A 56,701-nucleotide genomic window follows, 5' to 3' on the forward strand; every position below is an offset into this window, starting at 1 on the left:
CCGTGTTGCGGAAGTCAACGGTACGCCCGTGACTGTCCGTCAACCGACCATCTTCCAGCACTTGCAGCAGGATGTTGAATACATCCGGATGCGCCTTCTCGACCTCATCCAGCAGGATCACCGAGTAAGGCTTACGCCGCACGGCTTCGGTCAGGTAACCGCCCTCCTCGTAGCCCACATAGCCTGGTGGAGCACCGATCAGGCGAGCCACCGAGTGTTTCTCCATGAACTCGGACATATCGATCCGCACCATGGCCTCTTCAGTATCAAAGAGAAACTCAGCCAGCGCCTTGCATAGCTCGGTCTTACCCACGCCGGTCGGGCCAAGAAACATGAACGAGCCGCTCGGGCGGTTCGGGTCGGACAAGCCGGCCCGCGAACGCCGTACCGCGTTGGACACCGCCACGACCGCCTCTTCCTGGCCGATCACGCGCTGGTGCAATAGGTGCTCCATCTTCAGCAGCTTGTCGCGCTCGCCTTCGAGCATTTTCGACACAGGAATGCCGGTCCACTTCGAGACGACTTCGGCGATTTCTTCCTCGGTCACCTTGCTGCGCAGCAGCTGATTCTCGCTCTTGCCGTGCTGGTCGACCATTTGCAAGCTGCGCTCCAGGTCCGGGATGACACCGTACTGCAACTCGGCCATGCGGTTCAGGTCGCCCTTACGGCGTGCAGCCTCCAGTTCCTGACGGGACTGTTCGATCTTTTGCTGGATCTGCGCAGAGCCCTGCACTTCGGCTTTTTCCGAGGTCCAGATCTCTTCCAAGTCCGAATACTCGCGCTCAAGCCGCAAAATTTCTTCCTGGAGTTTTTCCAGGCGTTTCTTCGCAGCGTCGTCTTCTTCTTTCTTTAAAGCCTGGGATTCGACTTTCAGTTGAATCAGGCGCCGATCCAGGCGGTCGAGCACTTCCGGCTTGGAGTCGATTTCCATACGAATGCGGCTGGCCGCTTCGTCGATCAAATCGATGGCCTTGTCCGGCAACTGACGATCGGTGATATAGCGATGGCTCAGTTTGGCCGCAGCAATGATCGCACCGTCAGTGATCGCCACCTTGTGGTGAACCTCATAGCGTTCTTTCAAACCACGCAGGATGGCGATGGTGTCCTCTTCGCTCGGTTCTTCCACCAGCACTTTCTGGAAGCGACGCTCAAGGGCTGCATCCTTCTCTATATATTGACGGTACTCGTTGAGCGTCGTTGCACCTACGCAGTGCAACTCGCCGCGCGCCAAAGCTGGCTTGAGCATGTTGCCAGCATCCATCGAGCCCTCGCCTTTACCGGCGCCGACCATGGTGTGCAGTTCGTCGATAAACAGAATGATCTGCCCTTCCTGCTTCGACAGTTCATTAAGCAGAGATTTCAGGCGCTCTTCAAACTCGCCGCGGAACTTAGCACCGGCGATCAACGACCCCATGTCCAAGGACAGCAGGCGTTTGCCTTTAAGGCCGTCCGGCACTTCACCATTGATGATGCGCTGAGCCAAACCCTCGGCAATCGCGGTTTTACCCACACCAGGCTCACCGATCAACACAGGGTTATTCTTGGTGCGACGCTGCAGGACCTGAATGGTGCGACGAATCTCGTCGTCGCGGCCGATGACCGGATCAAGCTTGCCTTCTTCGGCGCGCTTCGTCAGATCGACGGTGTACTTGTCCAGGGCCTGGCGCGACTCCTCGTGGTTAGGATCATTCACCGCGTCGCCACCACGCAGGTTGTTGATGGCATTTTCCAGGGCTTTCTTGCTCACGCCCTGGCCCAGCAACAACTTGCCGAGCTTGCTGTTCTCGTCCATGGCGGCGAGCAGCACCAGTTCGCTGGAGATGAACTGGTCGCCCTTTTGCTGGGCCAGGCGGTCGGCCTGGTTAAGCAGGCGCGCCAGATCCTGCGACATGTTCACGTCGCCGGTTGGATTTTGGATTTTTGGCAGCTGGTCGAGCTCTTTGCTCAACTCCTTACGCAGGCTGCTGACATCAAAGCCCACCTGCATCAGCAAGGGCTTGATAGATCCACCTTGCTGTTCCAGAAGAGCCTGCATCAAGTGTGCAGGCTCAATGGCCGGGTGGTCGAGACCCACCGCCAACGACTGGGAGTCCGATAACGCCAACTGTAATTTGCTGGTTAAACGATCAATACGCATTAGTCACCTTCCTTTTGAGCAGGCCGGAGCTATAAAACATTCCTGAATGAAGAAACCTGCCAGATACCCTTATAGATGGGGTGGATTCTGGAAGATTCAAGCTACGGACAGTTGACGTAAGTCAGGAGAGTCTAGCGTTCGAGCCAGATAAGGGAGGCAAATCGACCGGTGCGCGGACTGCGCCGGTAAGAAAAGAAGCGCGGATCGGTCACGGTGCACAAACCACCACCGTAAACAGCCGTGACGCCCCGTGCGGCAAGGCGCAGGCGAGCCAGTTGATCGATGTCGGCCATGAACTTGCCGGGATTACGGCTCGGCACAAAGGCTTGGGCAGTGGTCGGCAGTTGCTGCATGAAGGCTTCACGCACCTCAGGACCGACTTCAAAGGATTGAGGACCGATTGCCGGGCCCAACCAGACCAGTACGTCGGCAGGAGCGGTATCCAGACTTTCGAAAGCCGCTTCCAACACGCCAGCCGCCAACCCGCGCCAACCGGCATGGGCCGCTGCGACACGAGTCCCTGCGCGGTTGCAGAATAACGCGGGCAGGCAATCGGCAGTCATAGAGGTACAAGCGATGCCTGGGTTGCTGGTCCAACAGCCATCGGCTTCAGCCGTGCGGCCAGGATCAGCCTCAACCACGGTCACCCCGTGAACTTGGCGCAGCCAAGCCGGCTGAACATCAAATGCGTCGCTAAGACGACGGCGATTTTCAAGAACGGCCTCCAGGCTGTCCTCTACATGATCGCCCAAGTTGAGGCTGTCGAACGGCGCCAGGCTGACGCCGCCCGCACGGGTGGTAACGCAGGCCTTTACCCGAGCCGGCGCGGGCCAGTCAGGTATCAGCCAGTCACTCATCCAACAAACGCCTCACGGTCCTGCTTGAGCAGTGACAGCAACCAGACAAAATCGTCCGGCAGTGGCGATTCCCAGCTCATGCGCTTACCACTCGTCGGATGATCCAGTTCCAGGAAGCGTGCATGCAGTGCCTGGCGCGGGAACGTCTTGAGCGATTCAACCATTGTCTGACTGGCCGCAGGCGGAATGCGGAAGCGACCACCGTAGGCAGGATCGCCGACCAACGGGAAGTTGATGTGGGCCATGTGCACGCGAATCTGGTGAGTACGACCGGTTTCCAGCTTGACCCGAACGTGGGTGTGGGAACGGAAACGCTCCAATACACGGTAGTGGCTTACGGCCTGCTTGCCGCCCTCCATTACCGCCATGCGCTGGCGCTGCTGGCCGTGGCGACCGATAGGGGCGTTGATCTTGCCACCCGCGACGACCACGCCGATCACGATGCACTCATAGATCCGGCTGACGCTACGGCTCTGCAACTGCGTAACCAGTTGCGTCTGCGCCTGAATGGTCTTGGCAACCACCATCAGGCCGGTGGTGTCCTTGTCCAGACGGTGCACGATACCGCAGCGCGGCACGTTGATGATGTCCGGGATATGGTGCAACAGGGCATTGAGCAAGGTGCCATCAGCGTGCCCGGCCGCCGGGTGAACCACCAGGCCTGCGGGTTTGTTGATGACGAGGATGTCGTCGTCTTCATAGACGATATCCAGCTCAATGTCTTGGGCGACCCATTCTCCCTGGGCTTCCTGCTCGGCAGTCAGCTCAAGAATCGCACCGCCATGGACTATGTCTCGCGGGCGGATAACCGCTCCATCCACAGTCAGGCGGCCGTCTTTGATCCAGGCGGAAAGGCGCGAGCGCGAGTGCTCAGCGAATAATTGTGCGGCGACTTGATCGAGGCGTTGGCCGCCCAATTCGGACGGCACCTCTGCGCGAAGTTCAATTTTATCGGACATGCTCAGACTAGGCGTGGCACAGCCTTTGGTTTCGGCTGCGCGCTTGTGGTTAAATACGGCGTCTTTTGCCCCGAGGCTTTCAACGGGGCGCTCATCATAACAGGACGGCCCCGCCCAAGACAGCGGCCGTCATAGGGACGCAAGCCGCCATGCAAGTGAAACACCTGCTGCTGATCGCCATCCTCGCCATGACTGCTGCTTGCTCGTCAACAAAGGAAGTCGTCGACGAAAACCTGAGCGAAGTCGAGCTGTACCAACTGGCACAGAAAGACTTGGACAATAATAGCTACACCAGCGCCACAGCGAAGCTGAAGGCACTGGAGTCGCGTTATCCGTTCGGGCGCTATGCCGACCAGGCTCAGCTTGAGCTGATCTATGCCAACTACAAGAACGCCGAACCGGAAGCCGCCAAGTCCGCCGCCGAGCGTTTCATCCGTTTGCACCCGCAACACCCGAACGTGGACTACGCCTACTACCTCAAGGGCCTGACCTCGTTCGACCAGGATGTTGGCCTGCTGGCGCGCTTCCTGCCGCTGGACATGACCAAGCGTGACCCAGGTGCTGCCCGCGACTCCTACAATGAGTTCGCCCAGCTGACCAGCCGCTACCCGAACAGCCGCTACGCCCCGGACGCCAAGCAGCGCATGATCTACCTGCGCAACCTGCTGGCGTCTTACGAGATCCACGTAGCTCACTACTACCTGACCCGTCAGGCGTATGTCGCTGCTGCTAACCGTGGCCGCTACGTAGTAGAAAACTTCCAGGAGACCCCTTCCGTGGGTGACGGCCTGGCAGTGATGACCGAGGCCTACCAACGTCTGCACTTGGACGAACTGGCCAACACCAGCCTGGAAACCCTTAAGCTCAACTACCCGGATCACCCGAGCCTGAAAGACGGCCAGTTCGTGCCTCAGGTTGCAGAAGCGGACAACCGTTCGTGGCTGAGCAAATACACCCTGGGCCTGATCGAGTCGCGCCCACCGTTGCCGCCGGGCGAAACCCGCGCCAATCAGGACGTGATCAAACAGTACCAGGACGCCAAGGAAGCCATTCCTTCGGAGCTCAAGCCGCACGACGAGAACGGCGACGTGATCGAAGAAGAAGAGCCAGAGGCCCTGGGCAACAATCAAGACCGCTCCTGGTTCAGCTACATGACCTTCGGTGTGTTCGACTGATCTGTCGACGCAACGCAAAAAGGAGCCCCTCGGGGCTCCTTTTTTATTGGGCAGTATTATTGCGCTGTGCGCTTGCCACGTCCTTGGCTAAACTGGCGCATTCCTTATCGAGAAACCGCCCATCATGCTTCGTCTTCTGTTCTGGATTGCCGTTATTGCTGCCGCGGTATGGTTCTGGCGCAAATTCAAAAGCCCGGCCACTAAGCAGCGACGCACAAGCGAGCCAAGCGCTGCGTTGATGGTGCGCTGCGCCCACTGCGGCGTGCACCTGCCACAGGATCGCGCCCTAAGCTCACGCCAGGAGTGGTATTGCACCCAGGCGCATCTGGAGCAGGGACCGAAGTCTATCCAGCGCTGATCCGACCTTCAGGCGCGTAAGGTGCGGGGTCGATAATCGGCGTATGCCCCAGCAACAAGTCTGCAAACAACTGACAGGACGCCGGCGCCAGAACCAGGCCGTTGCGATAGTGCCCGCAGTTGAGCCACAGCCCTTTGAAGCCGGGCACCTGGCCAATATAGGGAATGCCTTCCGGTGAACCGGGGCGCAAACCGGCCCAATGCCCAACCACCTCGGCATCCGCAAGAGCGGGAATCAGTTCCACAGCCGAGGCCTTGAGACTTTCCAGCGCAGTTTCGGTGGGCGTCTTGTCGAAGCCCTCATGTTCCAGGGTACTTCCGATGAGAATGTGTCCGTCGCGCCGGGGGATGGCGTAACGCCCCTTGGCCAGGACCATGCTCGACAGGAAGTCCGAGGCGCACTTGTACAAAATCATCTGCCCCTTGACCGGCTCCACCGGAAGCGCCAAGCCCAGCGTGCCAAGCAACTCACCGCTCCACGCTCCTGCCGCCAACACTACATGCGCCCCCACAATCGGCCCCTCTGCCGTATTTACGCCCACCACATTGTCGCCTTCCAGAACAAATCCGGTGACTTCGCACTGTTCGTGAACGATTACGCCAGGCATCGCCAATAACGCGGCTTTAAGGGATTTAACCAAGCGAGGGTTTCGCACATTGGCCACATTCGCCATATAGATTGCTTGGCAATACCCGCCGCCCAGCACCGGCACCGCATCATGGGCGGCCGAAACATCCACTTTGGTCAGGGGCCGACCTTCACGGATCGCCCATGCCAGCGCTTCAGCCTCGTCGTCCAAGTCCAACCAGTACAAGCCGGTGACATGAACCTCCGGATCCACGCCGGTGGCGGCAAACAGGCGCTCACCCAGTTGTGGATAAAAATCCTGGGACCAATGGGCCAAAGCAGTGACCGCCGGGCTGTAGCGCCACGGATACAGCGGCGAAACAATGCCACCGCCCGCCCATGAAGACTCCTGCCCAACGCCGGCGCGCTCCAACAGGACCACCGCCTGCCCCTGGCTCGCCAGGTTGTACGCCGTCAGCAGGCCAATGACTCCGCCCCCGACAATCACCACTTGCTGTTGCTTAGCCATCATTTGATCCAGCCGATAAAATAGGAACAGACGCGCCCGGCGCCCAATCATCCAGCCACCTCATCATTGCCCCCAGCATGTCTGGCGCGACATTTCAGGAGCAGCACCCGGATTGGCCCGTAGACCGGTGCTGCTGAGGCTGAAGCCACCGCAAGGGTCACCAGCCATCAACGAATCGGCGCCCGGCGTAGCGACCAAGTAGAAATCCTGAGGGTTCAACGCAGCGGTGATTCTATAGCGATCATTGCCCGTGCTGACGCCGCTTGCGTCAATAAATGTGCCGTTCCTCGTATAAAAGCGCTCCAGTAGCTGAGCTTGCTCAGTCAGCAGCGCGACAATTTCCGGGCGATAGACTTTTTTCACATGGCCGGTGTACCCGGGGTAAGCGATCCCGGCCAGAAACGCGATAATCGCCACAGCGATCAGTAACTCGATCAGGGTAAATCCCTGGCTGTCCATGCCCATTCCATTGCTCCTTATTGAAGTTGTCGCCAAGACACTCGCCTAAAACGCGAGCCACTGGTTTCGTCCACTCGCGCGTACACGGTCTCCAATACCGTGCGTGACTGACCACTGATCCCAATCGCCGTCACCCGGTACAACGTTGCTGGGGTTTGCGGTGGCAAATTCGCCAGCCCTACGCTCGGACCAAGGGATTGAATACCGTAGAGCCCCCCTTTGATGGCAACCCAGTTAACTGATGAAACAGGACTGGTACCGGCCGCGACCACCGACAACGCCTCATCCGGAGGCCCACAGGCAACAATCGAATGGCACTGCGGCAAATCCGCACCCTTTCGCCTCACAACTTCCTCCCCCAGCCTTAAGCCACTTTCTGCTGCTTGAAACGATTGGTTGCGATGCCACAGGCTGCCGGCAATTTTTTGCTGGGTGACTGCCCCCTGCATGGACGACAACCCGATCAACGCCAACAACAGCAGAAACACCAGGCTTATCAGCAGGACTATCCCTCTTTGTCGCAAAGAAATACCTCCAGCACTCTTCATGGCTGCCCTACCCCACACGGTTTCGCAGAGCCACCACCACGCTGTAGGTTTGATCTCTCACCTTCCCAGTGGGGTCCTGCAGCGTCATGCGGATGCGCACGCTGCGGATCAAGGCCTCATCGGATGGCATGGCGTCGTAGCCCACAACTCGCGGTGATGACGCCCTGGCAGCCACGCCGAAACTGATATCGAAATCCCGCACGTTATCCACCAGCACCGCCTTGGCCGGCGCTGCGGGCGTGCTGACCTTTAACTGGCTGGTCTCGAAGGTGTAAGTCAGCTGTCGAATCGCAAAACGAATCTGTCCAGGATCAAGGGCAGGTGGATTCCCTGCATAGGCTTGAGCGTTAGTCGTGCAGTCGGACAGCACCGTCCAGTCAGGCCTGCCAACCCCTCGGCCGACATCAGTGGTGACCAGCGTCAGCGACTTTGAGCTACCCCCGGCAGTCCAGCGCACGGGCTGTTCAAAGGCTGGCGGCGCGTTATCAATAACTTCCGTGGCCAAACAGCCAAACATCCCAGCCTGACGAATGTCCTGAATCATCTTGCCCAGCGCAAACCGCGCGTCATCCTGCAACAACATGGAAGCCTGCTGGCTGGCGTACGTAACTCGGGAGCTGATCACCACTTGGCCGCCTCCAATCACCAGTACCAAACCGACGGCCAGTGCCAGCAACAATTCCACCAGGCTGAAACCGCTAACCAGAGGCCTCATTTCATTACCCCTGGCTCATTGTCGATGCGACTGGTCAGGGACAAGGTTTCCCGCGCGCCAGGCGTGTTCTCAATTCGGCTGCCATCCCAACTGATACTGACAGTCACTTCATTTGTGCTGACCGCCACTGAACCTTTGGCACCCTCCCCGGCAAAGGCGCGAATATCGGATTCGAAATCATGGAGGTCCAAATCACGCACGCTGACGTTCCCAGTACTGGGGGCCCGCACTCCGTGGCGCAATGAGTAGTCCGCACCAGAATTGGCGCGGACTCGGTCGAGCATATCGTAGGCAATAAAACTGGCCTGACTGGTCATCCTCGAACTTTCGGTGTACTTGAGGGCATTGAGTTGAAGCACCACTGCGCCTAACAGGCCCACGGTGAGAATCAGCATCGCCACCAGTACCTCGATCAACGTCATGCCGGTCTGGCATCGCGCAAAAGCGTGGGGAAAACAGGTGTTAAGGCAGGAAGGCATTACCGTCGTCATCCGTGTCGAAGGTCGAAGAAAGCAGGAAATCCCGCTGAGCGATCCAAGACTAGCGTCGGTTTTTCGCCCGTGCTGCCCACGGCACAAAGGGAAATACTTTGGACCTATAGGCCATCATTCGCCTCCCAGAAACGGACGCTATACCTATGCCTAGACCTGTTTCCTAAACACGCCCACGGAGAGAAAGCCGATGGAACAGCGAGGTTTTACCCTGATCGAACTGCTGCTTGGACTCCTTGTGAGCGGCACTCTGCTGCATCTGGCAGCACCTAATTTCATGGGCCTGCTGGAGTCACAGCTGCGACAAAGCGCGGCACAATCACTTACCAGCGGGCTTCGCTTCGCACGCACTGAAGCCATCGCGCGTAACCGTGCGGTGGTCATCCACGCACTGGACGAGGACTGGAGCAAGGGTTGGCGGGTGATATTGGATGTGAGCGGACACGGCCATCAGGACGACGACAACCCCGTGCTCTTGGAGCGCCAAGACAGCGGGCGCGTGCCGATAATCGGGAATGGGCCGGTCAAAAGCCAGGTGCGCTTCAGCAGTTCAGGCGAGCCGGTGTTTTCAGGGGGAGGTTTTCGTGCTGGCACTGTGCACGTATGCGCCAGGGACTCGGCGCAAAGCCTGCACCAGTTGGTGCTGGCGCCTAGTGGACGTATCAGCCTGCGTAGCGATAAAGCCGAACAGGCGTTGTGCCGAAGTTAATCCGGCACCCTGACGTTCAAAGCAATGAGCGAACGCGCAGCTCCTTGGGCATGGAGAAAGTGATGTTCTCTTCACGTCCTGCCAGCTCATCAGCGCCGGTAGCGCCCCAGGCGTGCAGTTGCTGGATAACACCGCGCACCAGCACTTCAGGGGCAGAAGCACCCGCAGTGATGCCAATACGCTCGACGCCATCGAACCAACTGCGTTGCATGTCTTCGGCACCGTCGATCAGGTACGCCGGTGTCGCCATCCGCTCAGCCAGCTCACGCAGGCGGTTGGAATTGGAGCTGTTAGGACTGCCGACCACCAGAACCACATCGCACTCGTCAGCCAATTGTTTGACCGCGTCCTGGCGATTTTGGGTGGCGTAGCAGATGTCATCCTTGCGCGGGCCACCAATGGCCGGGAAGCGGCTGCGTAGCGCGTCGATCACACGGCTGGTGTCGTCCATGGACAAGGTTGTCTGGGTCACGAAGGCCAAACGATCAGGGTTGTGTACCTGAAGGCTGGCGACGTCATTCTCGTCCTCCACCAAGTAGATGGCGCCGCCGTTGCTGGCGTCGTATTGGCCCATGGTGCCTTCGACTTCCGGGTGACCGGCATGACCGATCAGAATGCATTCCCGACCATCACGGCTGTAGCGCGCGACTTCGATGTGCACCTTGGTAACCAGCGGGCAAGTCGCGTCGAACACTTTCAGGCCCCGGCCCGCCGCTTCGGTACGCACGGCCTGGGAAACACCATGAGCACTGAAGATGACGATCACGTCGTCCGGCACCTGCTCCAGTTCTTCGACAAAGATGGCGCCACGTGCGCGCAGGTCTTCGACCACAAACTTGTTGTGGACGACTTCATGACGCACGTAGATCGGCGGACCGAAAACTTCCAGGGCACGATTGACGATTTCGATCGCACGGTCCACGCCGGCGCAGAAGCCACGGGGGTTGGCGAGTTTGATTTGCATGCTGTGCCTCGTGTCTTGCAGCTACTATGGGTCAGTATTGAAGCTACTCAACTGACAATGAAGATCAAAGGTGTGAGGGGGCTTGCCCCCGATAGTGATGGGTCAGTAAAAAACTTTGACTGATACCCCGCTATCGGGGGCAAGCCCCCTCACACAAGTCCGATCCACACATTTAGTGTGTTTCGTCAGTTAGAGCGCTTTAACGTCGATGATTTCAACGTCAAACGTCAAGGTTTTACCGGCCAACGGGTGGTTGAAGTCGATGGTCACTTGCGCGTCATCGAACGCTTTCACCACGCCAGGCAGCTCAGTATTCGCGGCGTCGTTAAAGATCACCAGCAGGCCTTCCGACAGGTCCATGTCCTGGAACTGCGAACGCGGGATGATCTGCACGTTTTGCGGGTTGGGCTGACCAAAAGCGTTTTCCGGCAGGATCTGCAGGGTGCGCTTGTCGCCAGCCTTGAAACCGAATAGAGCCGCTTCGAAACCCGGCAGCAGATTGCCGTCGCCGACCTTGAAGGTCGCCGGGGCCTTGTCGAACGTGCTGTCGACCGTGTCGCCATTCTCCAGGCGCAATGCGAAATGCAAAGTGACTTCCGTGTTCTGGCCGATGCGTTGCTCAGCCAATACCTGATCAGTCATTGACGGTCTCTCCGGTTTTCTTACTTTTGAACATATCCAGCGCCAGCATGATTGCACCAACGGTGATGGCGCTGTCGGCAAAGTTGAACGCAGGGAAATAATGACGGTTCTGCCAATGCACCAGGATAAAGTCGATCACATGGCCCAGGGCAATGCGGTCGTACAGGTTACCCAGCGCGCCGCCCAGAACCAAGGCCAAGGCGACGGCCAGCCAGGTGTCATCGCGGCCCAGGCGCTTGAGCCAGACCACGAGCACCGCACTGACCACCACGGCGATCAGCGCGAACAACCAGCGCTGCCAGCCGCCACCGTCAGCCAGGAAGCTGAAAGCGGCGCCGGTGTTGTAGGCGAGGGTCCAGCTGAAGTAATCCGGGATCACCACGATTTGCTGGAACATTTCCAGGGAGCCTTCGAAATGAGCCTTGCTGACCTGGTCGATGACCAAGACCAGCAAACTCAGTACGAGCCAGCCCAGACGTCCGAAACGACTGGTATTAGGCATAATGGCGAACCTCGCCTTCACCCGAGATGTTGTCGACGCAACGACCACAGATTTCTGGATGCTCAGGGTTCACGCCGACGTCTTCACGGCAATGCCAGCAACGAGCGCACTTGGCAAAGGCCGACTTGACCACTTTGAGCTTGAGGCCCGGCACGTCGGTGGCCACAGCGTCCGCTGGGGCCTGGGCGAATGGCGCCAAGCTTGCAGTCGAGGTGATCAGTACAAAGCGCAGTTCGTTGCTCAGCTTGGTCAAGTCGGCGGTCAGGCCTTCCTCGGCAAACAGGGTGACTTCGGCCTGCAGGTTGCCGCCGACGGCCTTGGCCGCACGCTGCACTTCCAGCTCCTTGTTCACTGCAACTTTGACGGCCATCACGCCTTCCCAGTACTCGCGGCCCAGTTCGAAATCGGCCGGCAGTTCGGTCAGGCCTTCGTACCAGGTGTTGAGCATCACGGACTCGTTACGCTCACCAGGCAGGTATTCCCACAGCTCGTCGGCGGTGAAGGCCAGGATCGGTGCGATCCAGCGCACCAGCGCTTCGGAGATGTGAAACAGAGCGGTCTGCGCCGAGCGGCGCGCCTTGCTGTTGGCGCCGGTGGTGTACTGGCGGTCCTTGATGATGTCGAGGTAGAAACCACCCAACTCCTGCACGCAGAAGTTGTGGATCTTCGAATACACGTTCCAGAAGCGGTATTCGCCGTAGTGCTCCTGCAACTCGCGCTGCAGCAACAGGGTACGGTCCACAGCCCAACGGTCCAGGGCGAGCATGTCCTCGGCCGGCAGGATATCGGTGGCCGGGTTGAAGCCGGTCAGGTTCGACAGGAGGAAACGCGCGGTATTACGGATACGACGGTAGGCATCGGCGCTGCGGGCCAGGATCTGGTCCGATACGGCGATCTCGCCCGAGTAGTCAGTAGACGCAACCCACAGACGCATGATGTCGGCGCCCAGGGTGTCGTTGATCTTTTTCGGTTCGATCACGTTTTTCAGCGACTTGGACATCTTGCGGCCCGTCTCGTCGACGGTGAAACCGTGTGTCAGCAGCTCGCGATACGGGGCGTGATCGTCGATGGCGCAACCGGTCAGCAATGACGAGTGGAACCAGCCACGGTGTTGGTCCGAGCCTTCCAGGTACAGGTCGGCACGCGGACCGGTCTCGTGGCCCATTGGGTGCGAACCGCGTAGCACGTGCCAGTGGGTGGTGCCCGAGTCGAACCATACGTCGAGGGTGTCGCTGATTTTGTCGTACTGCGGCGCTTCTTCGCCCAGCAGTTCGGCGGCGTCCAGCTTGAACCAGGCTTCGATGCCTTCCTGTTCAACACGCTGGGCCACCACTTCCATCAGTTCGACGGTACGCGGATGCAACTCACCGCTTTCCTTGTTCAAGAAGAACGGGATCGGCACACCCCAGTTGCGTTGACGGGAGATGCACCAGTCCGGACGGTTGGCGATCATTGAATGCAGGCGCGCCTGGCCCCACGCCGGGACGAACGTGGTGTCTTCGATGGCCTTGAGCGAGCGCACACGCAAGGTGTCGCCGCTGGTCGGTTCTTTGTCCATGCCGATAAACCATTGCGCGGTGGCGCGGTAGATCAGCGGGGTCTTGTGACGCCAGCAGTGCATGTAGCTGTGCTTGATGGTGTCGGTTTGCATCAGCGCACCGACTTCACGCAGCTTATCGATGATCGGCTGATCGGCCTTGAAGATGAACTGGCCGCCGAAGAACTCCAGCGAAGGCACGTAAACACCGTTGCTTTGCACCGGGTTGATGATCTCATCGTTGACCATGCCGTACTTCTTGCAGATCACGAAGTCGTCCACGCCATACGCGGGCGAGCAGTGAACCACACCGGTACCCGAACCCAATTCGACGTAGTCAGCCAGGTACACCGGCGACAGACGGTCATAGAACGGGTGACGGAAGTTGATCAGCTCCAGCGCGGAACCGGTGGTGGTGGCGATCACCGAACCTTGCAGTTCGTAGCGAGCCAGGCACGCTTCGACCATTTCCTCGGCGAGTACCAGCAGGCGATCACCGACGTCCACCAGGGCATAGGTGAATTCCGGGTGCACGTTCAGCGCCTGGTTGGCGGGAATGGTCCACGGGGTGGTGGTCCAGATCACGATGGCAGCCGGTTTGCTCAGGCTAGCCAGGCCAAACGCCTGGGCCAGCTTGGCGTCGTCAGCAATCGGGAAGGCTACGTCGATGGTCGAGGACTTCTTGTCTTCGTATTCGACTTCCGCTTCAGCCAGGGCCGAGCCGCAATCGAAGCACCAGTTCACGGGTTTGAGGCCCTTGAACACGAAACCGCCCTTAACGATTTCGGCCAAGGCACGGATTTCACCGGCCTCGTTCTTGAAGTTCATGGTTTTGTACGGGTTGTCCCACTCGCCCAGCACACCCAGGCGGATGAACTCGGACTTCTGCCCTTCGATCTGCTCGGCGGCGTAGGCACGGCACAGTTCGCGGGTTTTATCGGCACCCAGGTTCTTACCGTAGGTCACTTCGACCTTGTGTTCGATCGGCAGGCCGTGGCAGTCCCAACCCGGCACATACGGCGCGTCGAAGCCCGACAGGGTTTTCGAGCGCAGGATCATGTCCTTGAGAATTTTGTTCAGCGCATGACCGATATGAATCGTGCCGTTGGCGTAAGGAGGGCCATCGTGCAGGACGAATTTCGGACGATCCTTGCCAATCTCGCGCAACTTTCCGTACAGGCCAATAGTGTCCCAGCGCTGCAGGATCTGCGGTTCGCGCTGTGGCAGGCCGGCCTTCATTGGGAAGGCGGTGTCCGGAAGGTTTAGCGTGGCTTTATAGTCGGTCATTTAAGGCTCTTCGGTTAGCGATGGGCGCTAGGTGCGGCTAGTGCACGGGCGGCGGCGACATCCGCATTGATCGCCGTTTTCAACGCCTCAAGGGAGGCGAAACGCTGCTCTTCACGCAGCTTCTGGTGGAAAACCACCGTCAAACGCCGGTCGTATAAATCACCGGCAAAATCCAAAAGGTGAACCTCCAGGTGGGCCTTGCCATCACCTGCAACCGTGGGCCTGACGCCTATGTTGGCGACTCCCGGCCACGACTGGCCGTCAATATCGACGCTAACCAGGTAAACCCCTGTCAGCGGCACACGACGGCGCTTGAGTTGCACGTTGGCGGTTGGCGTGCCCAATTGGCGCGCCAGCTTCTGGCCGTGCAGCACCCGCCCGGCAATGCGGAACGGGCGACCGAGCAAACGCTCAGCCAAGGCGAAGTCGGCAGCCGCCAGCGCATTACGCACTTGGGTACTGCTCACGCGCAGGCCATCTAATTCGACGGTTTGCGCGGCTTCGACGGTAAAGCCCTGGATGACGCCGGCGTGCTGTAGGAATTCAAAATCCCCAACCCGGTCGCAACCAAAACGGAAGTCGTCGCCGACCTCCAGATGTTGTACGCCCAGGCCATCCACGAGGATGCGGTCAACGAACTCGGCAGCGCTAAGGCTTTGCAAGCGCTGATTGAAAGCCAGGCAGAGGACGCGGTCCACACCTTCTTCAGCTAGCAGTTGCAGCTTGTCCCGCAAGCGAGCCAAGCGGGCTGGCGCCGTTTCCGGAGTGAAATATTCCCGCGGCTGTGGCTCAAAAATCACCACGCAGCTGGGCACGCCCAACTCGACCGCACGCTCGCGCAGCCGGGCCAGGATAGCCTGGTGACCACGGTGAACACCGTCAAAGTTGCCAATAGTGGCGACGCAGCCCCGATGCTGGGGGCGCAGGTTGTGGAGACCTCGAACCAGCTGCATAACGCGCTTCTTGCTCATAAAGTGGTCGATTATAACCACACCCAGCCCCGGACGACAGGCAACAGCGCAGGGCAAGGTGGATGGAATCGATAAAACACCTGTTTTATCGCAGCAAACTCTCTAGCTCAGCGACTTGCGATTGAAATCGCGCAGACGGAAACCCTGCAGCAGCAACATACCGAAGTACACCACCACACCGGCGACCACCAGCGCACCCAGGCGCATGAAGCGATCTAACATGTGGCCTTGGTCCCACGCTGGCATAAAGTGCATCAGCCCAAGCAGAACCGCCGACATCATTGCCACCGCCACCAGCAATTTCAGGGCAAACATGCCCCAGCCCGGCTGCGGCTGGAACATCTGCTGTTTGCGCAGCTGATAAAACAGCAGTCCAGCGTTGATGCAGGCGCCCGCACTGATGGCCAGGGCCAGGCCGGCGTGAGCCAACGGGCCGATAAACACAAGGTTGAGCAGTTGCGTGACGATCAGCGTGAAAATCGCGATTTTGACCGGGGTGCGGATGTTCTGCTGGGCGTAGAAGCCAGGTGCCAGCACTTTGATCACGATGATGCCGAGCAGGCCAACGGAGTAAGCAACCAGCGCGTGCTGCGTCATCAAGGCGTCATGGGCGTCGAACTGTCCGTATTGGAACAGTGAGACCGTTAGCGGCTCGGCCAGAATTCCCAGCGCAAGGGCGCACGGCAACACCAGGACGAAACACAGGCGCAGGCCCCAATCGAGGATGCGCGAGTACTCCTGGCGGTCCTTGCTTGCGTAAGTACGCGCCAGGGTCGGTAGCAGAATTGTACCCAAGGCCACGCCGAGCACGCCGGAAGGCAACTCCATCAGACGGTCGGCGTAATACATCCACGACACCGAGCCCGATACCAGCAGCGAGGCAAAGGCCGTGTTGATAATCAGGGAAATCTGACTGACCGACACGCCAAGAATCGCCGGCAGCATATTGCGCATCACGCGCCAGACGCCGGTGTCTTTCAGATTCAGGCGAGGCAGCACGAGCATGCCGATCTTTTTCAGGTGCGGCAGTTGGTAGAGCAATTGCGCCAGACCACCGGCCAGCACCGCCCAACCCAAGGCCATGACCGGCGGATCGAAGTACGGCGTGAGAAACAGCGCGAAAATAATCATGCTGACGTTTAGCAACGTTGGCACGAACGCCGGCACCGAAAACCGGTTCCAGGTATTGAGGATCGCCCCGGCCAGGGATGACAGGGAAATCAGCAATATATAAGGAAAGGTCACTCTCAGCAGATCAGTGGTCAGCGCGAACTTTTCCGGCGTATTGGCAAAACCGGGGGCCGTCGCCCAGATCACCCAGGGAGCGGCGAGCATTCCGAGGAGGGTCACCAGCATTAAAACCAGGGTCAGCAGGCCCGAAACGTAGGCAATAAAGGTACGAGTAGCTTCCTCGCCCTGCTGAGTCTTGTATTCAGCCAGAATCGGCACGAACGCTTGGGAAAATGCGCCTTCAGCGAAGATCCTGCGCAGCAGATTGGGCAACTTAAAGGCAATAAAGAAGGCATCCGTGGCCATGCTGGCGCCAAAAATGCGCGCCAGCAGGGTGTCACGCACGAACCCCAAAACCCTGGAGATCATTGTGATAGAGCTGACGGCAGCCAACGATTTGAGCAGATTCATTGAAAGAGTTTGCGCCTATAGATAAAGAGCAGGCGAACAAAGCGCCCACTTATGCGATACTGCGCGCCTGCAACAGCACAGAGCCAAAGCTCGCGAGTTTACAGGTCAAGCGCCGGAAATAAATCACCCGCCTCTTCAGATCGACCACTCAGCAGTTCGCATCAGCCGCCCTTGACAACACATCAAGTCATCGGCATGATTCGCGGCCTATTTTGTTTGCTATTTCCTAAAAAGTCTTTCGAGGAGCTCGACGGTGGCCAACACACCTTCCGCCAAAAAACGTGCAAAACAGGCTGAGAAGCGTCGCAGCCACAACGCCAGCCTGCGTTCCATGGTTCGTACCTACATCAAGAATGTAGTTAAAGCCATCGACACCAAAGACGCTGAAAAAGCTCAAGCAGCTTACGTTCTGGCTGTGCCAGTTATCGACCGTATGGCCGATAAAGGCATCATCCACAAGAACAAGGCCGCTCGCCATAAGAGCCGCCTGAATGGCCACATCAAGGCTCTGAGCGTTGCTGCTGCAGCCTAAGTGGTAACAACTGCTACGTAACCTTGGTTGCGAAACAGTTAGGAAATGTCCCGTACCGAAAGGTCCGGGGCATTTTTGTTTGTGCCTGATAACACATGCGAGAGTGGGCTTGCTCCCTGCCACAGATGGAGCTGTGATGATTTCAGGCACAAAGAAACGCCCCGAACCAGTCGGGGCGTTTTTGCTATCAGCTGATTAACGCATCAATCAGTGCTGATGACCGCCTTCACCGTGAACGTGGCCGTGAGCAACTTCTTCCTGGGAAGCGTCGCGGATGGCAACGATCTTCACTTGGAAGTTCAGGCGCTGACCAGCCAGAGGGTGGTTGCCGTCGACGGTTACGTCGTCGCCGTCCAGATCACGGATGGTCACGATCTGCATTTGGCCGTCCGGCGCGGAAGCGTGGAACTGCATGCCCACTTCCAGCTCGTCAACGCCTTCGAACATGCTGCGGCTCAAAGTGCTGACCAGTTCAGCAGAGTATTCGCCGTAGGCATCTTCAGGTTCTACGGCTACGGTCAGTTCATCACCAACTGCCTTGCCTTCCAGAGCCTTTTCCAGGCCTGGGATGATATTACCTGCGCCTTGCAGGTAGACCAGCGGCGCGCCGCCGGCGGAGCTGTCGATGACCTCACCAGCGTCGTTGGTCAGGGTATAGTCGATGGAGACAGCCTTGTTAGCGGCGATCGTCATGGGGCGAGACCTTTTGCATAAGAATGAAGAACGGACAAGTCTAAACAAGGATTTGCCCGAAAGCGAACGGAACCCGGACGGACGGGACCAATCAACGGTCATGATCATCGGTTTTCATTCGGACGAAGAAGGGCATTGGGTGGCCGAGCTGTCATGCGGCCATACCCAGCACCTGCGCCACCAGCCGCCGTGGCAATCCCGCACCTGGGTGCTAGACCCCGCACAGCGCCTGGAAAAAATAGGCCAGCCCTTTGCCTGCGGCTGGTGTGCGCAAGCGCCGAATAACGATAACCTTGACGCCTGATTCCCGGTAGGCACTCAGCCATAGAGCGCCACCGAAGCCATGCACCTCCAGAGAATTCGCATGCAGACTTTTTTTATCGCGCCCACCGATTTTGGTGTGGGTCTGACCTCCATCAGCCTAGGGCTGGTGCGCACCCTTGAACGGGCCGGGCTGAAAGTCGGCTTCTTCAAGCCGATTGCCCAACCGCATCCTGGCGACACCGGCCCAGAACGCTCCACCGAACTGGTGGCACGCACCCACGGCCTGAAGCCTCCACAACCCCTGGGCCTCGCCCATGTAGAGCGGATGCTCGGCGACGGCCAGCTGGATGAACTGCTCGAAGAAATTATCACGCTGTATCAGCAGGCCGCGGTGGGCAAGGATGTACTGATCGTCGAAGGCATGGTGCCGACCCGCAACGCCAGCTACGCGGCGCGGGTCAACCTGCACTTGGCCAAGAGCCTGGATGCTGAAGTGATTCTTGTCTCCGCTCCGGAAAACGAAGTGCTTACCGAACTCTCAGGCCGCGTGGAATTGCAGGCCCAGTTGTTCGGCGGCCCGAAAGACCCGAAGGTACTCGGCGTAATCCTCAACAAAGTACGCACCGACGAAAGCATGGAAGCTTTCTCGGCGCGCCTGAAAGAACATTCGCCGCTGTTGCGCAGCGGTGACTTCCGCCTGCTGGGCTGCATCCCGTACCAGCCGGAACTCAACGCGCCGCGCACCCGCGACGTAGCCGACCTGATGGGCGCGCAGATCCTCAACGCCGGCGACTACGAAACTCGGCGCATGACCAAGATCATCATTTGCGCCCGCACTATGCGTAACACCGTAGAGCTGCTCAAGCCCGGCGTGCTGGTGGTGACCCCCGGCGACCGTGACGACATCATCCTCGCCGTCAGCCTGGCCGCGATCAACGGCGTACCCCTGGCCGGCCTGCTGCTGACCAGCGATACCCTGCCCGACCCGCGCATCATGGATCTGTGCCGCGGCGCCTTCCAGGCTGGGCTGCCGGTTTTGTCGGTGAGTACCGGTTCCTACGAGACCGCTAACCTGCTCAACAACCTCAACAAGGAAATCCCCATTGATGACCGTGAGCGTGCGGAGATCATCACCGATTTCGTCGCCAGCCACCTCGACGCGCGCTGGCTGCACCAGCGCTGCGGCACGCCGCGGGAGATGCGTCTATCGCCGGCGGTGTTCCGCTACCAGTTGATCCAACGCGCCCAGGCTGCCAACAAACGCATTGTGCTGCCCGAAGGCAGCGAGCCGCTGACCGTGCAAGCCGCCGCTATCTGCCAGGCAAGGGGCATCGCGCGCTGCGTGCTTCTGGCCAAGCCGGCAGACGTGGAAGCCGTCGCCCGCGCCCAAGGCATCGAATTGCCTGAAGGCCTTGAGATTCTCGACCCGGACCTGATCCGCCAACGCTACGTCGAACCGATGGTCGCGCTGCGCAAAAGTAAGAGCCTCAACGCGCCAATGGCCGAGCAACAATTGGAAGACACCGTGGTGATCGCCACGATGATGCTCGCGCTGGACGAAGTGGACGGCCTGGTCTCTGGCGTTATCCACTCCACCGCGAACACCATCCGCCCTGCCCTGCAGCTGATCAAAACGGCGCCGGGCTGCACCCTGGTGTCGTCCGTGTTCTTCATGCTGTTCCCCGAGCAGGTGCTGGTCTACGGCGACTGCGTGATGAACCCGCACCCAAGCGCTGCGGAACTGGCGGAAATCGCCCTGCAAAGCGCCGATTCGGCGGCGGCATTCGGCATTACCCCACGTGTGGCGATGATCAGTTATTCCAGCGGTGATTCAGCCAGCGGAGAAGAAGTGGAAAAAGTCCGCGAGGCCACCCTGCTCGCCCACGAGCAGCAAAGCTCGCTGCTGATCGACGGCCCGCTGCAATACGACGCCGCCGCCAACGAAAACGTAGCGCGGCAATTGGCGCCCAACAGCCAGGTCGCCGGCAAAGCCACGGTGTTCGTCTTCCCCGATCTGAACACCGGTAACACCACCCACAAAGCCGTGCAACGCAGCGCCGACTGCGTAAGCCTTGGCCCGATGCTGCAGGGCCTGCGCAAACCGGTCAACGACCTGCCCCGTGGTGCCCAGGTCGACGACATCGTGTACACCATCGCACTGACTGCGATCCAAGCCGCCAACCGACCAATGGATATCTAAATGCTGGATTTTCTACCTGCCGCCGTGCGCGGGGTCATCGCTTCGCTGTTGCTGGCACTGAACACGATACTGCTGTGTTCGTTCCTGTTCATCGTCGCGCTGTTCAAGGCGCTACCGTTTGCCAAACGCTTCAGCGAATGGCTGATGAACCACACCCACGAAGCCTGGGTAACTAACAACAAGGGCTGGATGAACCTGGTACAGCGAACGCGTTGGCATCTCAAAGGCCTTGAAGGGCTGGACTATCAGCACTCGTACCTGGTGACCAGCAACCACCAGAGCTGGGTCGACATCATGGTGTTGCAATACGTGCTCAATCGACGGATTCGCCCGCTGAAGTTCTTCCTCAAGCAGGAATTGATCTGGGTGCCGGTGATTGGTCTGGCGTGGTGGGCGTTGGGCTTTCCGTTCATGAAGCGCTACACCAAGGCCTACTTGGAGAAACACCCGGAGAAGAAAGGCAAAGACCTGGAAACCACCCGTAAGACCTGTGCGAAGTTTCGCGCAAACCCAGTAGGGATTTTCAACTTTGCCGAAGGCACTCGGTTTACGCCGGGCAAACATGCCCAGCAGAAGTCGCCGTTTCGCTACTTGCTCAAACCCAAGGCGGGCGGAATCGCGTTTGTGTTGGATGCCATGGGGGAACAGCTGAAATCACTGGTCAACGTGACCATTCACTACCCTGGCGGACGCCCTGGGTATTGGGACTTGCTCTGCGGCAAGGTGCAGGACGTGGTGGTGCAGTTTGAAGAGGTGCAGATTCCAGCCGAGTTCGTCGGCAGGAATTATGAGCAGGATGCGGAGTATCGGCTGGCGTTCCAGGGGTGGATTAACCAGCTGTGGGAAACCAAGGATGCGTTGCTGGAGCAGCTTCACACCGAATTCCCAAGCAAGCGATGATCAACCTGCGGGAGGGGGCTTGCCCCCGATGAGGGAGTATCAGTTGATGCATCCGTAGCGGACCCACCGCTATCGGGAGCAAGCGCCCTCCCACATTTGACCTCGCCCGATCTTGAAGATGTGAAAAAGCCCGCCACCGATCACTCGGTGGCGGGCTTTTTTGTGGCCGCGAAGTTTAGATCGCGCCGCGCTGACGCAACAGCTCCAGCACTTGCTTGACGCTCTCTTCCAACGACAGAGCCTGGGTGTCGAGTACCAGATCGGCATTCAACGGCACGTCGTACGGGAAGGACTCGCCAGGGATGTTATCCCCACCGGCAGCGTACAAACCTTGCGGATCACGCTCGGCGCACACCAACGGCGACGCTTGCACGTAGACGGTCAGCAAGCGGTCGCTGCCAATCAGCGCCTTGGCCTGTTCACGGCCTTCGGCATCCGGGGCAACGAACGCCGCCAGGGTCAGCAGGCCGGCCTCGTTGAACTGACGCGCCACGTGAGCAGCACGACGCCAGTTCTCGGTACGCCCGGCACGATCCTGAGGCAAGCCTTTGTTCAGGTCGTGGCGTAGATTCTGACCATCCAGTACGAACACTGCACGGCCCATGTCGAACAGCTTGCGCTCAACCGCGTAGGCCAAGGTGCTTTTGCCAGCGCCCGAGAGGCCGCTGAACAGAACGGTGGCCGGTTGCTGGCCAAAGCGCTGGGCACGTTCTTCAGTGGCCACATGAGCCAACTTGCCGTGCTGCGCCGCGCTGCCGTGGGTAACAGGCGGTGCGATGATCATGCCCGCGGCGACGGTGCCGTTGGTCAAACGGTCGATGACAATAAACGCGCCCGTGGTGCGATTGCTGTCGTAACCGTCCAACGCGATGGCGGCGTCGAGGCTGACCTTGACCCGGCCAATCTCATTCAGTTGCAACGAACTCGCCGGGCCTTCGGCCAGGGTGTTCACGTCCACGCGGTGCACGATGCTGGTGATGGAACCCGGCACATAGCTGGTGGCGCGCTTGATGTCGTATTTCTTGCCCGGCAGCATCGGTTCTTCGGCCATCCACACCAGCATGGCATCGAAGGCGTCAGTCACTTGCGGCACGTTGTCGGCATGCACCAACAGGTCGCCACGGGAGATGTCGATCTCGTCTTCCATGGTCAGGGTCACGGCCTGACCTGGGCCGGCGTGCTCCAGTTCACCGTCGAAGGTGACAATGGATTTGACGCGGCTGCTCTTGCCCGATGGCAGAACAACGATTTCGTCGCCCTTATGCACGATGCCGCTGGCCAGGGTGCCGGCGAAACCGCGGAAGTTAAGGTTTGGACGGTTAACGTACTGCACCGGGAAACGCAGGTCGGTGTAGTTGCGGTCGTTGGCGATCTCGACGGTTTCGAGGATTTCCATCAGCGACTGGCCGGTGTACCAAGGCGAACGCTCGCTCTTGTTCACCACGTTGTCACCCTTGAGCGCCGACATCGGCACGAATGCCAGGGTGCTCGGCTTGAACGCGATACCGTCGGCGAACTTCAGGTAATCAGCCTTGATCGACTCGAATACGCTTTGGTCAAAGCCATTGATGTCCATCTTGTTGATGGCAACGACGATGTGCTTGATGCCCAGCAACGACGCGATGAAGCTGTGGCGACGGGTCTGAGTCTGCACACCGTAGCGGGCATCGATCAGGATGATCGCCAGGTCACAGGTGGAGGCACCGGTAGCCATGTTGCGGGTGTACTGCTCATGGCCAGGAGTGTCGGCGATGATGAATTTGCGCTTTGCGGTGGAGAAGTAGCGGTAGGCAACATCGATGGTGATGCCCTGCTCACGCTCGGCCTGCAGGCCGTCGACCAGCAACGCCAGGTCGATGTCATCGCCGGTGGTGCCGGACTTCTTCGAATCGCGGGTAATGGCTTCCAGGTGATCTTCGTAGATCATCTTGGAGTCGTGCAGCAGGCGCCCGATCAGGGTGCTTTTGCCGTCGTCGACGTTGCCGCAGGTCAGGAAGCGCAACATCTCTTTGCGCTCGTGCTGGCCCAGGTAGGCGAGGATGTCCTCGCTGATCAAATCAGATTGATGCGACATGACAGCCCCTTAGAAATAGCCTTGACGTTTTTTATCTTCCATCGAGCCTGCACCATCGTGGTCGATGACACGGCCCTGGCGCTCGGAAGTTCGCGTCAGGAGCATTTCCTGAATGATGTCCGTCAGCGTCTCGGCTTCGGACTCCACCGCGCCCGTCAACGGGTAGCAGCCAAGGGTACGGAAACGTACTTTCTTTTTGACGATACGGGCTTTGTCTTCGTCGGACAGGTGCTCGAGGATGCGGTCGTCGTCGATCATGATCAACGTGCCGTTCTTCTCGATGACATCGCGTTCGGCGGCAAAGTACAGCGGCACGATCGGGATGCCTTCAAGGTAGATGTACTGCCAGATGTCCAGCTCGGTCCAGTTGGACAGCGGGAACACACGGATCGACTCACCCTTGTTGACGTTGCCGTTGTAGACATTCCACAGCTCGGGGCGCTGGTTCTTCGGGTCCCAGCGGTGCTTGCTGTCGCGGAACGAGTACACGCGCTCTTTGGCACGGGATTTCTCTTCATCGCGACGGGCACCGCCGAAGGCAGCGTCGAAACCATGCTTGTCCAATGCCTGCTTAAGGCCTTCGGTCTTCATGATGTCGGTGTGTTTGGCGCTGCCGTGGGTGAATGGGTTGATGCCCTGCGCAACACCATCGGGGTTGACGTGGGTGATCAGGTCCAGGCCCAGTTCTTCGACCATCTTGTCGCGGAACGCGTACATCTCCTGGAATTTCCAGCGGGTATCGACGTGCATCACCGGGAACGGCAGTTTGCCCGGGAAGAAGGCCTTGCGTGCCAGATGCAACATCACGGCGGAGTCTTTACCGATCGAGTAGAGCATCACCGGGTTGTCGAACTCGGCGGCGACCTCGCGGATGATGTGGATGCTTTCCGCCTCCAGCTGTTTCAGATGCGTCAGTTTGTCGACCATGGCTACTCACGGAAAAACGATCTTATGGACGGCCAGCGGGCCGTGTTCGAGCGAGGCATGCTAGCACAGCACCTTCTTCTATTCAGGGAGCCAGCTAGATCGAAACGATATAAGAATATGCCCCCAGGTTTGGCGCTCAAATCGGGTTGGGACAATCGATAAACAGATGCTCCAGGGCGAAACGTCGCGCTAAATAATCTCCCAAAGCCTGCACACCGTAGCGCTCGGTTGCGTGGTGCCCGGCGGCAATGAAGCTGATGTCGTTTTCCCGCGCACTGTGGAAGGTTTGCTCGGAAGCTTCACCGCTGAGGAACAGATCGACGCCGGCGGCAATCCCATGGTCGATGTAGCCTTGGCCACCGCCGGTGCACCAGCCGACGCGGCGGATCATCTCGCTGCCTTCGATCAGCAGCGGTTCGCGGCCCATGACGTCCTGTACGCGGCGGGCGAAGTCACGGGGCGACAAAGGTTCGGCGAGGGAGCCGACGAGGCCGACGATCTTGGGGTTGCTCGGGTCCAGCGGGCCCTCGACGGTGATGTCCAACTGCTTGGCAAGCTGCACGTTGTTGCCGACGTCGGGGTGCAGGTCCAACGGCAGGTGGTAGGCCAGCAGACTGATGTCGTGCTTGAGCAGGGTTTTCAGTCGCCGTTGCTTCATGCCGGTGATGCAGGGGTTTTCGCCTTTCCAGAAATAACCGTGGTGCACCAGGATCAAATCGGCCTGGGCTTCGACGGCTGCGTCCAGCAGGGCTTGGCTGGCGGTCACGCCGCTGACGATGCGCATCACCTGCGGGCGACCTTCAACTTGCAGGCCGTTGGGGCAGTAGTCGGGGATTTTTGCACTGCCGAGGTAGCGGTCTGCTTCCTCAACGAGGGTGGTAAGGGGGACGGCCATAAAAGACTCCTAAATATCCCGTTCCGAGGCGCTCGCAGCCTCGTATAATGCGCGACATTATGGGCGCTCTCCCGCCCCCTGCAACCTGTCAGGACTTACTTGATGCTCAAGGCACTGCGTTTTTTTGGATGGCCATTGTTGGCTGGCGTGCTGATCGCGATGCTGATTATTCAGCGTTTCCCCCAATGGGTGGGCTTACCGAGCCTTGATGTGAACCTGCAACAGGCACCGCAAACCAGCGCGGTGGTGCAAGGCCCGGTGACATACGCGGACGCAGTGGTCATTGCCGCGCCGGCAGTGGTCAACCTGTACACCACCAAGGTCATCAACAAACCAGCGCATCCGCTGTTTGAAGACCCACAGTTCCGCCGCTATTTCGGCGACAACGGGCCCAAGCAACGGCGCATGGAATCCAGCCTGGGTTCCGGGGTGATCATGAGCCCCGAGGGCTACATCCTCACCAACAACCACGTGACCACCGGAGCCGACCAGATTGTGGTGGCCCTGCGTGATGGTCGCGAGACCCTGGCTCGTGTGGTGGGCAGCGACCCGGAAACGGATCTGGCGGTATTGAAGATCGATTTGAAAAGCCTGCCGTCCATCACTCTCGGCCGCTCCGATGGACTGCGGGTGGGTGATGTGGCACTGGCCATCGGCAACCCGTTCGGGGTGGGACAGACGGTGACCATGGGCATCATCAGCGCCACCGGACGCAACCAGCTGGGGCTTAACAGCTACGAAGATTTCATCCAGACCGACGCGGCGATCAACCCTGGCAACTCCGGCGGCGCGCTGGTGGATGCCAATGGCAACTTGACCGGTATCAACACGGCGATTTTCTCCAAGTCGGGCGGTTCCCAGGGCATCGGTTTTGCGATCCCGGTGAAGCTGGCGATGGAAGTGATGAAGTCGATCATCGAGCACGGCCAAGTGATTCGCGGCTGGCTGGGGATCGAAGTGCAGCCGCTGACCAAGGAACTGGCCGAGTCGTTTGGCCTGACCGGGCGCCCAGGCATTGTGGTCGCCGGGATCTTCCGCGACGGTCCGGCACAAAAAGCCGGGCTGCAATTGGGTGACGTGATCCTGAGCATCAACGGCGAACCGGCGGGTGATGGTCGCAAATCGATGAACCAGGTGGCACGGATCAAGCCGACCGATAAGGTGACGATCCTGGTGATGCGCAACGGCAAAGAGATCAAGTTGTCGGCGGAAATCGGACTGCGCCCGCCGCCGGCTCCGGTTAAAGAAGAGGAATAAGCCGCTTCGCTCAGGTGCCCGTTCGCGGGCACCTACAAGCCAACATTTCATAGCGATTCATTCTCATTGGTCATGTTATATTGTTTCAATATCGCTATTGGGACGCTCTATCATGCCGCCTCGAAGAATTGCCCCCTTAGCTGGCCTGGCCTTGGGCTTGCTGCTTGATCCCGCTTTTGCCGAAGAAACCACCGTCGAACTCGATACCATCAGCGTCACCACCGACGCCTATGAATCCGCAACCGGCCCAGTGAAAGGCTACCGCGCCACGCGTTCAGCCAGTGCGACTAAAACCGACACGGCCCTGCGCGATATCCCACAATCCATCAGCGTTATTCCGGCAACGGTGCTCAAAGACCTGGGCAGCACCAACGTGGAACGCGCCCTGGAATTCGCGGGCGGCGTATCCAAGCAAAATAACTTTGGCGGCCTGACACTCTACGAATACAGCGTGCGCGGCTTCACCACCTCAGAATTCTATCAAGACGGTTTCAGCGCCAACCGTGGTTACCCGAGCACACCGGACGCGGCCACTATCGAACGCATCGAAGTGCTCAAAGGCCCCGCGGCCAGTTTGTACGGGCGTGGCGACCCAGGGGGCACCGTGAATATCGTGACCAAAAAACCTCAGCCAGAAGCCTTCACTACCCTGCAAACCAGTGCCGGTAGTTGGGACCGTTATCGCACCGCTCTCGACGTCAACACGCCGCTGGACAGCGAAGGCCACGTGCTGTCGCGGGTCAACCTGGCAGTGGAAGACAACCACAGCTTCCGCGATCACGTGCAGAGCAAGCGCGTGTTCGTCGCGCCCTCGTTCAGTTGGCAATTGGACCCAGACACCAGCCTGCTCGTCGAAAGTGAATTCGTGCGCCACAGCTCAACCTTCGACCGTGGCATCGTCGACGCCCCCGGCCTGTCACGCGAAACCTTCCTCGGCGAGCCCAACGATGGTGACATCGACAACCACAACAATCGCATCCAGGCGACCCTCGAACATCACCTAAACGACGCCTGGAAACTGCGCCTGGCCAGCCACTACAAACAAGGTAGCCTGTGGGGCGACGCCTCGGAAAACCGCGCTCTCAATGCAGATGGCCATACCCTAAACCGCCGCTACCGCGAACGCTCCATGGGCTGGCACGACAGCATCACCCAGTTGGAACTGCGCGGCCTGTTCGACGTCGGCAGCTGGCAGCATGAACTGTTGATCGGCACTGAATACGAGGAATACCGCAAGAAGGAACGCGTGACGGCCATCGCCGGCAGCCCCGGTAGCTCGTACGCCATCGACATCTACAACCCGGTCTACGGCCAAACCAAACCCAATGGCATACGCTCCGGCACCGACTTTTTCGAGCACACCAAAAGCCACGCGCTTAACCTGCAAGACCAGATCGTCTTTACCGATCGCCTGCGCGGCATGGTCGGCGCACGCTTCGAGCATTTCCAGCAAACCGTCGACGACTTCACTCGAAATGTCCCACCGAGCCGGCAAACTCACCACGCTCTTACCCAGCGCGCCGGCCTGCTTTATCAACTCACCCCCGAAGTCGGCGTGTTCGCCAACGCCTCCACTTCGTTCAAACCCAACAGCGGCCTGGACGCGACAGGTAACACCTTCAAGCCCGAAGAAGGCGTGGGTTATGAAGTTGGGATCAAGAGCGAGCTGTTCGACGACCGCCTCAGCGCTACCCTCGCGGCGTTCCATATCGAAAAGGAAAACGTACTTGCCCTGGACCCGGCCACCAACACCAACCGTGCAATGGGCAAGGCGCGCAGCCAGGGCTTTGATCTGCAACTGACCGGACAACTGACCGACGCAGTGCGAGTGATCGGCGCCTTCGCCTACATTGACGCCGAGGTGACCAAGGGCGACAAGGCCATTCCGGCGGGCAGCCGCATTCTCGGCGTGGCCAGGCGCAGCGGCAGTCTGTTGGGGGTGTATGAATTCCAGGACGGCGCCTTGCGCGGCTCAGACGTCGGCGCGGCGTTCACCTATGTGGGAGACCGCTCGGGTGAAGCCGGCAGCAGTTTTGAACTGCCGGCCTACCACACCGTGGATTTGCTGGCGCACTACAAAGCCACCGAGAACGTGACTGTGGGCCTGAATCTGAACAACCTGTTTGACGAGAAGTACTACGAGCGGTCCTACAGCAACTACTGGATCAGCCCCGGCGAACCGCGCAATCTCACCGTCAGCTTGAGCCTCAGCCTATAGGGACAACGGCGCTCTTTCGCACAAAGTATTGAGCGCCGCCGCCCACTGCGGATCATCATTCAAGCACGGCACCAACACCAACTCCTCGCCCCCCGCCTCGCGGAACTGCTCCAACCCGCGATCGCCAATTTCTTCCAGGGTCTCGATGCAATCGGCCACAAACGCCGGGCACATCACCAGCAGCTTTTTCACGCCTTGTTGGGCCAGCGCCTCCAGGCGAGCTTCAGTGTAGGGCTCGATCCACTTCGCACGGCCCAGACGCGATTGAAACGCCACCGACCATTTGCCATCCGGCAAACCCAGGCGGGCGGCTACATCGCGGGCAACACTGAAGCATTGTGCGCGATAGCATTTGGCAAGCACTTCAGGCGAGGCTTTCTTGCAGCAGTCGGCATCCTTGAAACAATGCTGGCCGGTCGGGTCGAGCTTAGTCAGATGGCGCTCGGGCAAACCGTGGAAGCTCAGCAGCAAGTGATCGTAATCCTGCTCGACATAACGCCGTGCGCTCGCCGCCAGGGCATCAAGGTATTCCGGCTGGTCGTAGAACGGCTGCAGAATCGAGAGTCGCACATTCAGTTTCTTGCTTTGCACCACGCGCCGGGCTTCTTCGATCACCGTGGTCACGGTGCTGTCGGCGAACTGCGGGTACAACGGCGCCAGGGTGATCTTCTGAATACCCTGGGTGGCGAGGCGCGTCAGTGTCGTTTCCAGGGACGGCTCGCCATAACGCATGGCCAGTTCCACCGGGCCTTGTGTCCACTGCGCCGTCATCTGCTGTTGCAGGCGACGACTGAGCACAACCAGCGGCGAACCTTCATCCCACCAGATCGACGCATAGGCATGGGCCGACTGCTCGGGGCGCTTGATCAGGATCAGCGACACCAGCAATCGACGTACCGGCCACGGCAAGTCAATCACATAAGGGTCCATCAAAAACTGGTTAAGGTAGCTGCGCACATCCGCCACCGAAGTGGACGCCGGTGAACCCAGGTTGACCAGTAACAACGCGTGATCCGTCATGCAACATCCTATTTCTAGAGGCGGCTGGACAAGTCATCCAAAGCCGTATGCAACTCAGTGAACTGGAAAGTGAAACCGGCGGCCATCAAGCGTTCGGGAATCGCCTTCTGCCCGCCCAGCAACAGCCCCGACAACTCACCCAAGCCTACCTTCAGTGCAAAGGCCGGCATCGGCATGAACGCCGGGCGGTGCAGTACCTGGCCCAGCGTCTTGGCGAACTCGCGGTTACGCACTGGGTGTGGGGCGCAGGCATTATAAGGACCGCTGGCGTCATCCTTGTGCAGAAGAAAATCAATCAGGGCGATTTGATCCTTGATATGCACCCATGGCATCCACTGCCGACCATTACCGATAGGCCCGCCCAGCGCCAGTTTGAACGGCAGCAGCAGCCGCGACAAAAAGCCGCCCTCGGCCGCCAACACCAAACCGGTGCGCACCAGAACCACGCGCATGCCCAAGGCTTCGGCACGCTGGGCGGTTTCCTCCCAGGCGATACAGAGCTGGCTGGGAAAATCGTCCTGTACCGGACCACTGGCCTCGGTCAGTTCGCGCTCACCACCGTCGCCGTACCAGCCCACCGCCGAGCCGGAAATCAACACCGCCGGCTTTTGCGCAAGACCTTCCAGCCACGCCAACAGGGTTTCGGTAAGACCGATGCGACTGCTCCACAACAGCGCCTTGCGTTTGTGGGTCCAGGGACGATCGGCGATGGCGGCGCCGGCGAGGTTGACCACAGCGTCCACGACGCCGATCACCTCTTCCAGGCGCGCAACGCCCAGCACCTCGGCGCCACACAAGGCGGCAACCTCTTCGGGATGACGGCTCCACACGGTCAGGCGATGGCCTTGACCGAGCCAGTGTTGGCAGAGTTGGCGGCCGATCAAGCCGGTACCGCCGGTCAGCAAAATGTGCATGGGATCTTCCTCATGTAACGTTCGCCGCCGATCACTGGTCTATTTTATAAGCAGGGATCAATTTGTAATCGTGCGTGACTGTTGTTTAAGCCTCAGCTTTAACCATAGGCCACGCCACACGTTCAGGTACGCCAAAACTTATACCAAAAAACAATATTGTACAGCTATTGGTGTCGGCGTAGTCTGTACCCAACGGTAGAACGAGGCCCTCCATGACTGTCCCCATCGCGATCATCGGTACCGGCATCGCCGGTCTCTCCGCCGCCCGAGCGTTACGAGACGCCGGGCACGCTGTGCAACTCTTCGATAAAAGCCGCGGCAGTGGCGGCCGCATGTCCAGCAAGCGCAGTGATGCCGGTGCGCTGGACATGGGCGCCCAATACTTCACAGCCCGCGACCGACGCTTCGTCAATGAAGTGCAACGCTGGCAAAGCAACGGCTGGGCCGAGCAGTGGAAACCGCAGTTGTACAACTTCAAATCCGGCCAGCTCACCCCTTCCCCCGACGAGCAGATCCGCTGGGTAGGCTCACCGCGCATGAGCGCCATCACCCGTGCCCTGCTCGATGACTTGCCGGTGGAGTTCGGTTGCCGCATTACCGAGGTGTTCCAAGGGACTCAACACTGGAACCTGCTCGACGCTGACGGTGGCAATCATGGACCATTCAGCCACGTGATCATCGCCACGCCAGCGCCACAAGCCACCGCCCTGCTCGCTGCTGCGCCGAAGCTGGCCAGCGCCGCCGCAGGGGTAAAAATGGACCCCACCTGGGCCATCGCCCTGGCCTTCGACACCCCCCTTGATACGCCAATGGAAGGCTGCTTCGTGCAGGACAGCCCCCTCGACTGGCTGGCGCGCAACCGCAGCAAACCTGGACGCGACACCACCCTCGACACCTGGGTGCTGCACGCCACCAGCGCCTGGAGCAAAGCCCACTTGGACCTGTCCAAGGAAGCCGTGATCGAACACCTGCACGGCGCCTTCGCCGAGTTACTGCACAGCGCCATGCCTGCGCCGTCGTTCAGCCTGGCGCACCGCTGGCTCTATGCGCGGCCGTCCAGCAGCCATGAATTCGGTGTGCTGGCCGATGCCGACCTGGGTCTGTACGTGTGTGGCGACTGGTGCCTGTCCGGTCGAGTGGAAGGCGCCTGGCTCAGTGGCCAGGAAGCCGCGCGACGCCTGATCGAGCACCTGCAATGAACCGCATCAACCCCGCCAAGCTGCTGCTGTCAAAGTGGACAGCAGCCCATCCCCGTAATAAGGAAAAACACTTTTTGGTCACCGAGCTGTTTCGGGATGAAGAAGGCACGGTGCTGGAAATCGAGCTGCAAGCCATCATGACCAAACGCGGCGAACGCCTTCCGTGGCAGACCTTGCAGAATGCCGACGCATGGAAAATGGGCTGGAAATAGTCCCCCCGCAAAAAAACCTGTACAAATAATTTGACTTGTACAGCTTCAGACCTATGATGAGATTAGTTGTACAGAAATCAACGCTTGTACAAGAATCTTTCAGAGGTTTGGCCATGTCCAGCAGCGCAAAACCGAAGATCGCTATCAGCGCCTGCCTACTAGGCGAGAACGTGCGCTTCAATGGCGGCCATAAACAATCCCTGCTCTGCAGCCAAACCCTCGCCGACTACTTCGACTTTGTGCCCCTGTGCCCCGAAGTTGCGATCGGCCTGGGCATCCCCCGCGAACCGATCCGCCTGGTTGGCGACCCTGCCCATCCGCAGGCCGTGGGCACTGTGCGCCGCGAACTCAACGTGACCCAGCCCCTGAACGAATACGGCCAGCAAATGGCTGAAGAACATACCGATCTGTGCGGCTACATCTTCATGCAGAAGTCGCCGTCCTGTGGACTGGAGCGAGTCAAGGTGTACCGCGAAAACGGCACACCGGTCGACGGTGGCGGACGCGGCATCTATGCCCAGGCATTTTGCGCGCGCCACCCCAACCTACCGGTCGAAGAAGACGGCCGACTGAACGACCCGGTGCTGCGGGAAAACTTCCTGACCCGCGTTTTCGTCTACGCCAGTTGGCAAAAGCTGCTGGCCGAAGGGCTGACCCGTCACCGCCTGCTGGCCTTTCACTCGCGCTACAAATACCTGCTGATGGCCCACAGTCCCGCCCATTACAAAAGCCTGGGTCACCTGCTGGGCAGCATGGGCAAAGGCACCGACCTCAATGAGCTCGCCGAGTCTTACTTCAGCGATTTGATGACCGGCCTGACCAAATGCGCCACTCGCGGCACCCACACCAATGTGCTGCAACACATCAGCGGCTACCTCAAGCAGGTGATCAGCGCCGATGACAAGCAGGAAATGCAAACCGTCATCGGCCAATACCGCCACGGCATCGTGCCGCTGGTGGTGCCGCTGACGCTGCTCAAGCATCACTTTCGCCAACACCCGGACCGCTACATCGCGCAGCAGGCGTACCTGCAACCGCACCCGGAAAATCTCAGCCTGCGTAATGCGATCTAGACCATGAAAGCTGCCCTGCAAGACGAACCCGGCGAAGACATCGCTCAAGCCCTGGAAGACGGCTGGTTGCCGATCCGCGAAGTGGCGCGCCAGACCGGCGTCAACGCTGTGACCCTGCGCGCCTGGGAGCGTCGCTATGGCCTGATCGTGCCCCAGCGCACACCCAAGGGCCATCGGCTGTTCAGCGCCGACCATGTACAACGCATCCACGCCATCCTCACCTGGCTCAATCGCGGCGTGCCGGTCAGCCAGGTGAAGCACCTGATCGACTCTGCCCAGGCCAACACCGATACGTCGCAGAATGAATGGCACACCCTGCGCCAGACCTTGGTACAGGCCATCAGCGAACTGACCGAACGCCGGGTCGACGATGCCTTCAACCAGGCCATGGCGCTGTACCCGCCGCGCACCCTGTGTGAGCAACTGCTACTGCCGCTGATCAAGGAGCTGGAGCAGCGTTGGCAGGGCCAATTCGGCGCGCAGATGGAGCGGGTATTTTTCCTGTCCTGGCTGCGCAGCAAGTTCGGTGCGCGCATCTACCACAACAATCGCCAGTTGCACGGTGCGCCGCTGCTGCTGATTAACCAGTCCGACCTGCCCCTGGAGCCGCATTTGTGGCTCAGCGCCTGGCTGGCCAGCAGCGCCGACTGCCCCGTGGAAGTGTTTGACTGGCCGCTGCCCGCCGGCGAGCTCGCCCTTGCAGTCGAGCACCTGCAACCGCGCGCGGTCTTGCTGTATTCGAGCAAAGCCCTGCACCTGCCGGGCCTGACCAAGCTGCTCACGGGCGTCAGTCGCCCGACGCTGCTCGTCGGACCAACGGTCTGCATCCATCAGGCGGAGTTAGCCGTATTAACCCATGACACTCCTGAATTATTCGTGGCCGAAGATGTGTTGTCGGCCCACCAGCTACTGATACAGCGTGGACTTATTTAAATGCACTTGATCTGGCTGCGCACCGACCTGCGCCTACACGACAACACCGCCTTGGCCGCCGCGACCCAGCGAGGCCCGGTTGCCGCCGTGTACCTGATCACGCCTGAGCAATGGCTGGCCCACGATGATGCTCCGTGCAAGGTCGACTTCTGGCTGCGCAACCTGCAGCACTTGAGCAAAGACTTAGGCGAGCTGAACATTCCCCTGCTGATCCGCACAGCTGCCACCTGGGACCAGGCGCCCAGCGTGCTCAGCGAACTGTGCCGGGACCTGTCGGCGCAATCGCTGCACGTCAACGAGGAGTACGGCATTCATGAAAGCCGTCGTGACGCCGCCGTCGCCCAGGCGCTGGAAGCCGAGGGCGTGACTTTCCACAGTTACCTTGATCAATTGTTCTTCCAACCGGGCAGTGTGCTGACCAAGACCGGCACCTACTTCCAGGTCTTCAGTCAGTTCCGCAAGGTCTGCTACACACGGCTGCACAGCGCGCTTCCACAGTTAGTGCCCACGCCAAAGGCCCAGGCCAAACTCGACCTTAAAAGCGATCCGGTGCCGACCACCGTCGCAGGCTTCGAGCCGCCCAGCGACACCCTGCGTGCCCTATGGCCAGCCGGTGAGGACGAAGCCCGGCGGCGCCTCGATGCATTCGCCGACCAGCAGATCAGCTACTACAAAGACGAACGCGACTTCCCCGCCAAGCCCGGTACCAGCCAGCTGTCGGCCTACCTCGCTGCCGGCGTGGTTTCGCCGCGCCAGTGCCTGCATGCAGCGTTGCAGAGCAACCAAGGCGAATTCGAAAGTGGCGACATCGGCGCCATCACCTGGATCAACGAACTGCTCTGGCGTGAGTTCTATAAACACATTCTGGTGGGCTACCCACGGGTGTCCCGTCACCGTGCGTTCCGCCCCGAGACCGAGGACGTGGCCTGGCGTGATGCGCCCAAGGATCTGGCAGCCTGGCAAGAAGCTCGCACTGGCCTGCCGATCATCGACGCCGCCATGCGTCAATTGCTGGAAACCGGCTGGATGCACAACCGCCTGCGCATGGTAGTGGCAATGTTCCTGACCAAAAACCTGCTGATCGACTGGCGTGAAGGCGAGCGCTTCTTCATGCGTCACCTGATCGACGGCGACTTGGCCGCCAATAACGGTGGCTGGCAGTGGAGCTCGTCCACCGGTACCGACTCGGCGCCCTACTTCCGGATTTTCAGCCCGCTGAGCCAGTCAGAAAAATTCGACAGCGAAGGCGTGTTCATCAAGCACTGGCTGCCGGAATTGGCCGCACTGAATAAAAAGGAAGTGCATAACCCCGAAGCCGCCGGTGGTCTGTTTGGCGTGGCAGATTATCCGCGCTCGATTGTCGACTTGAAGAAGTCCCGCGAGCGCGCCCTGGCCGCCTTCCGTAGCCTGCCTTCACGTCAATCGGTCGTCGAACATGAGTGACTTCCTGCAACGCTTCGCCCAAACCTTCGCCACGCTGGACAAGCACAACCTGCACCTGCTCGACAGCCTGTACAGCAAGGACATTGCCTTTACCGACCCGCTGCACGAGGTCCATGGGCTGACCGCGTTGCACAGTTATTTCGCCGAGTTGTACAGCAACGTCAGCCAACTGCGCTTCGACTTCCACGGTTTCGACCAAGTGGCCGAAGGCGAAGGCTACCTGCGCTGGAAAATGAGTTTTTGCCACCCGCGCCTGGCCAACGGCCAAGTCATCCGGGTGGAAGGATGCTCGCACCTGATGTGGCGGGACAAGGTGTACCGCCACCGCGATTACTTCGATGCCGGCGCCATGCTCTACGAGCACCTGCCCGTGCTGGGCAGAGTCGTCAGTTGGCTCAAAAGGAGAGTGGGATGAACGCAGTGTCGCCACGTCGTTATTGGCTGACCGGTGCCAGCAGTGGGATAGGCGCCGCCTTGGCCGTGGAGCTGCTTAACAGCGGCGCCCATGTCGCCTTGAGTTCTCGCACCCAGGCACCGCTGGATGCGCTGGCTCTACGCTACCCCGGCCAAGTGTTGGTGGTGGCCGGTGACCTGACCAACAGCCAGACCGTGCGCGAAATTGGCGAGCACATCGGTGACGTCTGGGGCTCGCTCGACACCGTGATCCTTAACGCCGGCACCTGTGAATATGTCGACGCCAAGCAGTTTGATTCATCGATCATCGAGCATGTGGTGCGCACCAACCTGCTGGCCAGCAGTTATTGCATCGAAGCGGCCCTGCCGTTGTTGCGTGTCGGGCGTGCACCGCATCTGGTGGGCGTTGCCAGCGCCGTGACCTACCTGCCGATGCCCCGCGCAGAAGCCTATGGCGCGTCCAAGGCCGGCCTGCGTTATCTGTTCGAGTCCCTGCGCATCAGCCTGTCACCGGAAAATATCGACGTCACCGTGATCAGCCCGGGCTTCGTCGATACGCCACTGACCGAGCGCAATGACTTCCCGATGCCCCTGAGCTGGCCGGCCGACAAGGCTGCTCGGCATATATTCTCCAAGCTGGACAAACGCCCACTGGAAATCGCCTTCCCGGCCTTGTTTATCGCCACCCTGTGGCCGCTGTCGAAACTGCCTAATCGCGCGCAATTGATCATCGGCAAACGCATGCTGCGCAGCCCGCCACCGAAAAAGGACGACCTGTGAAGATCGCCATTATCGGCAGCGGCATTGCTGGCCTGACCAGCGCCTACCTGCTTAGCCGCAGTCACGAAGTCACCGTGTTCGAAGCGGGCGACCGTATCGGCGGGCATACCCATACGGTCAACGTCAGCGTCGACGGCAAAAGCTACGCAGTGGATACCGGCTTCATCGTGTTCAACGACTGGACCTACCCCAACTTCATCCGCTTGCTGGGGCAGATCGGTGTCTCGTTCAAACCCACCGAAATGAGCTTTTCGGTGTGTGACGAAAAAAACCGGTTCGAATACAACGGCAATAACCTCAACAGCCTGTTCGCCCAACGCCGCAATATCCTGTCGCCGGGCTTCTGGGGCATGTTGCGCGACATCCTGCGGTTCAACCGCCAGGCACCGCTGGACCTGCAGGAGCAACGCATCAGTGCCGAGATGACCTTGGGCGATTACCTCACGGCCGGCGGCTACGGCGAGCGCTTTGTGCGGCACTACATCGTGCCGATGGGTGCGGCGATCTGGTCGATGTCCCTGGCGGACATGCTGAGTTTTCCGCTGCAATTCTTTGTACGCTTCTTCAAGAACCACGGCTTGCTGTCGGTGAACAACCGGCCGCAGTGGTGTGTGATCGAAGGTGGATCCAGCAGCTATATCGAACCGCTGACCCGCGGCTTTCGCGAGCAGATCCGCCTCAACAGCCCTGTGCATAACGTCGAGCGCACCGAGCAAGGCGTAGTTATCCACAGTCCTGCCGGCAGCGAGGCATTTGATCGGGTGGTGTTCGCCTGTCATAGCGACCAGGCGCTGGCATTGCTCGCAGACCCAAGCCAGGCCGAACAAGAGATTCTCGGTGCCCTGCCCTACGCCGACAACGACGTGGTTTTGCACACCGACACGCGCCTGCTGCCCGACCGCAAACTGGCCTGGGCCAGTTGGAATTACCGGCTGAGCGGTAACACCCAGACTCAGGCCGCCGTCACCTATGACATGAACATCCTGCAAGGCATCGACAGCGCTACCACCTTTTGCGTCAGCCTCAACCAGACGCCGATGATCAACCCGCTGAAGATCCTCGCGCGCTTCACCTACGCGCATCCGCAATACAGCCTGGCGGCAGTGGCCGCGCAAAACCGCTGGGAAGAACTGGCCGGCGTTCGCAACACGTTTTATTGCGGCGCCTACTGGGCCAATGGTTTCCACGAAGACGGCGTGGTCAGCGCGCTGCGCGTGGCCCAGGCCTTTGGGGAAACCCTGTGAACAGCGCCCTGTACAGCGGCTGGATTGCCCATCGACGGTTTGCGCCCAAGGCCCATGCCTTTCGCTACCGCATCGGCCTGCTGTACCTGGATTTGAGCGAACAAGACGAAGTCCTCGGACTGTCACCGTTGGCCGGACCAAGTCGCCTGGCGCCCTTCGGCTTTCGTCAGCAGGACTATCTGCGTGAATTCACGCGTCACGGCATGAGCTTGAGCGATGCCGTGCGCCAGGAAGTCGGCAAGGCTCTGGGGCATACGCCTCAGGGCGTTATCTGCCTACTGACCCAGGCCCGCAGTTGGGGCCTGGCTTTTAATCCCGTGAGTTTCTTCTACTGTTTCGAGGCCGATGGGCAACTGGCCGCGATCTTGTGTGAAGTGACCAACACCCCGTGGCGCGAGCGCTACCACTACGTACTGCCGGCCCAAGCCCTGGGCGCTGATGAGCACCAGCATTTCGCGGTGGCCAAGGCCTTCCATGTGTCGCCGTTCCTGCCTCGCGACCTGGAATACCGCATGAGCTTCAGCCCGCCCGCAGACAGGCTCGGCGTGCACATGGCCGACTGGCAGGGCGAGCTGAAAGTCTTCGACGCCACCTTGAGCCTGCAAAAGGAAGCGCTGACCCGCGCCAGCCTGCATCGCTACTTGTGGCGATTTCCGTGGATGACCGCCAAGACTTGCCTGGCCATTTACTGGCAGGCGATACGCCTGTTTCTTAAACGCACACCGATTTTTTCCCACCGGGCCGCCGATGGCGCCTCTCGTACAGCAGTCGGGTATACCAAGGATCGCCGCCATGAAATCCCCTAGCTTATCGGTCAAGACCAGCCGCCTGAACGTCAACGGCGTGACCAGTGCGCTGCTGCGCAAGGGCGTACTGCGCCAACTCAGCCAATTGCGCCATGGCCAATTGGTGGTGATCGAGGAAGGCGAACGGCAGGTGTTCGGCGCACGGGAAGCGCACTTGCTGGGGGAAATCCAGATCCTCGACCCTGCGGTGTGGGGCCTGGTGGCGGCCAACGGTTCCATCGGCGCCGGCGAGGCGTTTATTCACGGCTATTGGAGCAGTCCGGACCTGACCGCGGTGGTACGTGTGATGGTCAGCAACCTGGACGTGCTCGACGCCATGGAAGGTGGCCTGGCGCGGCTGGCACGCCCGTTCACCCAAGGTCTGCACTGGCTCAACCGCAATACGCGCAAGGGCTCGCAGAAAAACATCGCCGCGCACTACGACCTTGGCAACGACCTGTTCGAAGAATTCCTCGACCCGACCATGATGTATTCGGCGGCGCAATTTCTGAGCGACGACGACACCCTGGAACAGGCGCAACTGAATAAGCTTGAACGCATCTGCCAGAAACTCGCGCTCAAACCCACCGACCACCTGCTGGAAATCGGCACCGGCTGGGGCAGCATGGCGCTATACGCGGCGCAACACTATGGCTGCAAGGTCACCACCACGACCTTGTCCAAGGAGCAATTCGCCTACACCGAAAAACGCATCGAAACCCTCGGTTTGCAAGGCAAGGTCACGCTGCTGCTGAGCGACTATCGCGACCTCACCGGCCAATACGACAAGCTGGTATCCATCGAGATGATCGAAGCCGTGGGCCATCGCTTTCTGCCCACCTATTTCAAGCAGTGCGCGCAACTGCTCAAGAGCGATGGGCTGATGCTGCTGCAGGCCATCACGATCCGTGAGCAACGGTTTGAGCAGGCGAAGAACAGCGTGGACTTTATCCAGCGCTACATTTTCCCCGGCGGCGCCCTGCCCAGTGTGCAGAACATGCTGCAGATCGTCAGCCGCGACACCGATATGAACCTGCTGCACATGGAAGACTTTGGCCTGCACTACGCGCGAACCTTGCGCCTGTGGCATGAGAACTTTCGCCGCGCCCACGGCCGTCTGACGGAGCTGGGCTATGACGAATACTTTTTGCGGTTGTGGGAGTTTTACCTCTGCTACTGCGAAGGTGGCTTTATGGAGCGCACTATCGGCACCGCGCAATTGCTGCTGGCCAAACCGGCAGCCATCAACCCGCCGTTGCTCGGGCGCTTCAATGCTTAAAACCCTGGCCAATGCCGCGCTGTTCCAGTGCGGCTGGTTTGCCTGTGTGCTGGGCGGCGACAGCCTATGGCTGCTGGTTGGCCTGGCGGTGCTGGCCGTTCACCTGCTGTGGATAAGTGCGTGGGCTGAGGACGGTGTACTGATCATCAGCGTGATGCTGGTGGGCACCGCAGTGGACACGCTGCTGCGCGCCGTAGGGGTTTTCCAGTTCAGCGAGCCGGGGCCATTGATTCCGTTCTGGTTGATGCTGCTATGGGCATTGCTGGCGACCACCCTGCGCCATTGCCTGGCCTGGAGCGCGCGGCCGTGGTGGCGTGCCGCACTGCTGGGCGCGATGGGCGGGCCGTTGTCCTACTACGCGGGGAGCCAATTGACCGATGTTCAATTTGGCTACGGCCTGGGCCCTACAATGGCCGGCCTTGCCGTGCTTTGGGCGGTGCTTTTTGTCGGGCTGCACCGGCTGGCACGCTGACGTCCGTCAGAGCATTCATACGTAAATGACCGGCTTGCCTTACACTGCTCGCCTATGACCAACATCCCCCACACCCAAATCACTGAGCCCACCGTCACCTGCTCGACGTGCGCGGCCTGCTGCTGCCAGCTGGAAGTCATGTTGATCACCGACACCGGCGTGCCGGAGCGCTATATCGACACCGACGACTGGGGCGGCGAAGTGATGCTGCGCCTGGACGACGGCTGGTGCGCGGCGCTGGATCGGGACACGATGATGTGCACGATTTATGAGCGTCGGCCGCTGATTTGTCGGGAATTCGAGATGGGCGCACCGGAGTGCCTGACCGAACGCGAAGGAATCGCCACGGCGTACCGCTGATCTCAGGCCAGTGACGACCTCAATGTGGAAGGGGCTTGACCCCGATAGTGGTGGATCAGTTGGAAAATTCCGCGACTGACACTCCGCCATCGGGGCAAGCCCCCTCCCACAAGGTTTTGAATTACAGCGGCATCGTGTAGTGCAGTGAGTAGCTTTCTACACCGTCGTTATTGCTGCTGATCCCGGCATTAGAGTAGTGCGTGGCGCGAATGCCCACTTCATGCCCACCGGTGAAGCGCAGGCCGAAACCCAAGCGGTCTTCGAACTGGAAAGCCTGGCCGATGTTGTTGTCCTCCAGCTTGGTACGGGAGAACACCGCCACGCCGATCCCGGCTTCGATGTAGGGCTTGACCGACTGACCGGCAAATTCATACACAAAGACAGGCGAGAACGACAGGCTGCTGGCACCTGCACGGTCATCACCTTCCCAATAGGTATAAGCGCCGCTCCAATAGCCGGTCAGGCGACCGACATCACTTTGCATCCAACTCTTGTCCCAATCCGACGTCAGCCCCAATCGATAGGTGAGCGTCGAATCACTGGTGGCCCCCAGGCCAAACTCAAGCCCGGCGGCCTGCGCCGAAAAAGAGTGTCCCACCACAGCGGCCGCAATCGCAGCCAAACAGAACAAGCGCTTCATAAGAAACATCCTTTCCGAACGAAGTTATATGGTTTTGTACAAGCAATCTGGCTATAGAAGCCTACGCAGTGCCAGAAGTTCAGCGTCTAATGGCGATATTTCACGAAATTTTCACGCGCCAAAGCTTCGCACAACTCCGGAATATTTCCACAGTGTCGGTAGGATATTTCTTAAGTGATACACATCACCGCTGGTCCAGAACTGCGCAGGCTCAGGATCACCGTGGGCAAGCAGGTCGCGCTCGCCCAATAAACGCTTGAGCTGGCGAGCCACGGCGGCGCCGGTGTCGATGAGGATGATGCTGGGGGGCAGCATCTGCGCCAGGAGCGGCTTGAGGAAGGGATAGTGGGTGCAACCGAGGATGAGCGTGTCGCAACCGGCGCTTAGCAGCGGCTCGATGTAGCCCTGCAACAACTGACGCAGGGCCGGGCTGTGCAGATCACCGGTTTCAATCAGCTCCACCAGGCCCGGGCACGGTTGGGTAATCACCTGCACATCGGTGGCGAAACGGTCGAGCAACGCGGCGAACTTGGCACTTTGCAAAGTACCGGTGGTGGCCAGCACACCGACCACGCCACTGCGCGTGGCGGCAGCCGCAGGTTTGACGGCGGGTTCCATGCCCACCAGCGGCCAATCGGGATAGTCCTGGCGCAAGTCGGCTACGGCGGCGACGGTCGCGGTATTGCAAGCGATCACGAACGCCTTGGCGCCCCGTTCGCGGAAAAACTCAGCGACCCGCCGTGAACGCTCACGAATAAATTCGGGGGTTTTCTCGCCATAGGGGATATGTCCGCAATCGGCCACGTACAGCAGCGATTCGTGGGGCAACAGTTGCTGGATTTCATCCAGCACCGACAAGCCGCCGACCCCGGAATCGAACACACCGATCGGCGCGTCCTTAACCATGTTGCGTCCCACAGACACTGCAACCGGGATCACGCTTGACCCGCAATTCACGAAAGCGCGTGGTCAAGGCATCAATCAATAACAAGCGACCCACCAACGGTTCACCAAAACAGGCGAGCAGCTTCAAGGCTTCCAAGGCTTGCAGGCTACCGACCAGCCCCACCAACGGCCCGACCACCCCCGCTTCGCTGCACGTAAGCTCGGTGTCGCTGCCATGCCCGTATAAACAGTGGTAACACGGGCTTTCAGCGCGACGCGGGTCGAAGACAGACAATTGGCCTTCAAGCCGAATTGCCGCGCCGCTGATCAACGGCTTGGCTGCGACGACGCAGGCGGCGTTGACCGCTTCGCGTGTGGAGAAGTTGTCGCTGCAATCGAGCACCACGTCTACCGCCGCCACTGCGGCCGCCAGGGAGTCGGCGTCCAGCGCGGTGCGATGGGCAACCAACGTGATTTCAGGGTTGATGGCGGTCAGACGGCGCAACGCCGAGTCGACCTTGGTCTGCCCGACGCTGTCGGTGTCATGGATGATCTGGCGTTGCAGGTTGGTCAGGTCGACGGTGTCGAAGTCAGCCAAATGCAGCTCGCCCACACCCGCAGCGGCCAGATACAGCGCCACCGGCGCGCCCAGGCCACCGAGCCCGACGATCAGAGCACGGCTGTTTTTCAGGCGTAATTGGCCCTCGATGTCGACATGTTGCAACAGAATCTGTCGGCTATAGCGCAACAGCTCCTGATCAGTCAGCACGGGCGACGTCCCAGGGTGATGCGTTCGTGACCACCGAGGTCGAGACGGCTATGCACTTCGTCAAAACCCTGGCTCAGCAACAGATCACGTACGGCCAAAGCCTGATCGTAACCGTGTTCGAGCAGCAGCCAGCCACCCGCATTCAGGTGGGCCGGCGCCTCGTTGATGATCAATCGCAAGTCGTCCAAACCATCGTGGCCGGCAACCAGCGCACTGGCTGGTTCGAAACGTACATCGCCTGCGACCAGATGCGGGTCGTTGTCGGCGATATAAGGCGGATTACTGATGATCAGATCGTAGCTGCGACCTTGCAGTGAGCTGAACCAATGACTGCTCAGCACTGTGGCGTTATTCAGGTGAAGACGCTGGCGGTTGCGTTCGGCCAGGGCCACGGCTTCAAGCACACGGTCGACGGCCGTGACTTGCCAGGCCGGGCGCTCACTGGCCAGGGCCAGGGCGATGGCGCCGCTGCCGGTGCCGAGGTCGAGAACCTTGGCTGGCGTGGCCGGCAGTAATTCCAGGGCCGCCTCCACCAGCAGTTCGGTTTCCGGACGCGGGATCAGCGTGTGAGGCGCGACCTCCAGGTCCAGCTTCCAGAAGCCTTGCTGGCCGAGAATATAAGCGACCGGCTCACCCCCGCGGCGGCGCTGGAGATAGTCGGCAAAGGTCAGAGCGTCTTCGCTGCTGACGATTTTTTCCGGCCAGGTGTGCAGGTAGCTGCGGGATTTGCCCAGGGCAGCCGCCAGCAACAATTCCACATCCAGGCGCGCAGTGGGCGAGTCTGGCAAATCAGCGGCACGCAGCAGGCTGGCGATGATGGTCATTTATTCACCTATCGCGGCCAGTTGATCGGCCTGGTATTCGGCGAGCAAGGGCTCGATCACCGCATCGACGCCACCGGCGAGAATCTCGTCGAGGGAGTACAGGGTGAGGTTGACCCGGTGGTCGGTGACCCGGCCCTGGGCAAAGTTGTAGGTGCGAATGCGCTCTGAACGGTCGCCCGAACCCACCAGCAACTTGCGCTCACTGGCAATCGCATTGGCGGCGGCGCTGGTTTGCTGGTCGTTGAGTTTGGCCGACAACCAGGACATGGCCCGTGCACGGTTCTTGTGCTGGGAACGCTCTTCCTGGCATTCCACCACGATGCCCGACGGCAAGTGGGTGATGCGGATCGCCGAGTCAGTCTTGTTGACGTGCTGCCCCCCGGCACCCGACGAGCGATAAGTGTCCACGCGCAAGTCCGCGGGGTTGATCTCGATGGCTTCCTGCTCGTCAGGCTCAGGCAGTACGGCCACGGTGCACGCGGAGGTGTGGATACGGCCTTGAGATTCGGTCGCTGGTACACGTTGTACGCGGTGCGCGCCGGATTCGAACTTCAGCTTGCCGTAGACATTTTCGCCTTCAACCCGCGCGATGACTTCTTTATAGCCGCCGTGCTCGCCCTCGTTCTCGGACAGGATCTCCACACGCCAGCCACGTCGCTCGGCATAGCGCGAATACATGCGGAAGAGGTCGCCAGAGAAAATCGCCGCCTCGTCACCACCGGTGCCGGCGCGGATTTCGAGGAACACGTTGCGTCCGTCGTTGGGATCCTTGGGCAGCAGCATGCGTTGCAGGTCGCCTTCCAGCGCGATCAGCTTGTCCTTGGCTTCGCGGACTTCTTCGACGGCCATTTCGCGCATGTCCGGGTCGCTGTCCTTGAGCAGCGCCTGGGCGCCTTCAAGGTCGGCCTGGGTCTTCAGCCATTGCCCGTAGGTGCTTACGATCGGCTCAACTTCCGCGTATTCCTTGGAATAGGTACGGAATTTGGTCTGATCGGAGATGACTTCGCCATCGCCGAGCAAGGCGGTCAGTTCTTCGAAACGGTCCTGGAGCACGTCCAGTTTATTGAGCAGTGACGCTTTCATTGCGATTTTTTATCCGAAGAGCTATCTGACGCGCCCTCACCGAGGGCAAAGAGTTCCTGGGCCATGGCCAGCGCATCGAGGCGGCCTTCGGCAGTCAATTTTTTAAGCTGCACGCTGGGGGCGTGGAGTAACTTGTTGGTCAGGCCACGGGCCAGTTGCATCAGCACCTCTTCGGCGCTACCGCCGTTGGCCAGCAAACGCTGAGCCTTGAGCAGCTCCTCGTCGCGCAGGCGTTCGCCCTGCTGACGATACGCCTTGAGCACATCCACCGCCGCCAGTTCACGCAGACGCACCATAAAATCTTCGGCACCGGTGCTGACCATCTCCTCGGCAGCCTGGGCAGCCCCTTGGCGACTCTTGAGATTTTCGGCGACCACTTCGTGCAGGTCGTCGACGCTATAGAGGTAAACGTCGTCCAACTCGCCGACTTCGGGCTCGATATCCCGGGGAACGGCGATATCCACCATGAAAATCGGTTTATGCTTGCGCAGCTTCAGCGCACTTTCCACCGCGCCTTTGCCCAGAATCGGCAATTGGCTGGCAGTGGAGCTGATGACGATATCGCTGCGCACCAATTCAGCCGGAATATCCGCCAGCAGCACGGCGTGGGCACCGAATTGTTCGGCGAGGATGCTAGCCCGCTCCAGGGTGCGGTTGGCGACCACGATGCGCTTTACACCCAGGTCATGCAGATGACGGGCGACCAGGGTGATGGTCTCGCCGGCGCCAATCAGCAAGGCCTGGCTGCGCTGCAAGTCGCTGAAAATCTGTTTGGCCAGGCTGACGGCGGCAAATGCCACGGACACCGGGTTTTCGCCGATGGCTGTATCAGTGCGCACTTGCTTGGCAGAATTGAACGTGGCCTGAAACAGCCGACCCAGCAACGGACCAACGGTACCGGCCTCACGCGCCACGGCGTAGGCAGACTTCATCTGGCCCAGAATCTGCGGCTCGCCCAACACCAGCGAATCGAGACCAGCGGCCACACGCATCATGTGACGAACTGCCGCATCCTCTTCGTGCACATAAGCGCATGCGCGCAGGTCGTCGAGGCTCAAATGGTGGTAATCGGCCAGCCAGCGCAGGACGACATCCGCTGAAAGATGTTCCTGCTCTATATAAAGCTCGCTGCGATTGCAGGTCGAAAGGATCGCAGCTTCGCGGCTGTCGGTGAGCCGGCAGAGCTGCTGCAAGGCCTCAACCAACTGCTCTGGCGTAAACGCCACGCGCTCGCGCACGTCTACGGAGGCAGTCTTGTGGTTAATACCGAGTGCGAGGAAGGCCATTCAATATCGCTGATGATGTCGGGAAGCCGACAATTGTCCTACTTCGAAAGATTCAGAACAACCACCGTCGTCTATTGTCCTAATGCCTTGTGTCTATAAAGGCATCAACTGAGACTCGGTTATGTTTGGCCGAAGGCTTGTGTCATGATGATCCGACCGCAGGTTAGTCGTCCTCTTCCTATATGAATAGATCCTCCGCGTTGCTCCTTGCTTTTGTCTTCCTCAGCGGCTGCCAGGCCTTGGCCCCCGTGTCGTCGGACGGTACGCCGCCGGTAGAAGACAGCACCCCCGCACCTGAAAAGCCCAAGGTTTATTCCTCGTTCAGTGAAGAAACGGTGTTCAGCCTGATGAGTGCGGAACTGGCTGGCCAGCGCAATCGCTTCGATATTGCGCTGGATAACTATGTGACCCAGGCCATCAACACCCAGGATCCAGGCATCTCCGAACGCGCATTTCGCATCGCCGAGTATCTGGGAGCCGATCAGGCTGCGCTGGATACCTCGCTGATCTGGGCAAAAAACGCACCGGACGATCTGGAGGCGCAACGTGCCGCAGCCATTCAACTGGCGCGGGCCGGGCGCTATGACGACTCCATGGTCTATATGGAGAAAGTCCTGCAAGGCAAGGGTGATACCCATTTCGACTTCCTCGCGCTGTCGGCTGCCGACACCGACCAGGACACGCGCAATGGCCTGATGAAGAGTTTCGACCGCCTGCTTCAAAAGCATCCCAAGAACAGCCAACTGATTTTCGGCAAGGCCCTGTTGCTGCAACAAGACGACGAGCCTGACGCCGCGCTAAAGCTGCTGGAACAGAACCCGCCGGACGATGGCGAGATTGCGCCGATCCTGCTGCGTGCACGCCTGCTGCAAAATCTCAATCGCGGCAAGGAAGCCATTCCGCTGCTGGAAAAAAGCATCAAGAAGTACCCGGACGACAAACGCCTGCGATTGACCTATGCGCGCATGCTGGTTGAGCAGGACCGTATGGAGGACGCCAAAGTGCAGTTCGCCAATCTGGTCCAGCAATACCCGGACGACGATGAGCTGCGTTACTCACTGGCGTTGGTATGCCTGGAGGCCAAGGCCTGGGATGAGGCCAAGGGCTATCTGGAAGAACTGATCGAGCGTGAAAGCCATGTGGACTCCGCACACTTGAACCTGGGCCGTATCGCGGAAGAACGCAACGACCCACAAGCTGCCCTGCTCGAATACGCTCAGGTTGGCCCCGGCAACGACTACCTGCCCGCCCAGTTGCGCCAGGCCGACATCCTGATGAGTAACGGGCGCACTGATGAGGCGGAAAAACGCCTGACCGCGGCCCGCGATGCCGAGCCGGACTACGCGATCCAGCTGTACCTGATCCAGGCCGAGACCTTGTCGGCCAACAATCAGGGCGAGCGCGCCTGGAAACTGCTGCAACAAGCCTTGTTGCAATTCCCCGACGATTTGAACCTGCTGTACACCCGTGCCATGCAGGCGGAAAAACGCAATGACCTGGCGCAGATGGAAAAAGACCTGCGCCTGATCATCAAGCGCGACCCCGACAACGCCATGGCTCTCAACGCCCTGGGCTACACCTTGTCTGACCGCACCACGCGCTACGACGAAGCCAAGGTGCTGATCGAACAAGCGCACCAACTCAACCCGGAAGACCCGGCCGTACTCGACAGCCTAGGCTGGGTGAATTACCGCTTGGGCAACCTGGATGAGGCCGAACGCTTGCTGCGCCAAGCGCTGGAGCGCTTCCCCGATCAGGAAGTCGCGGCGCACCTGGGTGAAGTGCTGTGGGCCAACGGCAAGCAGCGCGAAGCACGTCAAATCTGGGAAAAATTCCTCAAGGAACAACCCGAAAGCCCCATCCTGCGCGGCACCATCAAGCGCCTGACCGGATCCGAGACCCTTTAAGCTTATGTTCTTGCGCCACGTTGTAGTGTTCAGTCTTATTGCCCTGCTCGCCGGTTGCGCGGGTGTAGGCACCCGTGAATCCGTTGAAGGCCAGGGCAACCCGGCGCAATGGAAACAGCATAAGGATCAGCTCAGCAGCATCGATGGCTGGCAGATCGAAGGCAAAGTCGGCGTTCGCGCCCCCAAGGACTCGGGCAGCGGCACGTTGTTCTGGCTGCAGCGCCAGGACTACTACGACATTCGTTTGTCGGGCCCGCTGGGCCGTGGCGCCGCTCGCCTGACGGGTCGCCCGGGTCAGGTCAGCCTCGAAGTGGCCAACCAAGGTCGCTATGAGGCGACTTCGCCGGAAGCGCTGCTTGAAGAACAGATTGGCTGGAAGCTGCCCGTATCGCACCTTGTGTGGTGGGTGCGTGGCTTGCCCGCGCCCGATAGCAAGAGTCGACTGAGCCTTAATGGCGACAGCCGCCTCGCCTCGCTGGAGCAGGATGGCTGGCAGGTCGAATACCTCAGCTATACCGAACAGGGCGGTTACTGGCTGCCGGAGCGTATCAAGCTGCATGGCACTGACCTTGACGTCACGCTGGTGATCAAGGACTGGCAACCGCGCAAGCTGGGGCAATAACGTGACTGTAGAAAAACTGACCCTGCCCTCCCCCGCAAAACTCAATTTGATGCTGCACATTCTCGGTCGTCGTGAAGACGGCTATCACGAGTTGCAGACGCTTTTCCAATTTCTCGACTACGGCGATGAACTCACCTTCGCCGTACGCGACGACGGCGTGATTCAACTGCACACCGAATTCGAAGGCGTGCCCCACGACAGCAACCTGATCGTGAGGGCAGCAAAAAAACTTCAGGAGCAATCCGGTTGTTCGTTGGGCATCGATATCTGGATCGATAAAATTTTGCCCATGGGCGGCGGAATCGGTGGTGGCAGCTCAAATGCCGCGACGACATTGCTGGGCTTGAATCACTTATGGCAACTGGGTTGGGACCATGATCGCTTAGCAGCGCTGGGCCTTACGCTGGGCGCCGACGTCCCGGTTTTCGTGCACGGACACGCCGCTTTTGCTGAGGGTGTAGGGGAGAAACTCACCCCGGAATACCCCGAAGAGCCGTGGTATGTCGTGCTTGTGCCGCAAGTATCTGTAAGTACAGCAGAAATTTTTTCAGATCCGTTGTTGACACGTAACTCTTCTCCCATTAAAGTGCGCCCCGTTCCCAAGGGAAACAGTCGAAATGACTGCTTACCGGTTGTAGCAAGGCGTTATCCAGAGGTACGTAACGCTTTGAATTTGTTAGGTAAATTTACCGAAGCAAAATTAACCGGAACTGGAAGTTGTGTGTTTGGGGGCTTCCCAAACAAAGCTGAAGCTGATAAAGTCTCGGCCCTTCTTACAGAGACCCTTACAGGGTTTGTAGCAAAGGGAAGCAACGTTTCGATGTTGCATCGCAAGCTGCAAAGTCTGCTCTAAAAGGAACCGAGTACTGGGTACTCGTTGCAACAGATACAGGGGCGTCGCCAAGCGGTAAGGCAGCAGGTTTTGATCCTGCCATGCGTTGGTTCGAATCCAGCCGCCCCTGCCATTTTCTAATACTCATCCAGGTTACCCTCAGCCTCTAGGTACTGCGCGTGTCCAAGATGATGGTCTTTACGGGGAACGCCAACCCCGATCTGGCTCGACGTGTCGTACGTCAGCTGCATATCCCTCTCGGTGACATCTCTGTCGGTAAATTTTCCGACGGCGAAATTACAGCCGAGATCAATGAAAACGTCCGCGGTAAAGACGTATTCATTATTCAGCCGACCTGCGCTCCGACCAACGATAACCTGATGGAACTCGTCGTGATGGCTGATGCCTTCCGCCGCTCCTCAGCGACTCGAATCACAGCTGTAATCCCTTACTTTGGTTATGCCCGTCAGGATCGCCGTCCGCGTTCCGCACGTGTGGCTATCAGTGCGAAAGTCGTTGCTGACATGCTCACTGTGGTAGGTATCGATCGTGTTCTTACGGTTGACCTGCACGCTGACCAAATCCAGGGGTTCTTCGATATTCCAGTAGATAACATCTACGGCTCGCCAGTACTGGTGGACGATATCGAAGACCAGCGCTTTGAAAACCTGATGATCGTGTCCCCGGACATTGGTGGCGTCGTGCGTGCACGGGCTGTTGCCAAATCCCTGGGCGTTGATCTCGGGATCATCGACAAACGCCGCGAGAAAGCCAATCACTCTGAAGTGATGCATATCATCGGTGATGTCGAAGGGCGTACCTGTATTCTGGTTGATGACATGGTCGACACCGCCGGCACCCTGTGCCACGCGGCGAAAGCCTTGAAAGAGCACGGTGCTGCAAAAGTGTTCGCCTACTGCACACACCCTGTGCTGTCGGGCCGCGCGATCGAGAACATCGAGAACTCTGTGCTGGACGAACTGGTGGTGACTAACACCATCCCGTTGTCCGCTGCTGCACAAGCCTGTGCGCGTATCCGTCAACTGGATATCGCACCGGTAGTTGCCGAAGCGGTTCGCCGCATCAGCAATGAAGAATCGATCAGCGCGATGTTCCGCTAAGGGTCAAACCTTCGGATCACCTCACTGACGAAAAGCGCCCCGCCCCAGCATTCTGCTGGGGCGGGGCTTTTTTGCCCATATCGCCTTTAGCGCTGGTCGCAAACGCTGGGGCGAATGTGGTTATTTTGGAGATACAACATGAACGATTTTACTCTGAATGCTGAAGTGCGTTCCGACCTGGGGAAAGGTGCGAGCCGCCGCCTGCGTCGTCTCGCAAGCCTGGTTCCAGCTGTAGTTTACGGTGGCGAAAAAGCCCCTGAATCCATCAGCATGCTGGCTAAAGAAGTTGCCAAACTGCTCGAAAACGATGCTGCCTACAGCCACGTTATCGAACTGAACGTTGGCGGCAAAAAGCAAAACGTCATCATCAAAGCTCTGCAACGTCACCCATCCAAGGGTCACGTCCTGCACGCTGACTTCGTACGTGTCGTAGCCGGCCAGAAACTGACCGCTATCGTGCCTGTGCACTTTGTTGGTGAAGAAGCTCCGGTCAAGAAAGGTGGCGTTGTTTCCCACACCACTACCGAGCTGGAAGTAAGCTGCCTGCCGAAAGATCTGCCTGAGTTCATCGAAGTCGACCTGTCGGCTGCTGAAATCGGCACCATCATTCACCTGTCCGACCTCAAGGCCCCTAAAGGCGTTGAGTTCGTTGCACTGGCTCACAACGACGACAAGGCTGTTGCCAACGTCCACGCGCCACGTGTTGTAGCAGAAGATGAAGCAGGCGAAACCGCTGCAGAGTAATGCTCTCTGCGGCATCGGAGCTTGAGGAAACATCGCGGACCGAAACGTAGCGAGAAAGCGGGCGATAACGCGAAGTTTATCTCTGGATAAGTGAGCTCCTGTCGTCCACTTTCGCCGCACTCCGGTCAGGCGATGTTATCCACAACTCCAAAGGAAGGGCCCCTGTCGTGACTGCCATTAAACTGATCGTTGGCCTGGGAAATCCAGGCGCCGAATACGAACAGACCCGGCATAACGCGGGGGCCCTTTTTGTTGAGCGTATCGCCCATGCCCAAGGTGTAAACCTGGCGGCCGATCGCAAATATTTTGGCCTGACCGGGCGCTTTTCGCACCAGGGTCAGGATGTTCGTCTGCTGATTCCCACCACCTACATGAACCGCAGCGGCCAAGCTGTTGCGGCGCTTGCGGGCTTCTTTCGAATCAAACCCGAAGAAATCCTGGTGGCCCATGACGAACTGGATCTGCCACCCGGCGTAGCCAAGCTCAAGCTTGGCGGCGGGCACGGCGGGCACAACGGCCTGCGCGACATCATCGCGCAGTTGGGTAATCAGAATAATTTTTACCGTCTGCGGCTCGGCATTGGCCACCCAGGCGTTGCGAGTATGGTTTCAAATTTCGTCCTGGGTCGTGCGCCACGCGCCGAACAGGAAAAACTCGATGCCAGCATCGACTTTGCCCTCGGCGTGCTGCCGGATATCTTCGCCGGTGAATGGAACCGCGCGATGAAAAACCTGCACAGCCAGAAGGCCTGACTTTTTTCCGAGGGGAAACACCATGGGATTCAATTGCGGCATCGTCGGCCTGCCCAACGTCGGCAAATCCACCTTGTTCAACGCTTTGACCAAGTCCGGTATTGCGGCGGAGAACTTCCCCTTCTGCACCATCGAGCCTAACAGCGGTATCGTGCCGATGCCGGATACACGCCTGGACGCTCTGGCAGCGATCGTCAATCCGAAGCGTGTACTGCCGACCACCATGGAGTTCGTCGACATCGCAGGCCTGGTAGCCGGCGCATCGAAAGGTGAAGGCCTGGGCAACAAGTTCCTGGCCAACATCCGCGAAACCGATGCCATCGCCCACGTGGTCCGCTGCTTTGAAGACGAGAACGTGATTCACGTCTCCAATAGCGTCGACCCGAAACGCGACATCGAGATCATTGACTTGGAATTGATCTTCGCTGACCTCGACAGCTGCGAGAAGCAACTGCAGAAAGTCGCGCGCAACGCCAAGGGAGGCGACAAAGACGCCGTGGTCCAGAAAGGCCTGTTGGAACAGTTGATCGCGCACTTCACCGAGGGCAAGCCGGCACGCAGCCTGATGAAAAGCATGGGCGCTGACGAGAAGGCCGTGATCAAGGGCTTCCACCTGCTGACCACCAAGCCAGTGATGTACATCGCCAACGTGGCTGAAGACGGTTTCGAGAACAACCCGTTGCTCGACGTGGTCAAGGCCATCGCCGACGAAGAAGGCGCCATCGTGGTGCCGGTTTGCAACAAGATCGAAGCGGAAATCGCCGAGCTTGATGACGGCGAAGAAAAAGACATGTTCCTCGAGGCCCTGGGCCTGGAAGAACCAGGTCTGAACCGCGTGATCCGCGCCGGCTACGAAATGCTCAACCTGCAGACTTACTTCACCGCTGGTGTCGAAGAAGTCCGCGCTTGGACCGTCAAGGTCGGCGCCACCGCGCCACAAGCTGCTGGCGTGATCCACACCGACTTTGAAAAAGGCTTTATCCGCGCAGAAGTGATCGCCTACAACGACTTCATCCAATTTAAAGGTGAAGCCGGTGCCAAGGAAGCCGGTAAGTGGCGCTTGGAAGGTAAGGAATATATCGTCAAGGATGGCGACGTGATGCACTTCCGCTTTAACGTGTAAGCTGCCGCCGCAAATAAAAAAGCCGATGCAATGCATCGGCTTTTTTGTGGGCGACGATTAAAACTCAGACAAAGAAAACACCCACGCTCAATTATCAGATTCCCCCTACTCACTTCCCAGGCTTATAGATACAACAACACTCAAACAACTAAATAGCTATAACCAACGATGTTTTCCTACACCATTGCAGTACATACCCGCTTTAAGCGCACATCATAATCCTTATACGCTTCACTTTAGCGATCGGCGTCTGGATAACGCCGTTAAACAGTGAAACACTCGCAACAATGGAGCGCCCAGTTAATGCCGGCCCACTCTAATGGGGAAAATGAATCGACCATCTTACTCAATGATGGCCCGGATATTGAAAATACACTTAACAGTACGGCATCCCTCAACATTGACATTTTACTACTGGGGGAAACCGGTACTGGCAAAGATACATTGGCACAACGGGTTCATCGCTTATCGGGACGACGGGGTAATTTTGTTGCCGTGAACTGCGCAGCTATTCCTGAAAGCCTCGCAGAAAGCCAATTGTTCGGAGTCAACAGCGGTGCTTATACCGGGGCAATGCAATCACGGGCCGGATTTGTCGAAGCCGCCCATTTAGGTACCCTGTACCTCGACGAAATCGACAGCATGCCATTGAGCTTGCAAGCCAAACTGCTACGAGTGCTGGAGTCGCGTGGGGTGGAGCGCTTGGGCTCAACCCGTTTTATCCCGGTGGACATGCGTGTCATTGCATCCGCACAGCATTCGCTTTATCAGATGGTCGAGCACGGCACTTTCAGGCGTGACCTGTACTTTCGCCTGAATGTCGTCAACATCCAGCTCCCGCCGCTGCGCGATAGGCGAGAACGCATCATCCCGCTGTTTCTGGAAATGATCCAACAAGAAGCTGCCCAGTTCAAATGCAATGCCCCGCCACCGCCTGGTGGGCTGTTGCAACAGCTGCTGTGCCACCCCTGGCTAGGCAATGTTCGTGAACTACGCTCGACGGCCAAAAGATTCGTGCTGGGCCTGCCACCGCTTTCGACGTCGTCGAGCCAGTTGCAGGATAACCAAATGAACCTTAAGGCACGCCTGCAGCACATTGAAAGGGCATTGATTGAAGAGTCCTTGTGCCGCCATCTCTACTGCGTGGATACCGTGGCGATTGAGTTGGGTATTGCGAAGCGCACGCTGTACTACAGGATGAAACAATTGGACATCTCATTGGCTTGAGGACACAGAGCTCATTAAAGACTCAGTAAGGGGGGCCATGCTTCTACCCTCAGCACTCCAATCATCCAGAAATATCTAGCCATAGACATATCAGGAACGCTTTAGCGTTGCGAGCCACATATTCAAAGCCTGGTTCAAGTTACAAAAAGTTCCAGACATCAGGGCTTGGCTCACGACACGTGAATCAACGTTCAAAATATCCAAATCGGAGTCTTATTATGAATGGTATATCCGGTAGCAGTTCATACGGTGGATACGCATACGGCAACAGCATGATGTCCAGTGAACTCGATGGAGTACAGAGTGGCAGTGGTTCCCGTTCCGCTTCTGAACGCGCAGAGGAAGTCGCCGAGCTTACGTTCCAAGAAAGTTTGAAATCAAAGATGATTTCGGGCTTGTACGCCGCGGCTAAAGAAATTCGCTCGTAACATGATTACCTCCCTGGCTCATTAGCCGGGGAGGTTGTCATATGAGTCGATGTAATAAATGCGGCATCAGCCATTATCAAGAACCTGCTTCAGACACCTCACCGCAGGCCCTATATGCAGATAGAAGCATTTGACTTTTCAACGCCAAACAAACTTCACAGCAACACGGGCGTCACACGGGAACCTTCAGCTTCTAGTACGGATGTTGGTTTCTTCACCTCAATGCTCGAAGGGTCGATATCAAACACGCCTGCCTCCGCCAACCACACTGTATTGGCCATGCTGACCGAGCCATCAAAACATATCGGAGATGCCAAAGATCGCCTTGCACGCGCGTTGAAATCATCAAGTAAAGGGATGGACGCTGACAAGTTCAGAGAGTATCCGCAGGAACTTTCTAATGTAGCGCTAACGACCCAACTTTTAGTAAAGAGCCTTGGCAAGACAAGCCAATGCATCGACAAAATCTGTAACCTGCAATAGTGAACATGACTAAATACCTGCCTGCCGCCCTACTTCTGACTTTTGCATTCATGCTAAACGGTTGCAGCGACCGCGTTGAACTTCATCGACAGCTTTCTGAGCAAGAAGCCAATGAAGTGGTAGCGGAATTGGCAGACAAACATATTCGCGCCCAAAAAATCCCGTCCAAAGACGGTGTCGTCGTGGCGGTTAACACCGCCGATATCGGGCGTGCCGTACGTACATTGGAAGCCGCAGGATTACCTAGAGTGGCACGAACCACGCTGGGCGATACCTTTCGCAAGGAAGGGGTTATTTCCACTCCACTGGAAGAACGAGCACGCTATATCTACGCCTTATCCCAGGAGCTTGAAGCCACCTTATCCAACATTGACGGGGTAATTATTGCCCGGGTGCACGTGGTATTGCCCGAACGCATCGCACCGGGAGAACCAGTCCAGCCCGCTTCAGCGTCAGTATTCATTAAGCATGACCCACGGCTGGATCCCGATAATATTCGCGCGCGCGTTCGCAGGATGGTGGCGAGCAGCATTCCAGGCATGACCACTGCAGTGGATAACCTGCAAAAACTCAGCGTGATCTTTGTACCTGCCACCACCTACCAGGAGCAGCAGCGGCTGGTGTATTTCGGCCCTTTCCTGGTGCCAAGCGATGATCTTGGGTTTTGGCGAGGCAGTGTTATCGCGGTACTGCTTGGCGTGGCGTCCTCCTTGGTTGCCGGGCTATTCCTGTTCAGCCGCCGCCAGCATCCTCAGCAAGAGCCGCGCATAGCCCACGAACAGGATGGCACCTCTCATGACACCTGAGCTGGATCACTCCATGAGTGAATATCTGGCCTG

The 56,701-nt window shown here is 59.0% G+C and carries 58 protein-coding genes and 1 tRNA gene (2 of these 59 running past the window's edge); 33 read left to right on the top strand and 26 right to left on the bottom strand.

Annotated elements, in window-relative coordinates; all coding sequences use genetic code 11:
* From clpB to rluD, 3 genes are all read right to left on the bottom strand, one after another.
* Positions 1–2,137 carry the 5' portion of an ATP-dependent chaperone ClpB gene (gene clpB, locus AB4N82_RS05870; protein ID WP_122764721.1) on the bottom strand. It extends 428 nt beyond the left edge of the window, so only the first 2,137 of its 2,565 coding nucleotides appear in the window; it begins with the start codon at positions 2,135–2,137; its stop codon lies off the left edge, out of view.
* A gap of 131 nt (positions 2,138–2,268) precedes the next feature.
* Complete coding sequence (gene pgeF / locus AB4N82_RS05875) at positions 2,269–2,994, bottom strand: peptidoglycan editing factor PgeF (RefSeq protein WP_460104618.1); 726 nt, start codon at positions 2,992–2,994, stop codon at positions 2,269–2,271.
* Positions 2,991–3,953 carry a 23S rRNA pseudouridine(1911/1915/1917) synthase RluD gene (gene rluD / locus AB4N82_RS05880; protein WP_032886184.1) on the bottom strand — a complete coding sequence of 321 codons (963 nt, stop codon included), beginning with the start codon at positions 3,951–3,953 and terminating at the stop codon, positions 2,991–2,993. Before rluD ends, pgeF begins: the two co-directional genes overlap by 4 nt.
* A 149-nt stretch (positions 3,954–4,102) precedes the next feature.
* On the opposite strand from rluD, the gene AB4N82_RS05885 reads away from it, so the two are divergent.
* Positions 4,103–5,128 (top strand): outer membrane protein assembly factor BamD, encoded by a 1,026-nt coding sequence (locus tag AB4N82_RS05885; RefSeq protein ID WP_032886183.1) that lies wholly within the window; start codon positions 4,103–4,105, stop codon positions 5,126–5,128.
* 124 nt (positions 5,129–5,252) lie between these two features.
* Positions 5,253–5,486, top strand: a complete 234-nt coding sequence (locus AB4N82_RS05890) for a PP0621 family protein (RefSeq protein ID WP_032886182.1) — start codon at positions 5,253–5,255, stop codon at positions 5,484–5,486.
* Here the strand turns inward: AB4N82_RS05890 and thiO are convergent.
* The 5 genes from thiO to pilV all read right to left on the bottom strand — a co-directional run bounded on the left by thiO (position 5,473) and on the right by pilV (position 8,783).
* A complete protein-coding gene (gene thiO, locus AB4N82_RS05895) occupies positions 5,473–6,582 on the bottom strand; it encodes a glycine oxidase ThiO (RefSeq protein WP_122764969.1) in 1,110 nt (369 codons plus the stop codon). The genes AB4N82_RS05890 and thiO overlap by 14 nt on opposite strands.
* Before the next feature lie 63 nt (positions 6,583–6,645).
* Positions 6,646–7,047 (bottom strand): type IV pilin protein, encoded by a 402-nt coding sequence (locus tag AB4N82_RS05900; RefSeq protein WP_460104623.1) that lies wholly within the window; start codon positions 7,045–7,047, stop codon positions 6,646–6,648.
* A gap of 11 nt (positions 7,048–7,058) precedes the next feature.
* A complete protein-coding gene (locus AB4N82_RS05905; RefSeq protein WP_122764719.1) occupies positions 7,059–7,589 on the bottom strand; it encodes a pilus assembly PilX family protein in 531 nt (176 codons plus the stop codon).
* A 7-nt stretch (positions 7,590–7,596) separates the two neighbouring features.
* The gene (locus tag AB4N82_RS05910) at positions 7,597–8,304 is read right to left on the bottom strand and encodes a pilus assembly protein PilW (RefSeq protein WP_122764718.1); all 708 of its coding nucleotides are present in this window, start codon (positions 8,302–8,304) and stop codon (positions 7,597–7,599) included.
* Positions 8,301–8,783, bottom strand: coding sequence for a type IV pilus modification protein PilV (gene pilV, locus AB4N82_RS05915; RefSeq protein ID WP_122764717.1), 483 nt, complete (start codon positions 8,781–8,783; stop codon positions 8,301–8,303). Before pilV ends, AB4N82_RS05910 begins: the two co-directional genes overlap by 4 nt.
* Positions 8,784–8,985: 202 nt before the next feature.
* Between pilV and AB4N82_RS05920 the strand changes: the two genes are divergently transcribed.
* Complete coding sequence (locus AB4N82_RS05920; protein ID WP_122764716.1) at positions 8,986–9,504, top strand: GspH/FimT family pseudopilin; 519 nt, start codon at positions 8,986–8,988, stop codon at positions 9,502–9,504.
* Between the two features lie 16 nt (positions 9,505–9,520).
* On the opposite strand, the gene ispH is transcribed toward AB4N82_RS05920, so the two are convergent.
* The 6 genes from ispH to murJ form a co-directional block, all read right to left on the bottom strand.
* Positions 9,521–10,468 (bottom strand): 4-hydroxy-3-methylbut-2-enyl diphosphate reductase, encoded by a 948-nt coding sequence (ispH, locus tag AB4N82_RS05925; protein WP_032886178.1) that lies wholly within the window; start codon positions 10,466–10,468, stop codon positions 9,521–9,523.
* 189 nt (positions 10,469–10,657) lie between these two features.
* Positions 10,658–11,095, bottom strand: coding sequence for an FKBP-type peptidyl-prolyl cis-trans isomerase (gene fkpB, locus AB4N82_RS05930; RefSeq protein WP_174562729.1), 438 nt, complete (start codon positions 11,093–11,095; stop codon positions 10,658–10,660).
* Positions 11,096–11,102: 7 nt separating this feature from the next.
* A complete protein-coding gene (lspA, locus tag AB4N82_RS05935) occupies positions 11,103–11,612 on the bottom strand; it encodes a signal peptidase II (RefSeq protein ID WP_095183789.1) in 510 nt (169 codons plus the stop codon).
* Positions 11,605–14,436 (bottom strand): isoleucine--tRNA ligase, encoded by a 2,832-nt coding sequence (gene ileS, locus AB4N82_RS05940; RefSeq protein WP_460104630.1) that lies wholly within the window; start codon positions 14,434–14,436, stop codon positions 11,605–11,607. Before ileS ends, lspA begins: the two co-directional genes overlap by 8 nt.
* 14 nt (positions 14,437–14,450) lie before the next feature.
* The gene (gene ribF / locus AB4N82_RS05945; protein WP_032886174.1) at positions 14,451–15,389 is read right to left on the bottom strand and encodes a bifunctional riboflavin kinase/FAD synthetase; all 939 of its coding nucleotides are present in this window, start codon (positions 15,387–15,389) and stop codon (positions 14,451–14,453) included.
* A gap of 120 nt (positions 15,390–15,509) precedes the next feature.
* Positions 15,510–17,048, bottom strand: a complete 1,539-nt coding sequence (gene murJ / locus AB4N82_RS05950) for a murein biosynthesis integral membrane protein MurJ (protein WP_032886173.1) — start codon at positions 17,046–17,048, stop codon at positions 15,510–15,512.
* 253 nt (positions 17,049–17,301) lie between these two features.
* Between murJ and rpsT the strand changes: the two genes are divergently transcribed.
* On the top strand, positions 17,302–17,580 hold the full coding sequence (gene rpsT, locus AB4N82_RS05955) for a 30S ribosomal protein S20 (RefSeq protein ID WP_016976313.1): 279 nt from the start codon (positions 17,302–17,304) through the stop codon (positions 17,578–17,580).
* A 207-nt stretch (positions 17,581–17,787) separates the two neighbouring features.
* On the opposite strand, the gene AB4N82_RS05960 is transcribed toward rpsT, so the two are convergent.
* Positions 17,788–18,273 (bottom strand): FKBP-type peptidyl-prolyl cis-trans isomerase, encoded by a 486-nt coding sequence (locus AB4N82_RS05960; RefSeq protein ID WP_032886172.1) that lies wholly within the window; start codon positions 18,271–18,273, stop codon positions 17,788–17,790.
* On the opposite strand from AB4N82_RS05960, the gene AB4N82_RS05965 reads away from it, so the two are divergent.
* Genes AB4N82_RS05965 through AB4N82_RS05975 form a run of 3 tightly spaced genes read left to right on the top strand, consistent with a single transcriptional unit; the run spans position 18,242 to position 21,637 of the window.
* Complete coding sequence (locus tag AB4N82_RS05965; RefSeq protein WP_095183787.1) at positions 18,242–18,577, top strand: DUF3565 domain-containing protein; 336 nt, start codon at positions 18,242–18,244, stop codon at positions 18,575–18,577. The genes AB4N82_RS05960 and AB4N82_RS05965 overlap by 32 nt on opposite strands.
* 60 nt (positions 18,578–18,637) lie before the next feature.
* Entirely contained in the window at positions 18,638–20,737 is a 2,100-nt protein-coding gene (gene pta / locus AB4N82_RS05970) for a phosphate acetyltransferase (protein ID WP_099601957.1), read from the top strand.
* Positions 20,738–21,637: an acyltransferase gene (locus AB4N82_RS05975; RefSeq protein WP_032886168.1), complete on the top strand. Its 900-nt coding sequence runs from the start codon at positions 20,738–20,740 to the stop codon at positions 21,635–21,637.
* 175 nt (positions 21,638–21,812) lie between these two features.
* Here the strand turns inward: AB4N82_RS05975 and cysN are convergent, their stop codons facing one another.
* From cysN to AB4N82_RS05990, 3 genes are all read right to left on the bottom strand, one after another.
* On the bottom strand, positions 21,813–23,711 hold the full coding sequence (gene cysN / locus AB4N82_RS05980) for a sulfate adenylyltransferase subunit CysN (protein ID WP_099601955.1): 1,899 nt from the start codon (positions 23,709–23,711) through the stop codon (positions 21,813–21,815).
* A gap of 9 nt (positions 23,712–23,720) precedes the next feature.
* A complete protein-coding gene (cysD, locus tag AB4N82_RS05985) occupies positions 23,721–24,638 on the bottom strand; it encodes a sulfate adenylyltransferase subunit CysD (RefSeq protein ID WP_032886164.1) in 918 nt (305 codons plus the stop codon).
* Positions 24,639–24,774: 136 nt separating this feature from the next.
* The gene (locus AB4N82_RS05990; RefSeq protein ID WP_032886163.1) at positions 24,775–25,533 is read right to left on the bottom strand and encodes a Nif3-like dinuclear metal center hexameric protein; all 759 of its coding nucleotides are present in this window, start codon (positions 25,531–25,533) and stop codon (positions 24,775–24,777) included.
* 102 nt (positions 25,534–25,635) lie between these two features.
* Between AB4N82_RS05990 and algW the strand changes: the two genes are divergently transcribed.
* Positions 25,636–26,790, top strand: a complete 1,155-nt coding sequence (gene algW, locus AB4N82_RS05995) for a Do family serine endopeptidase AlgW (RefSeq protein ID WP_032886161.1) — start codon at positions 25,636–25,638, stop codon at positions 26,788–26,790.
* Between the two features lie 112 nt (positions 26,791–26,902).
* Complete coding sequence (locus AB4N82_RS06000; protein ID WP_122764714.1) at positions 26,903–29,008, top strand: TonB-dependent siderophore receptor; 2,106 nt, start codon at positions 26,903–26,905, stop codon at positions 29,006–29,008.
* Here the strand turns inward: AB4N82_RS06000 and hemH are convergent.
* Together hemH and AB4N82_RS06010 are read right to left on the bottom strand one after the other, a co-directional pair.
* Positions 29,003–30,028, bottom strand: a complete 1,026-nt coding sequence (gene hemH / locus AB4N82_RS06005) for a ferrochelatase (RefSeq protein WP_122764713.1) — start codon at positions 30,026–30,028, stop codon at positions 29,003–29,005. The two genes, AB4N82_RS06000 and hemH, sit on opposite strands and share 6 nt — an antisense overlap.
* A gap of 14 nt (positions 30,029–30,042) precedes the next feature.
* Positions 30,043–30,942, bottom strand: coding sequence for a TIGR01777 family oxidoreductase (locus tag AB4N82_RS06010; protein WP_032886147.1), 900 nt, complete (start codon positions 30,940–30,942; stop codon positions 30,043–30,045).
* Positions 30,943–31,154: 212 nt separating this feature from the next.
* Here AB4N82_RS06010 and AB4N82_RS06015 point away from each other — a divergent pair, with 212 nt between their 5' ends.
* The 12 genes from AB4N82_RS06015 to AB4N82_RS06070 all read left to right on the top strand — a co-directional run bounded on the left by AB4N82_RS06015 (position 31,155) and on the right by AB4N82_RS06070 (position 41,136).
* The gene (locus AB4N82_RS06015) at positions 31,155–32,141 is read left to right on the top strand and encodes an NAD(P)/FAD-dependent oxidoreductase (RefSeq protein WP_095183781.1); all 987 of its coding nucleotides are present in this window, start codon (positions 31,155–31,157) and stop codon (positions 32,139–32,141) included.
* The gene (locus AB4N82_RS06020; RefSeq protein ID WP_122764712.1) at positions 32,138–32,353 is read left to right on the top strand and encodes a TIGR02450 family Trp-rich protein; all 216 of its coding nucleotides are present in this window, start codon (positions 32,138–32,140) and stop codon (positions 32,351–32,353) included. The genes AB4N82_RS06015 and AB4N82_RS06020 overlap by 4 nt, the downstream gene beginning before the upstream one ends.
* 113 nt (positions 32,354–32,466) lie before the next feature.
* A complete protein-coding gene (locus AB4N82_RS06025) occupies positions 32,467–33,426 on the top strand; it encodes a YbgA family protein (protein WP_095183780.1) in 960 nt (319 codons plus the stop codon).
* 3 nt (positions 33,427–33,429) lie between these two features.
* Positions 33,430–34,359, top strand: a complete 930-nt coding sequence (locus AB4N82_RS06030; RefSeq protein WP_095183779.1) for a MerR family transcriptional regulator — start codon at positions 33,430–33,432, stop codon at positions 34,357–34,359.
* Entirely contained in the window at positions 34,360–35,802 is a 1,443-nt protein-coding gene (gene phrB / locus AB4N82_RS06035) for a deoxyribodipyrimidine photo-lyase (RefSeq protein WP_122764711.1), read from the top strand.
* The gene (locus AB4N82_RS06040) at positions 35,795–36,217 is read left to right on the top strand and encodes a nuclear transport factor 2 family protein (protein ID WP_032886136.1); all 423 of its coding nucleotides are present in this window, start codon (positions 35,795–35,797) and stop codon (positions 36,215–36,217) included. Before phrB ends, AB4N82_RS06040 begins: the two co-directional genes overlap by 8 nt.
* Positions 36,214–36,996: an SDR family NAD(P)-dependent oxidoreductase gene (locus AB4N82_RS06045; RefSeq protein ID WP_032886135.1), complete on the top strand. Its 783-nt coding sequence runs from the start codon at positions 36,214–36,216 to the stop codon at positions 36,994–36,996. The genes AB4N82_RS06040 and AB4N82_RS06045 overlap by 4 nt, the downstream gene beginning before the upstream one ends.
* Positions 36,993–38,240, top strand: coding sequence for an NAD(P)/FAD-dependent oxidoreductase (locus AB4N82_RS06050; protein ID WP_122764710.1), 1,248 nt, complete (start codon positions 36,993–36,995; stop codon positions 38,238–38,240). The genes AB4N82_RS06045 and AB4N82_RS06050 overlap by 4 nt, the downstream gene beginning before the upstream one ends.
* On the top strand, positions 38,237–39,046 hold the full coding sequence (locus AB4N82_RS06055) for a DUF1365 domain-containing protein (RefSeq protein WP_095183775.1): 810 nt from the start codon (positions 38,237–38,239) through the stop codon (positions 39,044–39,046). Before AB4N82_RS06050 ends, AB4N82_RS06055 begins: the two co-directional genes overlap by 4 nt.
* Entirely contained in the window at positions 39,033–40,304 is a 1,272-nt protein-coding gene (locus AB4N82_RS06060) for an SAM-dependent methyltransferase (protein ID WP_122764709.1), read from the top strand. The genes AB4N82_RS06055 and AB4N82_RS06060 overlap by 14 nt, the downstream gene beginning before the upstream one ends.
* Positions 40,297–40,776 carry a DUF2878 domain-containing protein gene (locus AB4N82_RS06065; RefSeq protein ID WP_032886128.1) on the top strand — a complete coding sequence of 160 codons (480 nt, stop codon included), beginning with the start codon at positions 40,297–40,299 and terminating at the stop codon, positions 40,774–40,776. Before AB4N82_RS06060 ends, AB4N82_RS06065 begins: the two co-directional genes overlap by 8 nt.
* A 54-nt stretch (positions 40,777–40,830) precedes the next feature.
* The gene (locus AB4N82_RS06070; RefSeq protein WP_032886126.1) at positions 40,831–41,136 is read left to right on the top strand and encodes a YkgJ family cysteine cluster protein; all 306 of its coding nucleotides are present in this window, start codon (positions 40,831–40,833) and stop codon (positions 41,134–41,136) included.
* Positions 41,137–41,257: 121 nt separating this feature from the next.
* Here the strand turns inward: AB4N82_RS06070 and AB4N82_RS06075 are convergent, their stop codons facing one another.
* From AB4N82_RS06075 to hemA, 6 genes are all read right to left on the bottom strand, one after another.
* Entirely contained in the window at positions 41,258–41,776 is a 519-nt protein-coding gene (locus AB4N82_RS06075; RefSeq protein WP_032886125.1) for an acyloxyacyl hydrolase, read from the bottom strand.
* 111 nt (positions 41,777–41,887) lie between these two features.
* Positions 41,888–42,682: a glutamate racemase gene (gene murI / locus AB4N82_RS06080; protein ID WP_032886124.1), complete on the bottom strand. Its 795-nt coding sequence runs from the start codon at positions 42,680–42,682 to the stop codon at positions 41,888–41,890.
* Positions 42,675–43,430 (bottom strand): molybdopterin-synthase adenylyltransferase MoeB, encoded by a 756-nt coding sequence (locus AB4N82_RS06085; protein WP_122764708.1) that lies wholly within the window; start codon positions 43,428–43,430, stop codon positions 42,675–42,677. Before AB4N82_RS06085 ends, murI begins: the two co-directional genes overlap by 8 nt.
* The gene (prmC, locus tag AB4N82_RS06090; RefSeq protein ID WP_032886122.1) at positions 43,424–44,254 is read right to left on the bottom strand and encodes a peptide chain release factor N(5)-glutamine methyltransferase; all 831 of its coding nucleotides are present in this window, start codon (positions 44,252–44,254) and stop codon (positions 43,424–43,426) included. The genes AB4N82_RS06085 and prmC overlap by 7 nt, the downstream gene beginning before the upstream one ends.
* The gene (prfA, locus tag AB4N82_RS06095) at positions 44,255–45,337 is read right to left on the bottom strand and encodes a peptide chain release factor 1 (RefSeq protein ID WP_032886121.1); all 1,083 of its coding nucleotides are present in this window, start codon (positions 45,335–45,337) and stop codon (positions 44,255–44,257) included.
* Positions 45,334–46,623 (bottom strand): glutamyl-tRNA reductase, encoded by a 1,290-nt coding sequence (gene hemA, locus AB4N82_RS06100; protein WP_032886119.1) that lies wholly within the window; start codon positions 46,621–46,623, stop codon positions 45,334–45,336. The genes prfA and hemA overlap by 4 nt, the downstream gene beginning before the upstream one ends.
* A gap of 182 nt (positions 46,624–46,805) precedes the next feature.
* Here hemA and AB4N82_RS06105 point away from each other — a divergent pair, with 182 nt between their 5' ends.
* The 12 genes from AB4N82_RS06105 to AB4N82_RS06160 form a co-directional block, all read left to right on the top strand.
* Complete coding sequence (locus AB4N82_RS06105; RefSeq protein WP_460104649.1) at positions 46,806–48,530, top strand: tetratricopeptide repeat protein; 1,725 nt, start codon at positions 46,806–46,808, stop codon at positions 48,528–48,530.
* A 4-nt stretch (positions 48,531–48,534) separates the two neighbouring features.
* Entirely contained in the window at positions 48,535–49,152 is a 618-nt protein-coding gene (gene lolB, locus AB4N82_RS06110; RefSeq protein ID WP_095183772.1) for a lipoprotein insertase outer membrane protein LolB, read from the top strand.
* Between the two features lie 49 nt (positions 49,153–49,201).
* The gene (ispE, locus tag AB4N82_RS06115) at positions 49,202–50,005 is read left to right on the top strand and encodes a 4-(cytidine 5'-diphospho)-2-C-methyl-D-erythritol kinase (RefSeq protein ID WP_185168227.1); all 804 of its coding nucleotides are present in this window, start codon (positions 49,202–49,204) and stop codon (positions 50,003–50,005) included.
* A gap of 37 nt (positions 50,006–50,042) precedes the next feature.
* A tRNA-Gln gene (locus AB4N82_RS06120) sits at positions 50,043–50,117 on the top strand.
* Positions 50,118–50,163: 46 nt separating this feature from the next.
* On the top strand, positions 50,164–51,105 hold the full coding sequence (locus tag AB4N82_RS06125; RefSeq protein WP_003171603.1) for a ribose-phosphate pyrophosphokinase: 942 nt from the start codon (positions 50,164–50,166) through the stop codon (positions 51,103–51,105).
* Between the two features lie 138 nt (positions 51,106–51,243).
* A complete protein-coding gene (locus tag AB4N82_RS06130) occupies positions 51,244–51,849 on the top strand; it encodes a 50S ribosomal protein L25/general stress protein Ctc (RefSeq protein ID WP_032886113.1) in 606 nt (201 codons plus the stop codon).
* Positions 51,850–52,016: 167 nt separating this feature from the next.
* Positions 52,017–52,601, top strand: coding sequence for an aminoacyl-tRNA hydrolase (pth, locus tag AB4N82_RS06135; RefSeq protein ID WP_003171596.1), 585 nt, complete (start codon positions 52,017–52,019; stop codon positions 52,599–52,601).
* A gap of 22 nt (positions 52,602–52,623) precedes the next feature.
* Entirely contained in the window at positions 52,624–53,724 is a 1,101-nt protein-coding gene (ychF, locus tag AB4N82_RS06140) for a redox-regulated ATPase YchF (RefSeq protein ID WP_095183770.1), read from the top strand.
* A 303-nt stretch (positions 53,725–54,027) separates the two neighbouring features.
* On the top strand, positions 54,028–54,951 hold the full coding sequence (locus AB4N82_RS06145; protein WP_032886110.1) for a sigma 54-interacting transcriptional regulator: 924 nt from the start codon (positions 54,028–54,030) through the stop codon (positions 54,949–54,951).
* A 542-nt stretch (positions 54,952–55,493) separates the two neighbouring features.
* Complete coding sequence (locus AB4N82_RS06150) at positions 55,494–55,862, top strand: EscI/YscI/HrpB family type III secretion system inner rod protein (RefSeq protein WP_095183769.1); 369 nt, start codon at positions 55,494–55,496, stop codon at positions 55,860–55,862.
* Between the two features lie 5 nt (positions 55,863–55,867).
* On the top strand, positions 55,868–56,668 hold the full coding sequence (gene sctJ, locus AB4N82_RS06155) for a type III secretion system inner membrane ring lipoprotein SctJ (protein ID WP_122752377.1): 801 nt from the start codon (positions 55,868–55,870) through the stop codon (positions 56,666–56,668).
* A gap of 13 nt (positions 56,669–56,681) precedes the next feature.
* Positions 56,682–56,701, top strand: partial view of a type III secretion protein gene (locus AB4N82_RS06160; protein ID WP_122752753.1) — the 5' end (the start) only. 529 nt of this gene lie beyond the right edge of the window; only the first 20 of its 549 coding nucleotides appear in the window; the start codon lies at positions 56,682–56,684; its stop codon lies beyond the right edge, outside the window.

It is taken from the genome of Pseudomonas sp. H1_D04 (assembly GCF_054683855.1).

Bases quoted from the DNA above. Each gene is read 5' to 3' on its own strand.
- pgeF (WP_460104618.1), bottom strand. From the start codon at position 2,994: ATGAGTGACTGGCTGATACCTGACTGGCCCGCGCCGGCTCGGGTAAAG.
- rluD (WP_032886184.1), bottom strand. From the start codon at position 3,953: ATGTCCGATAAAATTGAACTTCGCGCAGAGGTGCCGTCCGAATTGGGC.
- AB4N82_RS05885 (WP_032886183.1), top strand. From the start codon at position 4,103: ATGCAAGTGAAACACCTGCTGCTGATCGCCATCCTCGCCATGACTGCT.
- AB4N82_RS05890 (WP_032886182.1), top strand. From the start codon at position 5,253: ATGCTTCGTCTTCTGTTCTGGATTGCCGTTATTGCTGCCGCGGTATGG.
- thiO (WP_122764969.1), bottom strand. From the start codon at position 6,582: ATGGCTAAGCAACAGCAAGTGGTGATTGTCGGGGGCGGAGTCATTGGC.
- AB4N82_RS05900 (WP_460104623.1), bottom strand. From the start codon at position 7,047: ATGGGCATGGACAGCCAGGGATTTACCCTGATCGAGTTACTGATCGCT.
- AB4N82_RS05905 (WP_122764719.1), bottom strand. From the start codon at position 7,589: ATGAAGAGTGCTGGAGGTATTTCTTTGCGACAAAGAGGGATAGTCCTG.
- AB4N82_RS05910 (WP_122764718.1), bottom strand. From the start codon at position 8,304: ATGAGGCCTCTGGTTAGCGGTTTCAGCCTGGTGGAATTGTTGCTGGCA.
- pilV (WP_122764717.1), bottom strand. From the start codon at position 8,783: ATGCCTTCCTGCCTTAACACCTGTTTTCCCCACGCTTTTGCGCGATGC.
- AB4N82_RS05920 (WP_122764716.1), top strand. From the start codon at position 8,986: ATGGAACAGCGAGGTTTTACCCTGATCGAACTGCTGCTTGGACTCCTT.
- ispH (WP_032886178.1), bottom strand. From the start codon at position 10,468: ATGCAAATCAAACTCGCCAACCCCCGTGGCTTCTGCGCCGGCGTGGAC.
- lspA (WP_095183789.1), bottom strand. From the start codon at position 11,612: ATGCCTAATACCAGTCGTTTCGGACGTCTGGGCTGGCTCGTACTGAGT.
- ileS (WP_460104630.1), bottom strand. From the start codon at position 14,436: ATGACCGACTATAAAGCCACGCTAAACCTTCCGGACACCGCCTTCCCA.
- ribF (WP_032886174.1), bottom strand. From the start codon at position 15,389: ATGCAGCTGGTTCGAGGTCTCCACAACCTGCGCCCCCAGCATCGGGGC.
- murJ (WP_032886173.1), bottom strand. From the start codon at position 17,048: ATGAATCTGCTCAAATCGTTGGCTGCCGTCAGCTCTATCACAATGATC.
- AB4N82_RS05965 (WP_095183787.1), top strand. From the start codon at position 18,242: ATGGAGACAGCCTTGTTAGCGGCGATCGTCATGGGGCGAGACCTTTTG.
- AB4N82_RS05960 (WP_032886172.1), bottom strand. From the start codon at position 18,273: ATGACGATCGCCGCTAACAAGGCTGTCTCCATCGACTATACCCTGACC.
- pta (WP_099601957.1), top strand. From the start codon at position 18,638: ATGCAGACTTTTTTTATCGCGCCCACCGATTTTGGTGTGGGTCTGACC.
- AB4N82_RS05975 (WP_032886168.1), top strand. From the start codon at position 20,738: ATGCTGGATTTTCTACCTGCCGCCGTGCGCGGGGTCATCGCTTCGCTG.
- cysN (WP_099601955.1), bottom strand. From the start codon at position 23,711: ATGTCGCATCAATCTGATTTGATCAGCGAGGACATCCTCGCCTACCTG.
- cysD (WP_032886164.1), bottom strand. From the start codon at position 24,638: ATGGTCGACAAACTGACGCATCTGAAACAGCTGGAGGCGGAAAGCATC.
- AB4N82_RS05990 (WP_032886163.1), bottom strand. From the start codon at position 25,533: ATGGCCGTCCCCCTTACCACCCTCGTTGAGGAAGCAGACCGCTACCTC.
- algW (WP_032886161.1), top strand. From the start codon at position 25,636: ATGCTCAAGGCACTGCGTTTTTTTGGATGGCCATTGTTGGCTGGCGTG.
- AB4N82_RS06000 (WP_122764714.1), top strand. From the start codon at position 26,903: ATGCCGCCTCGAAGAATTGCCCCCTTAGCTGGCCTGGCCTTGGGCTTG.
- hemH (WP_122764713.1), bottom strand. From the start codon at position 30,028: ATGACGGATCACGCGTTGTTACTGGTCAACCTGGGTTCACCGGCGTCC.
- AB4N82_RS06010 (WP_032886147.1), bottom strand. From the start codon at position 30,942: ATGCACATTTTGCTGACCGGCGGTACCGGCTTGATCGGCCGCCAACTC.
- AB4N82_RS06015 (WP_095183781.1), top strand. From the start codon at position 31,155: ATGACTGTCCCCATCGCGATCATCGGTACCGGCATCGCCGGTCTCTCC.
- AB4N82_RS06020 (WP_122764712.1), top strand. From the start codon at position 32,138: ATGAACCGCATCAACCCCGCCAAGCTGCTGCTGTCAAAGTGGACAGCA.
- AB4N82_RS06025 (WP_095183780.1), top strand. From the start codon at position 32,467: ATGTCCAGCAGCGCAAAACCGAAGATCGCTATCAGCGCCTGCCTACTA.
- AB4N82_RS06030 (WP_095183779.1), top strand. From the start codon at position 33,430: ATGAAAGCTGCCCTGCAAGACGAACCCGGCGAAGACATCGCTCAAGCC.
- phrB (WP_122764711.1), top strand. From the start codon at position 34,360: ATGCACTTGATCTGGCTGCGCACCGACCTGCGCCTACACGACAACACC.
- AB4N82_RS06040 (WP_032886136.1), top strand. From the start codon at position 35,795: ATGAGTGACTTCCTGCAACGCTTCGCCCAAACCTTCGCCACGCTGGAC.
- AB4N82_RS06045 (WP_032886135.1), top strand. From the start codon at position 36,214: ATGAACGCAGTGTCGCCACGTCGTTATTGGCTGACCGGTGCCAGCAGT.
- AB4N82_RS06060 (WP_122764709.1), top strand. From the start codon at position 39,033: ATGAAATCCCCTAGCTTATCGGTCAAGACCAGCCGCCTGAACGTCAAC.
- AB4N82_RS06065 (WP_032886128.1), top strand. From the start codon at position 40,297: ATGCTTAAAACCCTGGCCAATGCCGCGCTGTTCCAGTGCGGCTGGTTT.
- AB4N82_RS06070 (WP_032886126.1), top strand. From the start codon at position 40,831: ATGACCAACATCCCCCACACCCAAATCACTGAGCCCACCGTCACCTGC.
- AB4N82_RS06075 (WP_032886125.1), bottom strand. From the start codon at position 41,776: ATGAAGCGCTTGTTCTGTTTGGCTGCGATTGCGGCCGCTGTGGTGGGA.
- murI (WP_032886124.1), bottom strand. From the start codon at position 42,682: ATGGTTAAGGACGCGCCGATCGGTGTGTTCGATTCCGGGGTCGGCGGC.
- prmC (WP_032886122.1), bottom strand. From the start codon at position 44,254: ATGACCATCATCGCCAGCCTGCTGCGTGCCGCTGATTTGCCAGACTCG.
- prfA (WP_032886121.1), bottom strand. From the start codon at position 45,337: ATGAAAGCGTCACTGCTCAATAAACTGGACGTGCTCCAGGACCGTTTC.
- hemA (WP_032886119.1), bottom strand. From the start codon at position 46,623: ATGGCCTTCCTCGCACTCGGTATTAACCACAAGACTGCCTCCGTAGAC.
- AB4N82_RS06105 (WP_460104649.1), top strand. From the start codon at position 46,806: ATGAATAGATCCTCCGCGTTGCTCCTTGCTTTTGTCTTCCTCAGCGGC.
- lolB (WP_095183772.1), top strand. From the start codon at position 48,535: ATGTTCTTGCGCCACGTTGTAGTGTTCAGTCTTATTGCCCTGCTCGCC.
- ispE (WP_185168227.1), top strand. From the start codon at position 49,202: ATGCTGCACATTCTCGGTCGTCGTGAAGACGGCTATCACGAGTTGCAG.
- AB4N82_RS06130 (WP_032886113.1), top strand. From the start codon at position 51,244: ATGAACGATTTTACTCTGAATGCTGAAGTGCGTTCCGACCTGGGGAAA.
- ychF (WP_095183770.1), top strand. From the start codon at position 52,624: ATGGGATTCAATTGCGGCATCGTCGGCCTGCCCAACGTCGGCAAATCC.
- AB4N82_RS06145 (WP_032886110.1), top strand. From the start codon at position 54,028: ATGCCGGCCCACTCTAATGGGGAAAATGAATCGACCATCTTACTCAAT.
- AB4N82_RS06150 (WP_095183769.1), top strand. From the start codon at position 55,494: ATGCAGATAGAAGCATTTGACTTTTCAACGCCAAACAAACTTCACAGC.
- sctJ (WP_122752377.1), top strand. From the start codon at position 55,868: ATGACTAAATACCTGCCTGCCGCCCTACTTCTGACTTTTGCATTCATG.